Origin of the sequence: Sulfitobacter litoralis, assembly GCF_900103185.1 — a bacterium.
Lineage (GTDB): Bacteria > Pseudomonadota > Alphaproteobacteria > Rhodobacterales > Rhodobacteraceae > Sulfitobacter > Sulfitobacter litoralis.
This window is the reverse complement of the sequence record NZ_FNJD01000019.1, coordinates 1-55,516: the sequence shown is the minus strand read 5'-3', so window position 1 is coordinate 55,516 and position 55,516 is coordinate 1. Positions and strand designations below refer to the sequence as shown.

The 55,516-nt window shown below is 58.4% G+C and carries 57 protein-coding genes and 1 tRNA gene; 25 read left to right on the top strand and 33 right to left on the bottom strand.

The genetic code is table 11. The features are described 5' to 3' along the window. The first annotated feature begins 166 nt into the window (after positions 1-166). Positions 167-1,837, top strand: coding sequence for a mechanosensitive ion channel family protein (locus tag BLQ98_RS14130; RefSeq protein ID WP_244148437.1), 1,671 nt, complete (start codon positions 167-169; stop codon positions 1,835-1,837). A gap of 110 nt (positions 1,838-1,947) precedes the next feature. Here the strand turns inward: BLQ98_RS14130 and BLQ98_RS14125 are convergent, their stop codons facing one another. Then, positions 1,948-2,442 (bottom strand): ferritin-like domain-containing protein, encoded by a 495-nt coding sequence (locus BLQ98_RS14125; protein WP_093733955.1) that lies wholly within the window; start codon positions 2,440-2,442, stop codon positions 1,948-1,950. Between the two features lie 317 nt (positions 2,443-2,759). Here BLQ98_RS14125 and BLQ98_RS14120 point away from each other — a divergent pair, with 317 nt between their 5' ends. From BLQ98_RS14120 to BLQ98_RS14110, 3 genes are read left to right on the top strand one after another with little or no spacing between them, the layout of a single operon-like run. Next, on the top strand, positions 2,760-3,320 hold the full coding sequence (locus tag BLQ98_RS14120) for a hypothetical protein (RefSeq protein ID WP_093733954.1): 561 nt from the start codon (positions 2,760-2,762) through the stop codon (positions 3,318-3,320). After that, positions 3,317-3,715, top strand: a complete 399-nt coding sequence (locus BLQ98_RS14115) for a phage holin family protein (protein WP_093733953.1) — start codon at positions 3,317-3,319, stop codon at positions 3,713-3,715. Before BLQ98_RS14120 ends, BLQ98_RS14115 begins: the two co-directional genes overlap by 4 nt. Beyond that, positions 3,705-4,910 (top strand): DUF3618 domain-containing protein, encoded by a 1,206-nt coding sequence (locus BLQ98_RS14110; RefSeq protein ID WP_093733952.1) that lies wholly within the window; start codon positions 3,705-3,707, stop codon positions 4,908-4,910. The genes BLQ98_RS14115 and BLQ98_RS14110 overlap by 11 nt, the downstream gene beginning before the upstream one ends. A gap of 93 nt (positions 4,911-5,003) precedes the next feature. Here the strand turns inward: BLQ98_RS14110 and BLQ98_RS14105 are convergent, their stop codons facing one another. Beyond that, the gene (locus tag BLQ98_RS14105) at positions 5,004-5,879 is read right to left on the bottom strand and encodes a hypothetical protein (RefSeq protein WP_093733951.1); all 876 of its coding nucleotides are present in this window, start codon (positions 5,877-5,879) and stop codon (positions 5,004-5,006) included. 127 nt (positions 5,880-6,006) lie between these two features. On the opposite strand from BLQ98_RS14105, the gene BLQ98_RS14100 reads away from it, so the two are divergent. Next, a tRNA-Thr gene (locus BLQ98_RS14100) sits at positions 6,007-6,082 on the top strand. A 305-nt stretch (positions 6,083-6,387) separates the two neighbouring features. Here the strand turns inward: BLQ98_RS14100 and BLQ98_RS14095 are convergent. The 9 genes from BLQ98_RS14095 to BLQ98_RS14060 all read right to left on the bottom strand — a co-directional run bounded on the left by BLQ98_RS14095 (position 6,388) and on the right by BLQ98_RS14060 (position 17,116). Then, positions 6,388-7,422, bottom strand: a complete 1,035-nt coding sequence (locus BLQ98_RS14095) for a P63C domain-containing protein (protein ID WP_167354551.1) — start codon at positions 7,420-7,422, stop codon at positions 6,388-6,390. A 65-nt stretch (positions 7,423-7,487) separates the two neighbouring features. After that, a complete protein-coding gene (locus BLQ98_RS18110) occupies positions 7,488-7,667 on the bottom strand; it encodes a hypothetical protein (RefSeq protein WP_141135341.1) in 180 nt (59 codons plus the stop codon). A gap of 43 nt (positions 7,668-7,710) precedes the next feature. Beyond that, positions 7,711-11,169 carry a class I SAM-dependent DNA methyltransferase gene (locus tag BLQ98_RS14090; protein WP_093733949.1) on the bottom strand — a complete coding sequence of 1,153 codons (3,459 nt, stop codon included), beginning with the start codon at positions 11,167-11,169 and terminating at the stop codon, positions 7,711-7,713. A gap of 415 nt (positions 11,170-11,584) precedes the next feature. Further along, positions 11,585-13,081: a YfjI family protein gene (locus tag BLQ98_RS14085; protein ID WP_093733948.1), complete on the bottom strand. Its 1,497-nt coding sequence runs from the start codon at positions 13,079-13,081 to the stop codon at positions 11,585-11,587. Further along, positions 13,078-13,959 (bottom strand): DUF7146 domain-containing protein, encoded by an 882-nt coding sequence (locus BLQ98_RS14080; protein ID WP_093733947.1) that lies wholly within the window; start codon positions 13,957-13,959, stop codon positions 13,078-13,080. The genes BLQ98_RS14085 and BLQ98_RS14080 overlap by 4 nt, the downstream gene beginning before the upstream one ends. Then, positions 13,959-14,459 carry a winged helix domain-containing protein gene (locus BLQ98_RS14075; RefSeq protein ID WP_093733946.1) on the bottom strand — a complete coding sequence of 167 codons (501 nt, stop codon included), beginning with the start codon at positions 14,457-14,459 and terminating at the stop codon, positions 13,959-13,961. The genes BLQ98_RS14080 and BLQ98_RS14075 overlap by 1 nt, the downstream gene beginning before the upstream one ends. Before the next feature lies 1 nt (position 14,460). Further along, a complete protein-coding gene (locus BLQ98_RS14070) occupies positions 14,461-14,661 on the bottom strand; it encodes a helix-turn-helix transcriptional regulator (RefSeq protein ID WP_093733945.1) in 201 nt (66 codons plus the stop codon). A 299-nt stretch (positions 14,662-14,960) separates the two neighbouring features. Further along, the gene (locus BLQ98_RS14065; protein WP_093733944.1) at positions 14,961-15,608 is read right to left on the bottom strand and encodes an HNH endonuclease; all 648 of its coding nucleotides are present in this window, start codon (positions 15,606-15,608) and stop codon (positions 14,961-14,963) included. Beyond that, positions 15,605-17,116: an AAA family ATPase gene (locus BLQ98_RS14060; protein WP_093733943.1), complete on the bottom strand. Its 1,512-nt coding sequence runs from the start codon at positions 17,114-17,116 to the stop codon at positions 15,605-15,607. Before BLQ98_RS14060 ends, BLQ98_RS14065 begins: the two co-directional genes overlap by 4 nt. A 424-nt stretch (positions 17,117-17,540) precedes the next feature. On the opposite strand from BLQ98_RS14060, the gene BLQ98_RS18595 reads away from it, so the two are divergent. After that, positions 17,541-17,948: an HGGxSTG domain-containing protein gene (locus BLQ98_RS18595; protein ID WP_279614922.1), complete on the top strand. Its 408-nt coding sequence runs from the start codon at positions 17,541-17,543 to the stop codon at positions 17,946-17,948. 245 nt (positions 17,949-18,193) lie between these two features. Here BLQ98_RS18595 and BLQ98_RS14055 read toward each other — a convergent pair whose 3' ends face one another. The 4 genes from BLQ98_RS14055 to BLQ98_RS14040 all read right to left on the bottom strand — a co-directional run bounded on the left by BLQ98_RS14055 (position 18,194) and on the right by BLQ98_RS14040 (position 23,354). Beyond that, positions 18,194-19,387 (bottom strand): tyrosine-type recombinase/integrase, encoded by a 1,194-nt coding sequence (locus BLQ98_RS14055; protein WP_093733942.1) that lies wholly within the window; start codon positions 19,385-19,387, stop codon positions 18,194-18,196. 259 nt (positions 19,388-19,646) lie between these two features. Beyond that, a complete protein-coding gene (locus BLQ98_RS14050; RefSeq protein WP_093733941.1) occupies positions 19,647-20,213 on the bottom strand; it encodes a hypothetical protein in 567 nt (188 codons plus the stop codon). Positions 20,214-20,352: 139 nt separating this feature from the next. After that, entirely contained in the window at positions 20,353-22,398 is a 2,046-nt protein-coding gene (locus BLQ98_RS14045; RefSeq protein ID WP_093733940.1) for an ATP-binding protein, read from the bottom strand. 161 nt (positions 22,399-22,559) lie between these two features. Next, on the bottom strand, positions 22,560-23,354 hold the full coding sequence (locus BLQ98_RS14040) for a DeoR/GlpR family DNA-binding transcription regulator (protein ID WP_093733939.1): 795 nt from the start codon (positions 23,352-23,354) through the stop codon (positions 22,560-22,562). A gap of 154 nt (positions 23,355-23,508) precedes the next feature. On the opposite strand from BLQ98_RS14040, the gene phnD reads away from it, so the two are divergent. The 7 genes from phnD to BLQ98_RS14005 all read left to right on the top strand — a co-directional run bounded on the left by phnD (position 23,509) and on the right by BLQ98_RS14005 (position 30,031). Then, positions 23,509-24,486 carry a phosphate/phosphite/phosphonate ABC transporter substrate-binding protein gene (gene phnD / locus BLQ98_RS14035; protein ID WP_093733938.1) on the top strand — a complete coding sequence of 326 codons (978 nt, stop codon included), beginning with the start codon at positions 23,509-23,511 and terminating at the stop codon, positions 24,484-24,486. Positions 24,487-24,540: 54 nt separating this feature from the next. Continuing rightward, positions 24,541-25,326, top strand: a complete 786-nt coding sequence (gene phnC, locus BLQ98_RS14030; RefSeq protein WP_093733937.1) for a phosphonate ABC transporter ATP-binding protein — start codon at positions 24,541-24,543, stop codon at positions 25,324-25,326. Then, a complete protein-coding gene (gene phnE, locus BLQ98_RS14025; RefSeq protein WP_093733936.1) occupies positions 25,323-26,117 on the top strand; it encodes a phosphonate ABC transporter, permease protein PhnE in 795 nt (264 codons plus the stop codon). The genes phnC and phnE (BLQ98_RS14025) overlap by 4 nt, the downstream gene beginning before the upstream one ends. Continuing rightward, positions 26,114-26,923, top strand: coding sequence for a phosphonate ABC transporter, permease protein PhnE (phnE, locus tag BLQ98_RS14020; protein WP_093733935.1), 810 nt, complete (start codon positions 26,114-26,116; stop codon positions 26,921-26,923). Before phnE (BLQ98_RS14025) ends, phnE (BLQ98_RS14020) begins: the two co-directional genes overlap by 4 nt. Continuing rightward, complete coding sequence (locus tag BLQ98_RS14015) at positions 26,920-27,831, top strand: HAD-IIA family hydrolase (protein ID WP_093733934.1); 912 nt, start codon at positions 26,920-26,922, stop codon at positions 27,829-27,831. Before phnE (BLQ98_RS14020) ends, BLQ98_RS14015 begins: the two co-directional genes overlap by 4 nt. A 122-nt stretch (positions 27,832-27,953) precedes the next feature. Continuing rightward, complete coding sequence (locus BLQ98_RS14010; RefSeq protein ID WP_093733933.1) at positions 27,954-28,259, top strand: SH3 domain-containing protein; 306 nt, start codon at positions 27,954-27,956, stop codon at positions 28,257-28,259. 230 nt (positions 28,260-28,489) lie between these two features. Further along, entirely contained in the window at positions 28,490-30,031 is a 1,542-nt protein-coding gene (locus BLQ98_RS14005; RefSeq protein ID WP_093733932.1) for an MHYT domain-containing protein, read from the top strand. Between the two features lie 87 nt (positions 30,032-30,118). Here BLQ98_RS14005 and BLQ98_RS14000 read toward each other — a convergent pair whose 3' ends face one another. Genes BLQ98_RS14000 through BLQ98_RS13990 form a run of 3 tightly spaced genes read right to left on the bottom strand, consistent with a single transcriptional unit; the run spans position 30,119 to position 32,152 of the window. Then, on the bottom strand, positions 30,119-30,910 hold the full coding sequence (locus tag BLQ98_RS14000; RefSeq protein WP_208596068.1) for an iron chelate uptake ABC transporter family permease subunit: 792 nt from the start codon (positions 30,908-30,910) through the stop codon (positions 30,119-30,121). Beyond that, positions 30,900-31,673, bottom strand: a complete 774-nt coding sequence (locus BLQ98_RS13995; protein WP_093733930.1) for a metal ABC transporter ATP-binding protein — start codon at positions 31,671-31,673, stop codon at positions 30,900-30,902. The genes BLQ98_RS14000 and BLQ98_RS13995 overlap by 11 nt, the downstream gene beginning before the upstream one ends. Further along, positions 31,670-32,152 carry a Fur family transcriptional regulator gene (locus BLQ98_RS13990; protein WP_093733929.1) on the bottom strand — a complete coding sequence of 161 codons (483 nt, stop codon included), beginning with the start codon at positions 32,150-32,152 and terminating at the stop codon, positions 31,670-31,672. Before BLQ98_RS13990 ends, BLQ98_RS13995 begins: the two co-directional genes overlap by 4 nt. Positions 32,153-32,240: 88 nt before the next feature. On the opposite strand from BLQ98_RS13990, the gene BLQ98_RS13985 reads away from it, so the two are divergent. Next, positions 32,241-33,284 carry a zinc ABC transporter substrate-binding protein gene (locus BLQ98_RS13985; RefSeq protein WP_093733928.1) on the top strand — a complete coding sequence of 348 codons (1,044 nt, stop codon included), beginning with the start codon at positions 32,241-32,243 and terminating at the stop codon, positions 33,282-33,284. 15 nt (positions 33,285-33,299) lie between these two features. On the opposite strand, the gene BLQ98_RS13980 is transcribed toward BLQ98_RS13985, so the two are convergent. Together BLQ98_RS13980 and BLQ98_RS13975 are read right to left on the bottom strand one after the other, a co-directional pair. Further along, positions 33,300-34,352: a permease gene (locus BLQ98_RS13980; protein ID WP_093733927.1), complete on the bottom strand. Its 1,053-nt coding sequence runs from the start codon at positions 34,350-34,352 to the stop codon at positions 33,300-33,302. Then, positions 34,349-34,663, bottom strand: a complete 315-nt coding sequence (locus tag BLQ98_RS13975; RefSeq protein ID WP_093733926.1) for an ArsR/SmtB family transcription factor — start codon at positions 34,661-34,663, stop codon at positions 34,349-34,351. The genes BLQ98_RS13980 and BLQ98_RS13975 overlap by 4 nt, the downstream gene beginning before the upstream one ends. 194 nt (positions 34,664-34,857) lie before the next feature. Here BLQ98_RS13975 and BLQ98_RS13970 point away from each other — a divergent pair, with 194 nt between their 5' ends. The 5 genes from BLQ98_RS13970 to BLQ98_RS13950 all read left to right on the top strand — a co-directional run bounded on the left by BLQ98_RS13970 (position 34,858) and on the right by BLQ98_RS13950 (position 38,340). Then, entirely contained in the window at positions 34,858-35,517 is a 660-nt protein-coding gene (locus BLQ98_RS13970) for an ATP-dependent Clp protease proteolytic subunit (RefSeq protein WP_093733925.1), read from the top strand. A 132-nt stretch (positions 35,518-35,649) separates the two neighbouring features. Then, positions 35,650-36,915 carry an ATP-dependent Clp protease ATP-binding subunit ClpX gene (gene clpX / locus BLQ98_RS13965; protein ID WP_093733924.1) on the top strand — a complete coding sequence of 422 codons (1,266 nt, stop codon included), beginning with the start codon at positions 35,650-35,652 and terminating at the stop codon, positions 36,913-36,915. A gap of 144 nt (positions 36,916-37,059) precedes the next feature. Beyond that, a complete protein-coding gene (locus BLQ98_RS13960) occupies positions 37,060-37,419 on the top strand; it encodes a RidA family protein (protein WP_093733923.1) in 360 nt (119 codons plus the stop codon). An 83-nt stretch (positions 37,420-37,502) separates the two neighbouring features. Continuing rightward, complete coding sequence (locus BLQ98_RS13955) at positions 37,503-37,886, top strand: NADH:ubiquinone oxidoreductase subunit NDUFA12 (RefSeq protein WP_093733922.1); 384 nt, start codon at positions 37,503-37,505, stop codon at positions 37,884-37,886. 100 nt (positions 37,887-37,986) lie between these two features. After that, entirely contained in the window at positions 37,987-38,340 is a 354-nt protein-coding gene (locus BLQ98_RS13950) for a DUF2155 domain-containing protein (RefSeq protein WP_093733921.1), read from the top strand. Here BLQ98_RS13950 and aat read toward each other — a convergent pair. The 8 genes from aat to BLQ98_RS13910 all read right to left on the bottom strand — a co-directional run bounded on the left by aat (position 38,304) and on the right by BLQ98_RS13910 (position 46,324). After that, positions 38,304-38,939, bottom strand: a complete 636-nt coding sequence (gene aat, locus BLQ98_RS13945) for a leucyl/phenylalanyl-tRNA--protein transferase (protein WP_093733920.1) — start codon at positions 38,937-38,939, stop codon at positions 38,304-38,306. The two genes, BLQ98_RS13950 and aat, sit on opposite strands and share 37 nt — an antisense overlap. Beyond that, entirely contained in the window at positions 38,932-40,284 is a 1,353-nt protein-coding gene (gene accC / locus BLQ98_RS13940) for an acetyl-CoA carboxylase biotin carboxylase subunit (RefSeq protein WP_093733919.1), read from the bottom strand. Before accC ends, aat begins: the two co-directional genes overlap by 8 nt. Positions 40,285-40,294: 10 nt before the next feature. Then, positions 40,295-40,792: an acetyl-CoA carboxylase biotin carboxyl carrier protein gene (gene accB / locus BLQ98_RS13935; RefSeq protein ID WP_093733918.1), complete on the bottom strand. Its 498-nt coding sequence runs from the start codon at positions 40,790-40,792 to the stop codon at positions 40,295-40,297. Between the two features lie 236 nt (positions 40,793-41,028). Continuing rightward, complete coding sequence (locus BLQ98_RS13930; protein WP_093733917.1) at positions 41,029-41,784, bottom strand: ABC transporter ATP-binding protein; 756 nt, start codon at positions 41,782-41,784, stop codon at positions 41,029-41,031. Positions 41,785-41,845: 61 nt separating this feature from the next. Then, positions 41,846-42,610 (bottom strand): ABC transporter ATP-binding protein, encoded by a 765-nt coding sequence (locus BLQ98_RS13925; protein WP_005852793.1) that lies wholly within the window; start codon positions 42,608-42,610, stop codon positions 41,846-41,848. A 15-nt stretch (positions 42,611-42,625) separates the two neighbouring features. Then, complete coding sequence (locus BLQ98_RS13920; RefSeq protein ID WP_093733916.1) at positions 42,626-43,834, bottom strand: branched-chain amino acid ABC transporter permease; 1,209 nt, start codon at positions 43,832-43,834, stop codon at positions 42,626-42,628. A gap of 3 nt (positions 43,835-43,837) precedes the next feature. Next, positions 43,838-44,869: a branched-chain amino acid ABC transporter permease gene (locus BLQ98_RS13915; protein ID WP_093733915.1), complete on the bottom strand. Its 1,032-nt coding sequence runs from the start codon at positions 44,867-44,869 to the stop codon at positions 43,838-43,840. 90 nt (positions 44,870-44,959) lie between these two features. Beyond that, complete coding sequence (locus BLQ98_RS13910) at positions 44,960-46,324, bottom strand: substrate-binding protein (RefSeq protein ID WP_093733914.1); 1,365 nt, start codon at positions 46,322-46,324, stop codon at positions 44,960-44,962. 231 nt (positions 46,325-46,555) lie between these two features. Between BLQ98_RS13910 and BLQ98_RS13905 the strand changes: the two genes are divergently transcribed. The 4 genes from BLQ98_RS13905 to BLQ98_RS13890 all read left to right on the top strand — a co-directional run bounded on the left by BLQ98_RS13905 (position 46,556) and on the right by BLQ98_RS13890 (position 51,305). Beyond that, positions 46,556-47,851 carry a helix-turn-helix domain-containing protein gene (locus BLQ98_RS13905; RefSeq protein ID WP_093733913.1) on the top strand — a complete coding sequence of 432 codons (1,296 nt, stop codon included), beginning with the start codon at positions 46,556-46,558 and terminating at the stop codon, positions 47,849-47,851. 108 nt (positions 47,852-47,959) lie between these two features. Then, on the top strand, positions 47,960-48,343 hold the full coding sequence (locus tag BLQ98_RS13900; RefSeq protein WP_093733912.1) for a response regulator transcription factor: 384 nt from the start codon (positions 47,960-47,962) through the stop codon (positions 48,341-48,343). After that, positions 48,340-48,612, top strand: coding sequence for a hypothetical protein (locus BLQ98_RS13895; protein WP_093733911.1), 273 nt, complete (start codon positions 48,340-48,342; stop codon positions 48,610-48,612). The genes BLQ98_RS13900 and BLQ98_RS13895 overlap by 4 nt, the downstream gene beginning before the upstream one ends. Then, positions 48,612-51,305: a sensor histidine kinase gene (locus BLQ98_RS13890; RefSeq protein ID WP_093733910.1), complete on the top strand. Its 2,694-nt coding sequence runs from the start codon at positions 48,612-48,614 to the stop codon at positions 51,303-51,305. The genes BLQ98_RS13895 and BLQ98_RS13890 overlap by 1 nt, the downstream gene beginning before the upstream one ends. Before the next feature lie 170 nt (positions 51,306-51,475). On the opposite strand, the gene BLQ98_RS13885 is transcribed toward BLQ98_RS13890, so the two are convergent. The 4 genes from BLQ98_RS13885 to BLQ98_RS13870 form a co-directional block, all read right to left on the bottom strand. Next, on the bottom strand, positions 51,476-51,898 hold the full coding sequence (locus BLQ98_RS13885) for a protein tyrosine phosphatase family protein (RefSeq protein ID WP_093733909.1): 423 nt from the start codon (positions 51,896-51,898) through the stop codon (positions 51,476-51,478). Positions 51,899-51,906: 8 nt separating this feature from the next. Further along, complete coding sequence (locus BLQ98_RS13880; protein WP_093733908.1) at positions 51,907-52,338, bottom strand: DUF6691 family protein; 432 nt, start codon at positions 52,336-52,338, stop codon at positions 51,907-51,909. A 1-nt stretch (position 52,339) separates the two neighbouring features. Then, positions 52,340-52,771, bottom strand: coding sequence for a YeeE/YedE family protein (locus BLQ98_RS13875; RefSeq protein WP_093733907.1), 432 nt, complete (start codon positions 52,769-52,771; stop codon positions 52,340-52,342). 132 nt (positions 52,772-52,903) lie between these two features. Continuing rightward, a complete protein-coding gene (locus BLQ98_RS13870; RefSeq protein WP_093733906.1) occupies positions 52,904-53,143 on the bottom strand; it encodes a hypothetical protein in 240 nt (79 codons plus the stop codon). A gap of 107 nt (positions 53,144-53,250) precedes the next feature. On the opposite strand from BLQ98_RS13870, the gene BLQ98_RS13865 reads away from it, so the two are divergent. Further along, complete coding sequence (locus tag BLQ98_RS13865; RefSeq protein ID WP_093733905.1) at positions 53,251-53,538, top strand: DUF2312 domain-containing protein; 288 nt, start codon at positions 53,251-53,253, stop codon at positions 53,536-53,538. A gap of 213 nt (positions 53,539-53,751) precedes the next feature. Beyond that, the gene (gene tig, locus BLQ98_RS13860; protein WP_093733904.1) at positions 53,752-55,083 is read left to right on the top strand and encodes a trigger factor; all 1,332 of its coding nucleotides are present in this window, start codon (positions 53,752-53,754) and stop codon (positions 55,081-55,083) included. 121 nt (positions 55,084-55,204) lie between these two features. Here tig and BLQ98_RS13855 read toward each other — a convergent pair. After that, on the bottom strand, positions 55,205-55,516 hold a 312-nt coding region (locus tag BLQ98_RS13855; RefSeq protein WP_141135340.1), incomplete at its 5' end, for an integrase core domain-containing protein.

Genomic DNA, 55,516 nt, shown 5'->3' with positions numbered 1-55,516 from the left:
CCCTTCGTATGACCGGCGCGACGGCGCGTGTTGTGGCTTGGTACCGCGGTACGATCTCGTAGGTCCAAGATATAGGAACAAAGGTTGGTAGATTGTCCCAGCTGCGCTAGCTCAGTCTCAACGACGACTTGTCACGCGGGTGCGTGACGCCGGAATGGAGAGTGTTTTGATCAATCTGAGATATATCGCGGGGCTGTTGGGCGCGCTGCTGATTTTTGCAGCGCCGGTTTGGGCGCAAGATAAGGAAGAGGCTTGCGATAGCGCGCATTGGTATTGCGTCGAGGCGCTGAATGTCGGCTTGCCCGCTGTGCCGTCGGAGATCGATCGGGAAACTCCGCGCGCCACGATGGAGAGCCTGGTGCGGGCGGTCCGGCGTGATGATTGGGTCGGTGCGGCGCATCTGCTTGATCTGTCGGATATACGGGAAGACCGCCAACAGCAGGTCGGCACCTCGCTGATCCGTCAGCTTGAAACCGTGATCAGCCGAAAGACCGTGATTGATTGGGATAAACTGCTGGACCGGCCCGATGCGCTGGACGCGACGGCGACGTCTGATCGCGCGATGGCGGGGACGCCGCGCAAGTCCTTGCTGTTGTGGACGCTGGATATGGAGGACTACCCTGCCTCGATCCGTCTGAACCGGATCAAGGCGGAGGACGGGGAGCCGGTCTGGGTTTTCTCGCGTCACACCGTGCAAAATATCCCGCGTCTTTACGAGCGCTACGGTCCCGGCCGACTTGAAACGATGCTGCCGGACGTGCTGACACAAAACACTGTTGTCGACCTTGCTCTGTGGGAACTGATTGGTCTGCCAGTTCTGATCGTGCTGGCAATCTATGTGGCGCGTCTGGTCTGGCTTCTGACCAGCTGGGTCGCACAGCGCATACCGTCGCGATTGGCGCAGCAGATGCTAAACTCGGTGCGCGGGCCTGCCTGCGTTGTTGTCTCGACACTGTTTGTGATGGTGCTCGAGGCCAAGATATTCTCGTTTTCGGCAGAGTTGACAACGATATTGGTGCCGACGGCGTGGCTGGGTCTAATCGGTGCGGGGCTGTGGTTTGTGGTCAACTGCGTCGAGGTGATCTTGGATCATCTGACGAAGGTTGAAGAAACCGACCTGACCCTCAAGGAGGAGGTGCACAAGCGCACCACCGCGACCCGTATTTCAGCCGCGCGTCGGGTGTTCGTTGTGGCGGTGGTGCTGGTTGGTGGCGGTATATTCTTGTCGCAAACCAATGTGTTCCAGAACCTTGGGCTAACGCTGTTGGGCACCGCAGGTGCCGTTACGCTGGTTTTGGGCTTTGCCGCGCGTAGCATCCTGAGCAACATCATGTCATCGCTTCAAATCGCGTTGAACGGGTCCGCCAAGATCGGCGACCGGATCGTGTTCAACGATGCGCTGTGTCATGTTGAACGGATCCATTTCACCTATGTCCAACTACGAGACTGGGACGGAACGCGGCTGGTCGTGCCGGTGACTGAATTCGTTTCCACGCCATTCAAAAACTGGACCATGCAGGAGCCCGAAATGCTGCGGATCGTCAAAATTAAGCTTTCTCACGCGGCTGATGTTGATGCGCTCCGCGATGCTTTTGACAAGGTGATCGACGAGATGGAAGATAAATACATTGGTAAACGCGATGACGCTTGCGTGCGGGTCGGCGGGCAGGATGTCTTGGGTATGGAGGTCTGGTTCCTTGTTCCCTGCGCCGATCCCAATACCTCGTGGGAGGCAGCCTGCGATGCACGCGAAGGCATCGTGGCTGAAATTCACAAGCTCGCTGAAAAGCAGGGAGTGGAATATTTTCCGCAAGTTTCGGCAGCAGAGGCCAGCTAGGCGCTGCTACATCACAGGTTGTTCGGCACCCCTAGACATAGAAAAAGCCCCGCTGAATTAGCGGGGCTTTTGTGTGCGTAGGGTGGCGGGCAGGGCCAGCCAACGTCGGCTTAGGCAGCAGCTTTGTTCACGCCGCCAGTTGCAATCTCGGTCATGCGGCGATCGCCGTCATAAGTTTGATCCAGACATTCTTGCAAGACCGCACCGTCTTCGTCTTTGCCCAGACGGTTGGCGAACGCCACGAGGCAGCCGTAACCGGCTAGCGCATAGTGTACCATACGTTGGTACTGCGTGATGATCATCGCGTCGCGCACATCGTCGTCGCCAAAATCTTCGTTCAGGACGTGCGCCTTGGCCTCTGCGACCAGACCTTCCATGCCTTTGCAATGTTCGCCGCTTGGCTTGATGTCATGGGCGTTACAGATTTCGGCAAGCTTTTCCATACCTTCACTGATGCCATTCGACCCCGCGATCAGAGCTTCGGACAGGTCTTTGTCCGTGGCGGCGCGACCAAGTGCGACGACCACATCAAGCGACTGTTTGTTGGCGCTGTACATATCTTGCAGTTGGTCGTGGTACACGTCTTTTAGGCTGTTCATCGACATATCGATCTCCTCTGGGATGTGATTGCATTCGGTGTCAAACGCCGCAGCGTCCGAATGTGTTCCATGCTGTGTTCAGCGATTATTCGCCTCGCGCGTGCCTATATACACCCCCCGATTTTCACCGGCTCGTCGCAGATTTTTTATTGCTTCGGGCGTGTGGGTGCGGAACGAAATTCAGCACCGGCCGTTGGTCCCTCGATGACAGGAACGTGACCAACTAAGGAGAATTCGAATGCATGGAGTTTTTTACCTCATCGGCCTGATCGTGGTCGTTCTCGCCGTTCTCAACCTAGTCGCCTAATCAAAAGGAGCGCACCATGACTGATCACAAAAATAGCAATCCTGCCGGCGCGCAGGACCTGAATGAAAAAGCAAAAGCAACCGCAGCTTCCGCCACGCAAGAGGCGAAAACTCGGGCCAAAGATGTGGCCGATACCGTTGCTTCCGACGCCGCACGCTATGCAGACGACGCCAAGGGTGCCGCTGCAGACGAAGTTAAGGGCGTGGCCAGCGCATTGCGCACTGCAGCCGACGAATTGCGCAGCGGTTCGCCGCAAGAACGTACCTTTAGCCAGCTTGCAGACGGCCTTGCCGATGCATCGGATTCGATGCGCGACAAAGATCTGGGCGAGATGGTTGGTGCTGTCACCGATTTTGCCAAGCGTAACCCGTTTGTCTTTCTAGGTGGTGCCGCATTGGTGGGCTTCGCCGCAACTCGTTTTGCCAAAGCCTCCGAGACGGGTGCCCGTGGTGAGCGCTATGCCTATGAGGGCCGCGACATGGAACGCCCCGTTCCAACCGAGCGTACGCAGGGTCTGAACACCAATGATGTGGCCGCACCTGCCGTGAACACTACCTCGAAGGGGGGCACACAATGACCACCGATCCTAATAAATCCACAGGAAGTTTGCTGAGCGATGCACTGACCCACGTCAGCTCGCTTGTGCGCAGCGAGGTCGATCTGGCCCGTGCCGAGGTGAATGAAAATCTGAAATCAGCGGGCGCTGCCATCGGTTTGATCGTGGGGGCCGTCATTGTTGCTTTGACAGCATTGAACGTACTGACTGCGGCGCTTGTCGCGGCCTTGACCGAGGCAGGCATTCCCGCCGGCTGGTCTGCATTGATCGTCGGCGTTGCCTTTGCCTTGATCGCCTATCTGATGGCGAGCAAAGGCACCAGCGCTCTCAAGCTCAGCAGCTTGGCACCGAGCCGTGCCACTAAAAACGTAAAGCGCGACGCGCAAGCCGTGAAGGAGGTTTACAATGACAAATGATAGCCGCACGCCCGAAGAAATCGAACGCGAGATCGAACGTGAACGCGCCGGACTGACCAACACCTTGGATGATCTGCAAGATAAATTCTCGGTAGAGACAATTGCCCGCCAGTTTTCGGATCAGTTCCGTGAACATGGTGGTGACATTGGACGGTCGGTCACCGACGCGGTGAAGCGTAATCCAATCGCGCTGGCGCTGACCGGGGCAGGGCTGGCATGGCTGATGGCCGGCGACAGAGCCCCGGGCCGTGACCGTATGGGTACACGTGACAGCTATGACCACCGTGATCCGCGCAACCGCACAAACTACTATGGCGATCGCGACGACCACAGTGGTTTGCCCGTCGCCGCACAGCAGCATGGCGTGATCCCCGCAGGACAGCGCCGCGATCTAGGGCCACAGCCCGGTGATCCGTCCAAACCCTACTATTCGGGCGAAGTCGCACGGTCAGGTGATGTGCCATCTTGGGCACGCCATGACGATGACGACGACACCCCCGGTCTGGCACAACGCGCAGGCGACGCCGCATCGCGCGCAGGTGGTCGCGTATCCGGTGCCGCGTCCAGCGCAGGGTCGACCGTTGCGGGCAAGGCGAAAGGAGCCGCAGGTGCGGTGTCTGATGCCGGTCATTCCGTTGCCTCGGGCGCACGCGACTTCACGTCTTCCACCGCTGATCGCGCCGCGCAGCTACGCCGCCGCCTGGCGGAGGGGACCGAGGATCTGTCCGAAGCCGCACGTGAACGCGTGATTGCAGCCCGTGAAAGCGCCGTGCGTGCACGTGCGTCAGCAGCATCCTATGGTCGCGAAGGCCGTGATCGCGCGGTCGATATCTTCGAAGATCAGCCCTTGGTCGTCGGTGCGCTTGCACTGGCCGTCGGGGCCGCCATTGGCGCGGCATTGCCGCGTAGCCGGACCGAAGACCGTTATATGGGTCAGCACCGCGACCAGCTGATGGCCGATGCAGAGCGTATCTTTGCGGAAGAGAAGTCGAAGCTGGGTAAGGTTGCGCAGGCGGCATCGGACGAGGCCAAGAAAGTCTTGCGCGAAACCAAAGAAGATGCGGACGCCGCTGCCCCCGGTTCCTCAGCTGCAGATGCGTTCGTCGAAAAGGCCAAGGCTTCCGGTCAGCGCGTCGTTGACGCGGCAGAGGCCGAGGCAGACAAACAGAAGGTTGGCGACATCAAAAAGTCCTGAGGTCTCGGTTGAACAAATCGAAAAGCCCGCGCTGGTAAGCGCGGGCTTTTTGCATGTCGAACTAAGATTAACGGTGACCCACGCGTGACGAGCTTACGGCAGAATTACCCGAACCCCGGGAATTTCTTGGATACGCGCGAGGTCTTCATCATAGACCTCTGTCATATCCTCGACCAGTTCTTCGGTCCAGTCGGGCATATCCAGCTCTTCTTCAAGCGCGTCATCTATCGCGTATTTATCTAAAAACGCGGCAATCACCCGCTGGTGTTGGGCCGCAGTGATTTCAGGGTGTGCGGCCAGATAAGACGTAAAGCGTTTCATCCCCTCCGGGCGCATAATCGTTTCGAGCAGGTCAAACTCCCCCTTGAGCGGGGTCGTGGCAGGCAGACCCGCCATGTCGCGCATGATATGTCCCCAGATCAGCGGCGCATCTTCGTTGCACCAGACCGTGATATTAATCTCAGGGGCGGAATCGCGCAGCAATCCCAGCGTGTCTGACCAGCGCACATCCAACGGATCCTTGTCGCCCCAGAACTGTGTCGGAGATTTGTCAGCCGCCACATCATAAAGCACTGGCAAAAGCGTTGCCGGATTGCGGATCCCCATAAAGATCTGCAGTTCGTCATCGGGAAACAACTGTGCCATCCGCATCATACGTACAGGGGCGGCGGGATAGAGCATCCCTTCGACAACAGCCGTAGCGGGGGTGCGAAAGAAATTCGCGTCGGAAAAGATCACCCGATCCGCTTCTGACTCCCCCATGACCGCGTCCAGCAGCACATCCCGCGCCCCGTCAGCAGCCGAGGATTTATGCATCGCATTCAACGTATCGCGAAACAAACCGCGGTAGGTGCTGGGGCTTGGCGTATGTGTTCCTGCCTGGGTCAGTAAATCATGGTTAGATTGCAGGCTTTTCAGCAATCTGTCTTCTTCGGTGTAATGGCCACCTGTGTGCAAAATCAACTGCATGAACGCTTTCCCACCCCTACTGGTACCTGCATTCCAATAGCCTTTTGCGGGACTTGTGTAAAACTGCAAAAAATTGACATTTCCCCTCTTGCACGGCCCGCAGCAATCTCTTAAACGCTCCCTCAGTGCCCCTATAGCTCAGCTGGTAGAGCAACTGATTTGTAATCAGTAGGTCCGCGGTTCGAGTCCGTGTGGGGGCACCATATAGATCATGTAAACAATTGATTTTTAGTGGAAAATTGCTTCCGGTGTTGCGTCGTATCCCCCTAAATATCCACCCTTTGAGCATTGATGCCCTTTAGAGCGGCTTACTCCTTGCATGAGTCAATTTACGCTAATTTTCGCCTTTGCATCGTCGGCAATTGCGCCTGCCATGTTTCTAGTTCGGATTAGCTGCACCAGACATATCAGGCCAGCGTTGGGGTGGGCGAAAGGCGAGAGCCGATAAGCTCTCGCTACTAGAACGCAGTGAGATTGCTAAAAAGGCGGCAAAGGTCGTGTCAGTGGATTAGCCGCGATCTAATTTCATTTCTATGGTCTCACCAAACTTGGGATATACCCTATTCAGCTTTCGTTTGAACTCTTCCCACGTTTCAGCGGCTCGAAGTAATGCAATGACGCCTGCGATATGCTCTTTCAGCTGCGGGTGACCTCGCTGCGGATTGAACCATTGGTGGTGCTTATGCGGTCTCCTGCCAGTTTCCGATGTGGGGTTCTTGTCTCGCAACTCTTCTGTAAGGCCGGGTGCTAGCCGGTCATAAACAAAGTCGTCGGTCCATTTTGCGATAACTTGTGGCCTACGAGTATTCCACGGCTCAAACTTCCACCCACGAAGGCGATAAATTTCTCGATAAAAATCAAGAGGAAAAGTTAAAGTCCATTTTTGACGCTCTTTAGCGAGAAACTGGGCAAATATCTTCGCGAGTGCGTCCTTTGCGCGGTCATCCTGATATCCGGTGGCCTCATCAATCAGCGCCGCTACACCAGTGTTTGCTAGGGCAAGCGTTAGGTCTTCGGCCTTTTGCGCTTTCGCTAACTGTTGCTTTTGCAGAGCGCCTGCGGCGCGCGCCCTCAACCAGACGGCGCATACCGCCACTAGAATTTCGGCATCATATCCGCGCACAACACGAGAGCCCTCGACATACTCAATCGGCTTAAGGGGCCCGTCCTCTAAGTCTTTGTGTATGAATGCCTCTAGCTGCCGTGGGGCCAGAAACAGAGGCTTTGTAGCCCCACTGCTTTTCAGGCGTTTAGATGCTCCGCTCCGCCCGCCCAAAATTGCATTCGTGATCCCATTCTCGCTCAACACTCGCTGAATACGCCCATCTGGCCACTCAATGACCGCACATGGCAACCGTGCATCGACAAGGTCGATGTGACTAGAATACCCCTCGACGACTATGGGCATATCAGGGGTTGGGGCTTTGGTGTTTGACCAGCGAGCCTTCGCGGCCTCCGAGGCAATTTTTGATCTCTCTTTCGGGCTAAGGCTTTCCGCCCTAGCGACCCCTCCCGCCGCCCGTCCTTTTTCATTACTATCCATTTTGCAAGCATCCTTTTTTTGTCCATGCTTACATAATTGCCCATTCGGGTGGTTATTTGCAAGCATTAATCGGACTTCATGCTTGCATTATGCTTGGCTTTGACTTGAATGTGAATATTGCGGCAATCACGGAACGTAATGATATCCGCCTCTTGGAGGTCGTCTGAAATTGATATTACTACAATTCCGCGACAACCGAACATTTGCGCATCCTTCCAGCCAGAAACTGGCTGTGTTTTTGCCATGAATAGCCTTCCATCCTGTTATCTGCACGCCATTGGTGCGCGTCTACACCGCAAACCTGCCCCCTTCGACCAACCGCGCCTGTCCCAGTGCGGCAAGGCTTTCCAGCAGGGGTTGCACGGTAGTGGCGCGGCCACGGGCAAAGCGCCGGGCGACCTGTTCGGGTGTTGCACCACCCATGGCGGTCAGGACGGCGCGGACAGCGGCGATCTGTTCGGGTAGGGATTTGGGCCAAGGGTCTTTTGTCACCGCTTCCTTGGGGCCAAGGTCCATAGCGCCTTGTTCGTCTTTGGGCTTGGCTGCGGTGCCAGCAGGGTTCTGATAATCGGGGCGCAGATAGCGGATATGCCCGCGCGCTTCCTCTGCCGCGCGTTCGCGGTTCAGGTCCACCAAGTGGTGCAGGATATCATCGTCGGACAGGTCCGCAGGCCAGCCATAGGCGTCGGCCACGGCGGCATCGATCTGGTCGTGCAGATCGCGCAGGATGCCTACCAGCCCCTGGTCATAAATTTCTTTGTCCTTGCCTTCGATCCGGTCACCGGCGCGCAGCTTTTCCAGCACGTTGTACATCTGAGTGAGGGTCAGCTTGGGGTGGGCCGCTTGGCGGTCCTTGCGGTGCGCGTCGAGCTGTTCTCCAAGGCTGCGCAGATAGGTTTTCTGGGCGTCGGTCAGGTTCGGCAACGGAAAAGGGTCGAAGCATTTTGATTTCGCGTAAACGGGGTCATTGCCTACGCCAAGCCAGCTTCCGGCTGATAGTGACCAAGAGACATGCTGCCGAGACGAAAGCACGGCCAAAATTGAAGCGTCATCAAGTGCAATTGCAACAAGCTTGTTATCTGGCAGTATCTGCCGATCAAGAAATTGAAAGGAGCGATGTTTCGCAGTTTCCACCGTGACGATGTAGCGATTTACAGTTTCCAGCGCTGGCCTGAAAGGAGCAAGCGCTTCACCGAAAATCCACCAATTTCGCTTGCGGCTTTCGCGGTTGTTTTGTTGACGCTCGGGCCAAACGTTATCACGCACATGTTGGTAAACCTTGGGCATGTTACGGCGCACTTGCTCTTCCGTCAGTCCTACAAGGTCAATAACATAAAGTCCTCTTGAAACGCCGAGTAGGTCGCGCCCATTTCGATACTGCTTAATAACTTGGGAGGCCTTTTCATCAACGCCAAGTCCAAGCGCAAAGGCTTGTTCTTCGGTCAAAATAAAACCACCCCCAAAAAGCATCACTCCACGCGTCGAAAGTCCTTCATTGGCCTTCAAAGGCTCTGCCCCCGCCACATCCGCTCCGATGCGGAGATTGGCGAATATCTTGCCCTTCTGGATATCAAACCGTACCAAACGGCCATCGGCCTCGCTTACCCCTTTGACGTCCTCCGTCACGGTCAGCAGTCGCCCCGGCGAGCGGCCCTTTTCGGCCACCGTCATGGCAATACGCACTGCCGCGCCATCGCCCGCATCCACCCAAGGGTGGTCGGGAATGGCATAGGTCAGCGACAGCCCCGTTTTTGGGTCTGCCAGATGCGGTGCCAGCACCTTGCGGTTAAAGGTCTGGCGGAGGGAATTGGTCGTGATCAAGCCGAAACGCCGGGTGCCCTTGGCCGTTGCCGATTTCCAGTCGCGCGCGGCCAATGCGGCCTTTTCCCACCAGAACATGACGAAATCGGCGCTGTGTGGCATTTTCGGATATCCCTTCCACAAGGCTTCGGCATAGCCATCGCCCAAGCTCTCGCGCATCCGGCTCGCCCCGATAAAAGGCGGGTTGCCGACGATGAATTGCGCCTCTGGCCATTTGGCGGGCTGGGGCTTGAGATAGTCCAGCACGGCCGTGCGCGCCTCTGGATCTGGCACCTGTTCGCCCGTGACGGGATGCACGGTGAAGGTCTGCCCGTCCCAGCGGGTGACCGGCTCGCCCGCATCATCCAGCCTCGCTTGGGTGCCCGCATAGGTCAGCACTGCATCGCGGTTTTCGATATTTCGAAAATCGCGCAGGACAGGCTCAGAAGGGCTGGCTTTGCCGTGGGTACGGAAATGCCATTGCAGATAGCCGATCCACAGAACGAGTTCGGCCACCGCCGCCGCCCAAGGGTTTAATTCGATGCCAAGGAATTGGTGCGGGTCCACGGTATGCCCTGCCAGTGATAGTGCGCCCTGATCCTCGCCCAATTCGGCCAGCAGGGCGGTGACTTCGCCTTCCATCCGTTTCATCATTTCAAGGGCCACGTAAAGGAAGTTACCCGATCCGCAGGCCGGGTCCAGCACGCGGATTTCGCATAGGGATGCGTGAAAGGCGCGCACAGCATCGCGGGCTTCATCCTCGCGCCCTTGGGTGGCCAGTGTCACAGCCGCCGCCTGCACATCGCGCCAGTCGCTGCGCAGCGGGTCCATGATGGTTGGCACCACCAGCCGTTCCACATAGGCGCGCGGCGTGTAGTGCGCGCCCAGCTTGTGGCGCTGGCGTTTGTCCAATGCACGTTCTAGCAGGGTGCCGAAAATGGCCGGTTCCACCTCACGCCAATCCTTTTCGGCGGCGTCGATCAGCAGGGACAGTTGCACTTCGGATAGGGGTAGGGCGTCTGCGTCCTTGAACAGGCCCCCGTTGAAGCGCATCAGGTCAATCATCAGGGCTTGGGAAAAGCCGCCGGTGTTCATTGTTTCCCAAAGGCCCTTGAGCGACTGGGCGGCATGTTCAGGATGCCCGCGCAGGCGTTTGAGCAATTTCGTAAAGCTGCCATGCGGGATCAGGTCCACATCTTCGGCAAACATGGTGAACAGGCACCGCATCAGGAAACGCGCGACCGCTTCGGGTTCGTGACCTTGCCCTTCGAAGGATTTGCCTAGTGCCGCCAGTCGGTCGGCTACTTCACGGGTGACCTGCGCGGCAATTTTTGAGGGATCGAGCGCGTGCGGGTCGGTCCAGATCATGCGCAGGCGCTCTTGGGTTTTCGGGTCGCGCAGATCATCCATCGTGATCCGGTAGCGGTTGCCGTCCGGATACTGTGTGTAGCCTTGGCCCTGGCCCGAGAAATCCGCATAGACTTCGATCACATGGCCCACGTCCACAATCAGCAGGAAGGGCGGCCAGCCGTCATCGCGCGACACGGCACGGGCATAGCCGTCGGCCTGCGAACGGGCGCGCAGCATTGTGTCATCCCACCGCCTTGTGCCGCGCGTGCCATGCCCCTTGCGGGTGGCGCTGGGCAAGTCTGGCATAAGGCTGGGCTGGGCATTGGTGTCGGGTTGACTGCCGCCCACGCCCTGCTTGGCTTCCATCACAAAGTGTTTGGCGCGGTAAAGGTCGATAAACCCCCGCGATTGCGTGCCCGTGTGAATAAACGTCACGGGGTGTTCGAAACAATAGGAATTAGCGGCTGCCGTTTCCTTTGCAGGCGCAGGACGTTCAATGCTCAGAGCATCGCATAATTCATTCGCGAACGTCTGGAAATTAGCTCGTTCACTGCCGCCAGAGCATTTCCAGCGGTCGATAAATTCTTCGATCTGCAAAACCCTGCCCCTTTTTGTCCGGGTTCATTCTTGCAACGGTAGTGCGAAGAACGAAAGGGTCTTTGCTATTCAGGCTTTTGCCATTGCCTTGATATGCCGCAACAGTGCCGCTCATTTGGCACGTGCCGTTCCCATTCCGGAAGCCCGCGCCATTCGTCCAGCGACACAATGCGACCGGTCCATGTGCGGGGGCTTCCGTTGATAGCTAGGCCATGTGGGAGAGCATCAGGCTTTGCGACGGGCAGGGCAGTGCGCTGGGCTGGTGTCGCAGAAATCGCTATCGTCGCCGGGTGGCGTCGCTACATCCGCTACAATCGCTACAAAGGGGCGCGGTGTAGCAGATGTAGCGAGTGTACCAGGGGAGCAGGTTTTTCTTTTGCCAAACTCACCCAGCTTTGCGACTTTGGCTTGCGCGTCAAACCACATCGGCACGGCCCGGCACGATGACCCAGGCTTCGGCTCGCGCAGCCCCACGCACTACCGTGCCCGCGTCCAGTCGCACCAACCATCCATGCTTTTCGAGGATGCCCAGCGCTGCCCGTGCCTTTGGTGTCTCACGCAGTGCGTTCGGCCCCATTTGCACCACATCGCGTACCATCACTTCTCGATGCTGCCAGCTTTCCAATAGCCACCGCCGCAGGTTTTCGGCTTTGTCGATTTCTGCAGATACCGTTGCAGCGCTCGCCAGCCGTGAAGCTTCGGACAGGTAATATTTCGCCAGCATGATGGCGTCGGCCATGTCGCTGGGCTGCACCTGACGGGCTTCGAGATCGTGCCACAGGGTCAGCACGCCTGCAATGCGTGCCGCCTGTTCCGCCGCCTTTGATGCCGTCCCGGGGATGTGCGCCAAGTCACCACCGGGTGCTTGCGCAGCTTCAGTTGCGTCGGCAAAGCTTGCCAAGAGTATGCGGGAGTCGGGGGCAAGCCCAAGGACGCGGGGCTGCAATTCGCAGGTGTCCGGGTCCATCGGCATATCTGTGTCGAGGATGGCGTGCAGCCGTGCCCCGAATGCCTCAAGCGCCATGTCATCGCGGCGCGCGTTCGCTTGCATCCGGGTTCCGATGGCGCTGGGCGGTTCGCACATCAGGAAGCGGGGCAAAAAGCCCGTATCCGCCGCAAGCGGGTCAGCCATGAAGCTGCGCGCAACGGTCGGCTGTACCATCAGATGCACGGCCAGGCGTCGCCCGTAGAGCGTCGCGTGTCCATCGCCCGAGCGCGTCCGGCGGATCGGGTTCCCCTGCCAGAGGTCATTCAACGCCGCGAGCGTCTTTTGGCGGTTGTCGCTGTTCATGGCGTGTCCACCCAAGAATTGTCCGCCTTCATCCGAGAAAAGGCCAAGGCTCGGTTGTCCCGTCGCAAAAAGCTTGGTCAGCCCTTCGAAGGTCGGTTCGGTCACAGTTCGGTCAGCTGATGGGGGCGCAGCCGGTTCCGGTCCCAGAGCTTCGAGGTCGGCTTGTGCCGCCGTGCGCTTCTCGCCCTTGGCTCTCTTTGCCTCCGAAAGGATGCGGTCGCGCTCCCCCTTCCAGAGTGCTTGCTTATTGATCCAGCTTTGCATGTCGTCGCGCTGTGCTTTCGCTTTGTCTTGCTCGTGCTTGCGCAGTGGGCTGATCAGCGGGGCATCGCAGGCTGACTTCCGTTCCCCGCTTCGCGCTATGGTCAACGCATAGAGTGACAAGGCCCGTGGTCCGCCGAGCGTTTCAACATCGGCGAAGCCCTGCACGGCCAGTGACGCCACTGCTAGCGCCGATTGTGCCGGGATCGCGAGTGGGGCTTGTGTGATACCTTGCACCGCCTCAACGGCCTCGCGCAGCGGCCCCAGAGCGTGTACGGGATAGGCCGCGCCGAGGGCAATTTCGCGCACGAGCGGTTGTGGTCCTTCGGGCGTGTATTGAATTGCTTGGGGCGCTTTCATGCGGCTTCCCCTTTCATGGTCAGAATGTCGTTCCAGTCGCGGCCAACAGGGGCAGGCAAAAGCGATACCTGCCAGCCCAATGCGTGAGCGCGTGCGGCCAATGCGTTTGCGGCTTCACGGCCTGCCGTGTCGCCATCGGGGGCGATGGTCAGCCGCCCTGGCGTGTCGGGAAGGTGCGCGCCACGCATCCCCGATGTAGACAGCGCGGCCCAGACGGTCGCAGGGGTACGCAACAGCCCGCTGGAGAGGCTCAACGCGGTTTCAATGCCTTCTGCCACCACAAGGGGGCCAGTGTCATCAGACAGGCGCACGGCCCCCCCCTTTACCGCGCCAAGCATTGCTTTTGGTGGGGTTACATCGGCCTTGCGGCTGCCATCATCTCGAAGGTAGGTACGATGCACGGCAAAGCCTGCGCCTCCCTCTACCAATGCCACCAAAGCGGGATAGCATTTGCCTGAGAGATGCCAGCATTGTGGGTCAAAGCGCAGGATTTCGGGGAGTGCGCAGGAAATGCCCCGTCCCCTAAGATAATTTTCGGCAACAGTGCCAGCGATGGGCCGCGCGCCCAACCATACCCGCTGCGCCTGTTGTGCGCGCTTTGCATCTGCTTTGCGCTGTTCTGCCGCGCGCTGAGCAATGAGTGCTCGATCAGGTGGCGTGTAGGTGCCCTGCGTGATGCCCGCCGTTGTCGTAATGTCGCGATAGTTGCAACCAGTCTTCTTGCAATGCAACAACAGCTCGCCGCCACTGCCATCAGCCAAGGTCAGCGCGTTCTGTGTCTTGCGACCCTCGAATTGGCAAACAGGACATGGAGCGCAACCGTAGCGGCCATACCATTTCCCGTGAAGGGTTTGGGTCAGGTGCTTTGCATCCATCATTACATAGCCCCCCAGATCAAGACAGCCAATGCGTGTGCCTGCGCTTCGGTCAGCCCATGAGCACGCATTAGGAAAGCGAATTGAAGTTTGGTCGCACCGGCCCCCCAGTTACGGCCGAGGGAGACGCCAGAGCGCAAAGCATTCCGTGCATGACGCCCTACATGATCGCGTTCCGGCGCTTCGGTGATGGTTTCGATTTCAAAGCCCATGCCGCGCAAGGAAAGGTCATAAGCCGCCATGCGTGGTGACGGTTTGTCGATAGACTTACAGCCCATAGCGCCCGCTTTACGCAACTGGTTGAGGGCCCATTGCACACAGCCAGAAACAACAATGGCAAGAGCGCAGTCAACCTTTGTACTGCCAGTGTATGGGGTGCCACCGGTGTGGCGCGCTGGTTTACGTTGTGCTACGATTTGGGTGTCAGCCGCTACCGCTTGGCAATTTACCCGGCCCGGTTCCTGCGCCAACAGGACCCGGGCCTCCTCTTTTCCGCCGCTCATATTAAGCAACCTTGTCGCGCAGATTGCGCAGATGGGCGTCGAGTTCGCCCTCTGGCCAGTAAAGCCGCCCGCCCAATTTCAAAGGCTTTGGCAATCGCCCAGAGGCCATGTCATTGTAAATTGCCGCACGGGACCGGTTACCCAGCTTTATGCTGACCTCATTAAGGGTCAGATACTTTTCGGTCTGTGGATTGTTTGACATAACGTGCCGTCCTTTTTGCTTTGAGGACGGAACGCAGTCGTGACGTTGCTCGCCCCCGAGGGGAAAGCCCCAAATGGGGCAACGAGCGCACGTCATGCGCGCTTATAGGAAAGACGTTAACAAACGGAAAGAGCCAGCGCAAGCTATAGTGGCGCACAAATATACACTCACTACATGTTGTTGGTTTAGCCTGATAGGGGATTTGACGCAGAGTAGCAGGTGTAGCAATTGTAGCAGGGGGGTGAGACTAAATTGCTCGCTCTGCCTCTTGCGAGCATAGCGCGGTGCCTTCCGAAGCCTTAGTCCGCCGCCTTCTGCGGCTGCGCCCTCACATATGCTTTGTACCCTTCGATAGCGACTGCCTTGGTTACAGCGTCGGCCTGGGGGTCCATCATGACGCCGATCATCCCGTCCACCAAAGCGTTAGGCGGTGCCACTTCGGCCCCAGCCTTGGTGACCCCAAAGCGCCAAAGCTTGCACATGCCAACGAGCTCGCCCCCCTTTGGTGAGAGTGGCTTAACTACGTCCCCATACCACCGGATATGGTCATCATAGTTGTCAAAGTGTGGATGGACGATTCTGTAGTGCTTTGACTGATCAGAAAATGACTTGCGCCTAGGATTGGTGCGGACTTCATCTTCTCCTTTGGCGATGTTGCAGTCCTTGCATGATGCCGCCAGATTGCATGGCTCAAACATGAAGTGTGGCGCGACACTCTTGGCGATAATGTGCTCACCGTCCCAGACCGCCTTGTTGTCAGTCGGGTACTCGCGTCCACAATAACAGCATCGGCGGTTCTGCTCGGCGATATAATGATCTTTGATCTCCGCACGGACAGCATTCATGGCGACATCGCCCCAGTGATTGTGGTCCTTTTGCCCAGACTCAAGTGCATTGAAAGTATCAACCAGTGCTTGGCACGCTGCGCCGTATTTAATTGGATTCATGACTGCGTCTCAGTCCCTGCGTCCCTCGCAGCTTCTTCTACATTTTTAATCAGTTCAGCTGCCGGATCGTCTGGCTCCAACTCGGTAGCAAATTTACGCAAATCAGCAAGCGCTTCCTCAAAAGCCTTGGTATTCACATCCCCGTTTGCGATCATACGTAGCGCAGTGACGACACGGTCTCGGACGTGAAGATTGTTTGAAGTCGGCGCACCGAAGACTTCAGCCAGGAGATAGTCTGCCGATTGTCCCTGCAGTTCCTTGGTAGATGGCAGCTTTTCTTGGTCGAGCGAGATTACTTCGGCATGATCAGGCAACTCGGAGATCACCATGGGTGAGTGCGTTGCCACTACGAAGTGACAACCATGGTAACGAGCGAAAGTGCGCAGCAGCAAATCGATGTACTTCACCTGCCACTCGGGATGCAGGCTGAGTTCTGGCTCATCGATGAGCACCAAACTGCCGTTCTCGATGACAGATGCGAGCGCGATAAGCGCAGAGACCATGCTCAGCTGACCTGAACTTGCCTGAAGAAGGTCGGTCGGACCGCCGTCCTTGAGCTCAATTTCAACGCCAGACATACTAAGGAGGCCTGCTCGGCGTAACGGCTGTAGATCAAGAAACAAGGGATCCTGAAATCCGGTCTCTAGGTCTGCGTGCGTTTCGATACGGTTTCCTTTAGCTTCCCTGAGAACAAGTTTTGCTAGCAATTGCAGGGTGGATGACGAAATGCCGCTTCGAGAAATATCTTCTAGCAGACGCCTTTTCGTATAAGACATCTCGCCATCGGCGTAAGGATCGAGCCCGCTCGCAATATCATGGAGCATGGACCTTTCTCTGAATCGGTAGATAACGTTAACCATCGGTCTCATGCCGAGAAATTCGAACACTGCACCAATGTTACTCAATCTGAGAGAACTGTTATCTGTTGTATCGAACAGGCTGCTTAAGGAGCGGAACAAAAGCGTCCGGATTGATGCCTTCCCGAAATTATCGCGCAGACCGAGATATTGGTACATTGATGATGCAGCATCAACTTGAACCACCGAGCGATGTAAGATTCGGGGTAGTGGGAACTTGTCAAATGGGCTGATGGTCAGCGCGACTATCCGCTTGGGTAAAGGAAGATCTCTTGGAGAAACTTCGTTACCGTTCACCTGAATGCTAATCGAATGACGCCCTGTCTTCACGACCGTGCAGTGATTGCCATCCACGCGATAGACCAGAAGTTCCAGCGGCAGGTCATCCCTGATCTTTTGTCTCTTACCTAGATGCAACTCTTCGAGGCGCAGGAATGTCTGAACGATTGCGCTTAAGAGATGGGATTTACCAGCTCCGTTTTTTCCGATGACTGCCGTCAGATGTTCGTGCTGTTCGCCGATAACATGAGGCTTGCGTTCGAAAACTGCATGAGGATTAATGTATGGGCGGTCCTTGCGTCGCCATGGCATCTCCACACGTACATCAGCTGTGCGCGCTTCCAGTAGCTGAAAGTCATTATCGGCGTACATAGACCGTTCCCCAGGTTAAGCTTCAGAAACTCTTCAGAGTTCTATCTGCCATGTCGAGGTCTATTTCGGTTTGACGGCCAGCTGCTGACTAAATGTGCTTCCGCAACCACTTCTTGCGATAGGCATGAAATGCCTGAAGCAGTCGGCTTGGCTTGCAGATACTCGCTCCAAAACCCATGGTGTCAGCCCTGCAAGATTTGAGGCATAGGGCCGGGACCGGACGTACACCGCGCCTGGCAAGAAGGTGGGCTCAGTGCCGAGAAAGTCAGTTGAGGTCACTACAACGGAGGTCCGGAAAGGGCTGCATAGCTGACACTCCCACCATGGCACGAGCAGCTGGGACGCTCCAAGAACTGGCGGGTATTTCATGTCAGGCGCACTACAAAGGGTTTTACTCAGATGTTGAAAAAAGTTAACATTAGGTATGGGACGACCGCCTAGCTTCATCGCTCAAATTATTAAGGCTGCTCGGGCCAACTCCTCAGAGCCAGAGCGCCCTTGGTGGCGTGTATGTTCATTCACATCGGGATGGCATGAAAGCAAACAGCGAGCCTGCGTTCATTGCTTAGAGCTCGGCTGTGAGCGCCTGAGAGAGATCGGCCTCGATGAGCAGCGTCAACCTCTGCCTAGAAACCAACGTCCGAGCTGCGATGCTAAGCTAAGAAACGGTGCTGCGTGTAAAGCAAAGGTTGTCCCCGGAAAACGACGCTGCCGGTCCCATGGAGGGCTCTCGACGGGGCCAAAGACGCCCGAAGGTCGGGATCGCATTGCGGCATCCCAGCGTCATAGATGGGCTGCGTGGCGAGCAAACGATCCACCTATTGAAAACTGAACGATCCGTCGCCTTGTTCAAAACTTCAGTCCGCTGAACTGCGCGCTCGATTACCGCCCGATCTGTCTGCCTTCGAGGGTCGATTGTTCTTAAGATATGGGTTCGCTCTAGTTGAATGCGGTCACGTTTTCGATCGGTATGTTTTTTTCTCTGACTTAAGGTCTGCTTTGAAAGGGGTGTGTTGCGCTAGGTGCAGAGCACCAGTTGGGTGTGGCTTACCCTCTATGCAGGGTTATCCGGTTTCATCAATCTACCGTCTTGAAGGCTATGACCTTCTGAGCACCGCCGGTAACAAAAGCAGTCCAGCGATCGGCTAGCTCAGTGCGCTGTTCCAGATAGTCGGTGCGCCGATAGGCGCGCACCACACTGCTATCCACAACATGCGCCAACATCGCTTCTGCTACTTCATGCGTTGCGTCGGTCGCTTCGGCTAACCAGGTGCGCAGGCTTGTACGAAAGCCGTGGGGTCGCGCTTCCAGTCCGCGCCGCTGCATCATACGCGAAAGGGTCATGTCGCTAATCACGCCGGCCCGCGTATTCGGAAACAACAAGCCGTCTCGGGCGTGCGGGCGTGCTAGGTCAATCACGCGCAGGGCTTCTGCCGACAAAGGCACACGAAAATCAGCAGTCGCACCTTTGCGGCCCTTCATCGCTTCGGCTGGCACAGTCCACACATGGCCTTCGATTTGATCTAGCCGCAAATTGCGGAGCGGTCCTGAACGAACGCCGGTCAGGATAAGCAAGCGCAGCGCCAGATGTGTTAGCGTCGGTTCGTCAAGGCTGGCATAAAAGTCAGGCACGTCGCGCCAATCCATCGCTGGGATGTTCTTAGGCACGTGCCGGGTTTTCCCCAGCAACGCCTTCGCCTTGTCGGTCGCCTGCAAGTCCACATCCAAGCCAAGCGCCGCCGCGTGCTTCATCACGATTGAAAGGCGGTTTATAGCTTTGCGCGCAGTGTCAGCCTTTGTGTGCCAGATGGGGGCCAGCGTGTCGCGAATGTCACGCTGGTCGATGTCGGTTACCGGCACTTTGCCAAGCTTCGGCAGAACGTGAATGGTCAGAGGGGACAACCACCGACCCGCCGTTCCGTCGCCTTTGAGTTCTGCCTTGCGCGCTTCGAATGCATCGGCGGTCAGAATTGCCAGCGATATATCTTCGCGCCGCGCGGCCCGTTCTTCGGCTTCCCTTTCCTTGATAGGGTCGCGACCTGCTGCCGCTACATCTCGCCACCGCGAAGCTTGCTTGCGGGCTTCAGCCAGCCCGAGCGATGGGAAGCCACCCAAGCCCATCTCGCGGCGTCTGCCGTGAACGGTAACACGCAGCACCCACTGCGCCCCGCCATCTTCACGCTTCACCAGCCATAGTCCAGCGCCGTCGCAATGCTTTCCCACTGGTGCGGATTTGACGAATTGGGCCGAAAACCTATTTTGCGCCCTCATTTCTTATCCCCCTAATTATCCACCTTACATTAGTGGATAAGGATGGACACAACAAGGCACGACAGGACAGGCGTGGTCTTATTTCTAGGGGCCTATGATCAATGATAGACAAACAAAAACATTTTAAAACAATGGCTTGGTTCCGTGTGGGGGCACCACTTTTTCCTTATATTTAGTAGATTTAGTCGCCGTGGCGCGCAAGCGTGGCGTATTTGCGGCGCATCTTGTGACGGCCCTGGTTGGCCTTGTTCTTTTGGGGCTAATGTTTGCGATGCACCATGGGCAAGACGTTGTTTTGGCGCCTCATTCGGGCAAACTCCTGATCTGCATCTTTTATGCAGGAGGGGCAGATCGAATAGCTTTTGGCAAAATTACCTGGGTCCTTCGGGGTGCGTAGATCGATCCATTTCTCTCCGATCTGAAAGGCGCAGCAAATGGAACATCTCGTGGTGTCGTAAAAGGTATCGAACGCGCCAGCGGTGGCGGTGGGGTGGCTCGCAACGGAATGGACCAACATGCTGCCCAAGGTCAGGCTGTGATCCGGCGAGGGCCAGACTGTCAGCCGAAAAAGCCGGCGCATATCGGGCCCGTCGCAGCGATAGAGGATGCTGAACAGCTGCTGTTCCATCCGACAGGTCTGCAAGACGCCGAACAGATAGGCGCGGGTATTATCGCCTTCGATAAAATCCCATACCTCGCGTCCGATCACCCGGGCAGATGTCGCCCCCGGTGCATCATTTTCAAGCGCGAATTGATCCCATTCAGACCCGACTGAAACGATGCGGTTCTGGCCATCCACGACATAACTGTTCGCTTGGAGATCCAAAAAGAAATCCTTTGAGACAAATTTAAAGTCGAAAAAAGCTAATCGTTAATCTGTCTGGTATACCCGAAATCCTTCACAAGACCAAATTTTTATCTTTAGAGTTTGATCTATCTGGGCCAGCTGACCGTCAAGCGCGCTTTTATAGAGTGCTGACAGTATCCCGCGGCAGGGTCAGGCTAAAGGTGCTGCCGACGCCAAGTTCGCTATCCATCGACAGCGATCCGCCGTGAAGCGTGGCCAATTGTTCAGAGATCGCCAAACCCAGCCCCAATCCGCCATTCTGCCGCGTCATCGACCCGTCAACTTGCTGGAACCGCTGAAAGACGCGCCGTGCATCGGCCTTGGAAATGCCGTTACCGGTATCGCTGACGCTGAACACAATCTTGTCGTTTGAATGGAGCATCGACAAGTTGACCTTGCCCTCATTGGTGAATTTGATGGCGTTGGTGATCAGGTTATACAAGATCTGTTTGACCCGAACCTTATCGGCGATTGTCGCAACGGGGCCGTCACCAATGTAGGTTAACGTCAGCCCCTTGGCCTCTGCAGCGGGCTGCAGTTCTTGGGTCACGGAACGGGCGATTTCATCAAGCTGGATCGGGGCCATATCCAGTTCAAGCTGACCGCGAGAGACTTTGGTCCAATCCAGCAAATCTTCGACCAGACGGATCATATGCTGCGCGGACTCGGCGATGCCAGCGCCTTGATCGGTCATAAAGCGCTGGTAGTCGCGTGCGGCGCCGGCGGCCACAGGGCAGCCCGTGCCATCGGCCTCGAGCGCATCCATAAGACGCTGAGATTGGGGCATTTTATCGCTGTGGCGCATGAAAGAGGCGCGGCCAAAAATGACCGTCAGCGGCGTGCGCAGCTCGTGTGACACGTTGTTGAGGAATTCGGTTTTTTCACGGTCGGCTGCTTCGGCTGCTTCCTGAGCGCGCTTTTCGGCCGTTACGTCCGTCCAGATGCCAACGGTATAGCCATGGGGCGTCTTGGCCTCGGTCACTTTAAGCCAGCAGTCATCACCGGTGTCTTGCAAAAAGGCGCTGCCCGGATTGCGAAAACTCTGCAGGCGGTCGCGGATCCAAGCCTGTTTGCTGGCCGTGTCTTCAAAGTGATCAGACCGGTCGACCCAATGCATGACGAGCTCTTTCATCGTGGCACCGGGGACGATCAGATCAGCAATCTGAGGGTGGTAGTCGCGGTATTTCTGGTTCACCACCATCACCCGTTCCTTGGCATCAAATGCGATGAACCCTTCATTGATCGCGCCCACGGCTTCGGACAACAGCGCATGGGCGTTGGCTTGCTCCAGCGCCATGCGGCGAAAGGCGAGCAGGACACCCAGTAGAAATATGGCGGCAATGAGGGCAAAACCCACCAGATTCCGGCTTTGAGGTGAATAGGCGGGCCAGCCTCCGGCGGGGCGGACGGCGGCCTCCCAAGTGACACCAAGGACATTAAACGTGGTGACCACCGGCTTGTCCTTCAGCTTGGTCAGCCGGTGATCGGGCAGGGCCTCTACCAAGCCGGAGGCTTTAAGCGGATAGAGTTCAAAACTGTATTGGGCGGGGTCAGAGAAATCACGCTGCGGGGTTTGCAGCAGGCCTTTTTGATCCATCACAACAGAGATCACGCCCCAGAATTGATCGGTCGACAGCTCGGCATTGGGCAGGAAAACCGGATAATGCATGATATAGCCTGTGCCCCCTTGGACAAGGTCGACGCGGTCATCGATCACGGGCGCGCGGGTGCGGTATGCTTGCGCCACACTGGGCATTTGTGCGTGCAGCTGCGAATAATTCATTCCGATGGTCACGCGGTTATCCGTTTGCGGAAAACTGTGTGTAATCGATAGGTTAGGGGCTAAAGCTACGGCAATTACATCGGGGTTATGGCGTTGAAGATCGCGCACGGTACGGGCGATCTGGCGTTCGTCAATCTCGCCGTCAATCGCAAGCGAATTCTCGATGTTCTTGGCGACGAGAACCGCCTCGAAGAAGCGCAGCTGGATTTGATCGGTGACGGAATTTAGCTCCTGTTCGACATCGAGACGCAGGGCGGCCAGATGATTGTCGCGGTCGAGCTTAACGATAGAATAGGCGATGCTGCCGACGCTAACGAGCAGGATAATCGTCAGGACGATAAAGACCTTAGAGGCAAGATACCCCGTAAATTTGTTAAGCAAACCACCACCCTCATTCGTCCAAGCTGCGCGGTGCCCGACTTTGTGTCGATGTCTTCGCGGCTTGGCTTGATCCTCGTAAACGTCCCGCATCATCGGTACTGCTGCGGACAAAATGCAGGCGCAATCGCGGCATTTTTTAGACTTTTGCGTACGGCGCTCTCTCAGCCTTGGTTCGGAAGGATGGTAGGCGTGCGATGACAGTCCAAAGCGGCGTCAAGCGCTCCGGTCGGGGCGATATCGGTGATCAGGCAGCCCATCTCGTCAAGGGCAATGACCTGCGTCAGATGACGTTTGCCAAACTTGCTGCCATCAATCAGAAAATGCCCGGTCCGGCTTTGCGCAAGCATGGTGCGTTTTACCTCTGCAAAGCCCGCAATCGCTTCGGTGACGCCGGTTTCATCCAGGGCCGACGCGCCTAGAAAACAAGCGTCGACATTAAACATCCGTAGAAAGTCGCATGTTGCGGTCCCCGTCAACGCGGCCTCGGCGTTTAGATAGTCGCCCGGCGTCATGATCACGCGCACCGCGTCCGATGACCCAAGGATCATAGCGACCTGCAGGCTGTTTGTGAGCACAGTTACTGCTTTGCCCGACATGGCCAAGGCGCGGGCAAATTCCATCATCGTTGCACCGGCGTCGATCATCAGGGTTTGCCCGTCGGTCACCCGCGTTAGGGCAAGCTGCGCCATCTGCCGACGTTCATCCACATGCTCGCGCTGACGTTGGTCCAGCACGCTTTGCGCCCCCGGTGCGCGAGGGGAGGCCCCGCCGTAGGATTTCTGCAAAAGCCCCTGCGCGCTTAGCTCAGCAATATCGCGGCGGACGGTTTCTGTGGTCACATCAAAGCTGGCCGCAAGGTCCGACACCCGCACATGCGGGGCAAGGCGCAGTTCCAGCAAAATCTGCGCGTGGCGTTCTGACTTGCGCAGCGTGCGGCGTTCGGTTCCGGTATCCATTCTGCGGTTCCCCTCCATCCGGATATGCCGTTTGAATTTGGCACTTCCCAAATATCTAGTCGGAAAATGTTGCGAATCGAAAGCTTCAATGCTCGTATCGATTAATTAATCGCGCAGTACCCTCTGCGCGGGTATTCTCGGGGAGGAGAAACACATGAAACGTAGCTTTATAACGGCGGGCCTTTTGGCGGCCTTTGCCATGACCGGTACTGCCACGCTGGCCGAAGAATGCGCAGAGCGCGGTGCGCTGGATACGATGTTCTGTGATGCCAATGGCGATCTGGTCGCCGACGCGCCCACAGACGAGAGCATGCTCAAGGATCCGTCGACTCTGGTCTTTGCCTATACGCCCGTCGAAGATCCCGCCATTTACGAAGACATCTGGACGCCCTTCATCGACCACCTGTCCGAGGTGACCGGCAAGAAAGTCCAGTTCTTTGCCGTCCAGTCCAACTCTGCCGAAGTCGAAGCCATGCGTTCTGGCCGTTTGCATATCGCGGGCTTCTCGACCGGACCCACACCCTTTGCTGTGAACCTTGCGGGCGTTGAACCCTTCGCGATCATGGGCTCCGAAGACGGGCAGTTCGGCTACAAGCTGCAGGTCTACACCCAAGCCGACAGCGACATCAAAGAGATGCCCGATCTTGCTGGCAAACGCGTCGCGCATACATCGCCCACGTCGAACTCCGGCAATCAGGCACCGCGCGCGTTGTTCCCTGATCTGGGCGTCGTGCCGGATCAGGATTACGAGGTGACCTACTCTGGCAGCCACGACCAATCCATGTTGGGTGTGGTCGCGGGCGACTACGACGCGGCACCGGTTGCGTCCGAAGTGGTGGACCGCATGGCGGAACGCGGTCTGTATGACCCTGCCGAGGTGCGCATTGTCTGGGAAAGCGATCCGTTTCCCACGACATCTTACGGCGTGGCCCACGACCTGACGCCAGAGCTGAAGGACAAGATCAAGGAAGCCTTCTTTAGCTACGACTTTACCGGCACCGCATTGGGCGAAGAATTTTCGGGCGTGAGCAAATTCGTTCCGATCACCTACAAAGACCAGTGGGCCGTCATCCGTCAGATCCAGTCTGCCAATGGTGTTGAATATACCCCACAAGGCCTTGCTGCTGAATGATTTTTCCGTCGAGGCCGATCCCAGTGGGTCGGCCTCGCGCATAAGGTATTTTACATGTTGAAAATTACTGACCTCGTCAAACGCTACGGCTCTGGCGATCCGGTCCTCAAGAATCTTGACCTCACCATCGAGGGTGAAAGCGTTGTGTCGATCATCGGGTCTTCTGGTGCAGGTAAAAGCACGTTGCTGCGTTGCATCAACCGACTGGTTGAGCCGACATCAGGCACGGTCGAGCTGAACGGCACCGACCTGACCCGCCTGCGGGGCAAGAACCTGCGGGCCGCACGGCGCAAGATCGGGATGGTGTTCCAAGGCTTCAACCTCGTGGATCGTCTCACCGTGATGGAGAACGTCCAGTCGGGTCGTCTGGGGTATATTTCAACATGGTCCGCGATCACGCGGCGCTATCCTAAGCAAGACATCCGCCGCGCCTATGAACTGATGGAGCGGGTGGGCATCGCCCATTACGCCGACACCCGCGCCGACCAGCTGTCGGGCGGCGAACGTCAGCGCGTCGGGGTGGTCCGCGCCCTGATGCAGGAACCCGATATCCTGCTGGCGGACGAGCCTACCGCATCGCTTGACCCCAAGACATCAGAACAGATCATGGGCCTGCTGCGCGACCTGTCGCGCGAGCTCAAGCTGCCGGTGCTGATCAACATCCACAATGTAAACGAGGCCAAGGAATACACCGACCGCATTGTCGGCATGCGCTATGGCCGGATCATCTTTGACGACAAGCCAGACATGCTGGACCCCTCCGCGATGGAGGCGATCTATGCGGGCAGCCCCCATGCCGACCGCAGCGGCGGGCCGGATGACAAGGCAGCCGCATCATGACCGCGCCGCGCGACACTTGGGCCAAGCCGCCCTTTATTGCCAATCCCGTGCTGCGGTGGGCCGTATATCTTGGGGTCATCGCCTATTTCGGCTGGGTCGGGCTGACCATGCCCATCGACTGGAACCGCGTCGCCGAAGGTATCGGCCGCGCGGGCAAGATTTTCGGCGGGGCCTTTCCCCCGAGCTTTGAACGCAGCGGTCTGCTGATCGACGGGTTTCTCGAAAGCCTCAAAATCGCGGTGCTGGCCACGGCGCTTGGCGTGTTCTTGTCGATCCCCATCGCCTTTATGTCCGCAGGCAATGTCGCCCCCAAGCCGGTGTTCTATCTGGGTCGTGCGATCATCATCATTGCACGCAGCTTCCATCCGGTGATCGTGGCGATCCTCTTCGTCAAAGCGGTTGGGTTCGGACCCTTTGCGGGCGTGCTGACCCTGACCGTCTATTCCATTGGTTTCGTCGCCAAGATGCTGGCAGAGCGGATCGAAGAGATCGACTTTGGTCAGGTCGAGGCCATGCGCGCCGCCGGTGCGCCATATTTCTCGACGCTGTCCTACGCGATCTTTCCGCAGATCATGCCGCGCCAGATCGGTCTGACGATCTACCAGCTTGATTCCAACTTGCGGGCCTCTGCCGTGGTGGGGATCGTGGGGGCAGGGGGCATCGGTGCGACGCTCGCCAATGCCTTTGGGCGCTATGACTATGACTTTGCCCTTGCCATCACCATCGTCATCGTGGGCGTGATCCTCTTTTCCGAGGCCGTCAGCGGCGTTATCCGAAAGCGTATCCAATGACCTCACTTTCTACGCAATTCGGACGCGACGACTGGTCCCGCTTTACGCTCAAACAACGCATGATGCGCTATGCCATCTTTCTGGGTTGCGGGTTGGCGATCGCCTGGGCGCTCACGTCGATTGAAGTGATCTGGCCTTGGGTCTGGGGCGCACCTGAACAGATCGGCGATCTGTTCAGCCGCATGTATCCGCCGGACCCCACCAACTTGGAAACCATCCTCAAGGTGCTGTGGGATACGGTAAACATCGCGACATTCGCCACCACCTTTGCGGTGCTGCTGTCGCTGCCGGTCGCTTATATCTCGGCGCAGAATACCACGCCGAACCGCGTGACCCTGTGGCTGGGGCGGTTGATCCTTGTGACCTCGCGGTCGGTGAACACGATCATCTGGGCGCTGCTGTTTGTGGCGATCTTCGGGCCGGGTGTCGTGGCCGGTATCGTGGCGATCATGTTCCGCTCTATCGGGTTCATCGGTAAACTTCTGGGCGAGGCGATTGAGGAAATTGACACACGCCCTGTCGAAGCTCTTGAGGCCACGGGCGCGTCGCGCTTCAAGGTTATCGTCTATGCGATCGTGCCGCAGGTCATGCCGACCTTCTGGGCGGTGGCGATCTTGCGGTGGGATATCAACCTGCGCGAATCCACCGTGCTGGGTCTGGTGGGTGCGGGCGGCATCGGGATCATTCTGCAAGGCGCGATCGACACCTTCAATTGGCCCGAGGTGGCGACCATCTTGCTGGCGATCATCGCACTGGTGGTGGTGGGGGAAGTCATCTCTGCCTATCTGCGGCGCCGTATCCTGTGACCCAAGATTACGGCGTCGACCCGCAGGCCGCCTTTGCGCGCTATCTGCAAATTGCCGACCGTCTGCCGCGCACTGCGGCGGGCGGTCTGGCGGAGACCGGCGTGTTCACCGACATCGCGGCGCGGTTCGATCTGATCCTGTTTGACGCCTACGGCGTGCTGAACGTCGGCGAAACCGCGATCCCCGGTGCGACCGATACCATCGCGGCGCTGCGCGCGGCGGGCAAGGCGGTTGGCGTGGTGTCAAACTCCGCCGCCTATCCCAAGGCGCATATGATGGCCCGCTATGCCCGTCTGGGGTTTGATTTCACCACCTCCGAGGTCACCACCAGCCGCGAGGCGCTGACCGCGCATATAGCCGGGCTGCCGCCGTGCCGATGGGGCGTGATGATCAACCCCGCCGTCGATCTGGGGGAATTGACGACGCTCAACACGACTGTGCTCGACGACCGCGCCGAAAGCTACGATGCGCAGGACGGGTTCTTGCTGGTGGGCGCAGACGGCTGGACCGACCGTCGGCAGACATTGCTGGAGGCGTCGCTGAAACGCGCGCCCCGTCCGGTGTTGGTGGGCAACCCTGATCTGGTCGCGCCGCGTGAAACGGGCCTCTCGCGGGAACCGGGCTGGTTTGCGCACCGTCTGGCCGATCGCACCGGTGTGATGCCTGTGTTTCTGGGCAAACCGTTCGGGCAGGTCTTCGATATCGCGCTTGACCGGTTCAACCGCGCAATCCCACCCGCGCGTGTGCTGATGGTCGGCGATACGCTGCACACTGATATTCTGGGCGGCGCGCAGGCGGGTTTTGCCACGGCGCTGGTCACAGGCTATGGGTCGCTCACGGGGCTGGATGTCGGGGATGCGATTGCGCAGGCTGGCTTGTCGCCGGATTTCATCGTTCCCAACATCTGACGCTGTTGTCCCAAAGGGCGCAGGGTCGGCGGATCATCACCCGCCGGTTGATATGACGGTTTATTTTGCGGCTTGCGCAGGCTACCACCGAACCCGAGGCTATTAGAACAAGGGCAACAACAATGCGCAAAGCAGTGACCGCCGCAATATCGGCATTGGTGATCGGCACCACAGTATCCGCAACCCCCGCAACCGCAGGATCGCTGGGCCGCTTTGAAGTGAGCGGCGTGGACGGGGATGACATGCTCAAGATGCGGGCAGGGCCGGGGACGGGGTTTATCGTCTTGTTGGGACTGCCCAACGGCACCGTTTTGCAGGTGCACGAATGCCAGCAGACCGGCGGCACACGTTGGTGCGAAGTCTCGCTTGATCAGGCGCGTCGTGTGCGCGGGCATGTGTCGTGGGCCTATTTGCGTAAACTGCGCTAAAGCGGGCTGCGTGCCTTGTGCACCGGTGGTTGAGCATTTCGTTAAGGTTAACGCAGCGCCTTTGCCCCAACGTGTGTGACGCTTTTAACATGGCCACAACCTATTGTTTCTCATAACTAAAGAACGCACGTATTTATCTGGCTATCACTAGTATAACGTAAACATGCCTCAAAACTGCCGCTTTCCGAGGCGATCAACGCCCCTGAAATTAGCAGTTAGAGTGCGCCGATATGATTAAAGTTGCCCACACCATTCACCATGACCACGACTTCAGTCTGGTTCTTTTGGCGCTCTTGCTGTGTGCGTTTGGGTCTTGGGTTGTTTCACGCCTGTATCAGCATGCTTTGGGGCGTCCGCGCAGTCAGGCGTTGATCTGGTATATGCTGACGGCGCTGACTGCTGGGGTCGCTATCTGGTGCACGCACTTCATCGCGATCCTTGCCTACCAGCCAGCGGCGCCGGTGACATTCAATCTACAACTGACCTTTATATCTCTGCTGATAGCGATTGCAGGCTGTACAGTTGGCATCATTATCGCGGGCATGTTCCGGTCAGTCGTAACCACCATAATCGGCGGCGCGGTCTTTGGTATGGCGGTATCTGCAATGCACTACACCGGCATGGTGGCATACCGTGTCGAAGGGTTGGTAGATTGGGACCGCAGTTATCTGATCGCCTCTATCCTACTGGCAATCGTTTTTTCGACCTTCGCGTTGTATCTAGGCAGCCGTGTTTCGCGCCACAGCGGGCTGCATATGACAAGCGTGCTGACACTGTCCATCGTTGGTTTGCACTTTACCGGTATGGCGGCGTTCAGCGTGAATAGCATCGGGCTGAAACCTGGTTACGCCAATCCCGAGGAATATAAACTGCTAGCGTTGCTCATCGCGGGGACTGCGACGATGATCACACTTGGCGGGTTGTTCACCTATTTCATCGAAATCCGCACCCGCAGGGAAAGCATCGAAGAGCTACGCGAGGCCCGTGATGCTGCCGAAGCGGCGAGCCGTGCCAAATCCGAATTCATGAGCGTGCTCAGCCACGAGCTGCGCACCCCGCTGACCATCGTGATTGGCTACGCGAGCTTCCTGACCAAGCTCAAATCCAGCACAACGGCTAAGCTGCCTCCGTCCGAGCCGATTACCGAGAAACACTATAACATCATTGGCGATCAGGCAGAGCTTTACGGTCAGCGTGTCAAGTTTGCGGGCAACCACCTGCTGACCATCATTAACGACATCCTTGACTATACCAGCATCGAGTTGAACGACATCAAACTGGCGAAAAGCACCTTTCCAACGCAGGCTTTGCTGGCGCAGGTCGAGGATCAATTTCAAGGTTTGGCGCAGGGCAAGGACGTGGCATTGCATGTGCCCGACGGTAGCCTTGACGTGATCGCCGACCGTGGGCGCTGCCTGCAGATCCTGATCAATCTGGTGGGCAACGCTCTCAAGTTCTCCAAGGCCAAAGACATATACCTGCGGGCCGAAGTCGACGGCGGTGGCTTCCGCTTCGAGGTCGAAGACAACGGTATCGGGATGGCGCAAAAAGATCTGGAATCCATCTTCGAGGCGTTCACCCAGATCGAAAACGCTGACAACCGGTCAGAAGGTGGCACGGGGCTGGGGCTTGCGATCTGCAAAAAGCTGGCACTCGCACATGGTGGCGATATCTCTGTGTCCAGCACTGTAGGGAAGGGCACGAGATTCTCGGTCTTCTTTCCGCATAGCCTGGTCAGCACCGGGCGTCCGTCTTTGCCCGTGGCGGCGTGATCGGCACGCTCCGTTAGCGTTCATGCACACCCACCAAGGGCCGCAGCGCGATGCTGCGGCCCTTGGTGGGTGTGCCGCGTAGAAAACCTAGCGCTTCAGCAGGGGGGCCACGCCGGAGGATACCACGAACAGCAGCGCCGCGACGCTGACGATGCTGGGGCCGGTGGGCGTGTCAAATGCAAAGGACGCGGCCAGCCCGCCCAAGGCGGCGATCACCCCGATGACGCAGGCGGTCGCGGCCATGACCTCGGGCGTTCGGGCAAAGGGGCGTGCCGCGGCGGCGGGAATGATCAGCATCGCCGCGATCAGCAGCGCCCCGACGACTTTGATCGCGACCGCAACGGTCACCGCAAGCGCCAGCGTCAATATCAGCTGTTCACGCCGCGGGTTAACGCCGCTCGCCGTGGCCAGATCAGGGTTCAGCGTCGCCGATAACAATGCTTGCCAGCGCCAAACCAGCAGGGCGATCGACAGCAAAGCGCCGCTCCAGATGATCGCAAGATCGCTTTTGGTGACGGCCAGAATCTCTCCGAACAGATAGGCGCTGAGATCAACGCGCTGGTTCGGCAGCAGCGACACCGCCACAAGGCCGATGGCCAGCGCCCCGTGGGCCAGCACCCCCAGCAGCGTATCCGTGCCCAGGCTGCGCCCGTTCAGCGCCGTCACAATCAGCGCCATCGACAGGGCGACCAACAACACCCCGGCAAAGACCGGTAGTTCAAATGCCAAGGCCAGCGCGACACCCAGCAAGGCCGCATGCGATGTCGCATCGCCGAAATAAGCCATCCGCCGCCAGACCACAAAGCACCCCAAAGGGGCGGCTGCGAATGCCACGCCAATACCGGCAAGCCCGGCGCGTATCAAAAAGTCATCTAACATCTTGGTCCCCGTGCGCATGGTTGCAGCCCGCATCATGTGTATGGTCGTGGGTGTGATCATGCGAATGCGAATGTTCGTGCCGGTACAGCGCAAGCGCCCCTTGGGTGCCAGTGCCGAACAATGCGCGGTATTCCGGCGCGTCGGCGACGATTTCGGGCGTGCCTTCGCAGCAGACGTGACCGTTCAGGCACAACACCCGATCCGAGGCCGCCATCACCACATGCAAATCGTGGCTGACCATCAGTACGGCGCAGCCCATATCGCGGCGCACCTCTTCGATCTGGCGGTAAAACGCGGCAGAGCCGGGTTGATCCAGCCCTTGGGTCGCTTCGTCCAAGATCAGGATATGGGGCTTGTTCAGCAGCGCGCGCGCCAACAGGACGCGTTGGAACTGTCCGCCCGACAAATCGGTCATCTGCTTTTTCGCAAGGTCCGTTACCCCCGCCTGCAGCAAAGTCTGGGCGACGGTATCACGCGGCTGACGACGGGGCAGGTTCAGAAACCCGCGCACTGTCAGCGGCAGCGTCGCATCGATTTGCAGCTTTTGCGGCACATAGCCGATGCGCAAATCCGGCGCACGGGTGATTGTGCCCGCGGCAGGTTTCAGCGCGCCAATCAGAGCGCGCAGCAGGCTAGACTTGCCCGATCCGTTGGGGCCGACGATGGTGACGATCTCTCCGGCATTTACGGCAATGTCGACGTCGCGCAGCACCGTTTGTCCGCCAATGCGCAGGGTCAGATTATGGGTGGCGATCAGGCTCATACGGCGGCCTCGTTCTGACACGCGGGACAAAGGCCTTGGGCCTCGATCACCGTGCGTTCAATCTGGAACCCCGCCGCGCGGGCCGCGTCGCCCAAACGCCCCTGCGTCAACGCCGTTTCGCTTTCGGCGACCGATTGGCAGCTGCGGCAGATCAGAAAGGCCGGCGTGTGGTCCAATCCGACATGGCTACAGGCGGTATAGGCGTTCAACGCCTCGATCCGGTGCGCAAGTCCGGCCTTTACCAAAAAATCCAGCGCGCGATAGGCGACAGGGGGCTGCGCGCCAAGCCCTTCGGCGGACAGATGCCCCAGAATGTCATAGGCCCCAAGGGCGCGGTGTTCGGCCAGCAACAGTTCTAACACCCGGCGGCGCACCGGGGTCAGTCTTAGGTCCGAGGCCGCGCAACGCGCCTCTGCGGCAGCCATCGCGTCGTCGACACAGGCACCGTGATCATGTGTTTCAAATCCAAGGGTCGACATATTTGGCTCCGTAGCAGGGTTCGGTATTGATATGTTATAACGTGTGATCTATCAAGGTTATAGTATAACACTTTATAGGAGCCCCCTTATGCGCCGTCTGCTTTGCACCACTCTCCTTTTTTCTGCCGGTCTGGCCCACGCAGAGGTACCCCGCGTCGCCACCGACATCGCGCCTGTGCATTCGTTGGTGTCTATGGTGATGCAGGGGGCAGGCAGCCCCGATCTGATCATCCCGCCCGGCGCGTCGCCCCACAGCTATGCCATGCGCCCCACCGAAGCCCGCAATCTCGCGCAGGCTGATCTGGTGGTCTGGGTCGGGCCATCGCTGACCGCTTGGCTGGAGGGGCCTTTGGATAGTCTGGCACAGGATGCACAGCGCCTGACCCTGCAGGATGCGGACGGCATCCGCCTGTTGACCAACCGCAGCGGTGTTGCGTTCGAGGCGCATGACCACGGCGATGAAGCGGGGCATGAGGATCATGACGGGCACGACGACCATGAGGGCCATGAGGATCACGAAGGGCACGACCATAGCGGCGATGACCATGGCGACGAAAAAGACCACGCCGATCATGAAGGCACTGACGCGCACGAAGGGCACGATCACGCGGCGGGCGCATTGGACCCGCATATGTGGCTCGACCCGAAGAATGCGATCGTCTGGCTGGATCAGATCGCGGCCATGCTGTCGCAGCAAGACCCTGAAAATGCAACGCTCTATAGCGGAAATGCCGAAAAGGCGCAGGCCCGTCTGACGGATTTGCAAGCCGATCTACAGGCAGAGTTGGCACCGCTTGCGGGGCAGAAGTTCATCGTTTTCCACGATGCCTATCACTATTTCGAAGCCCGCTTTGGCGTAGAGGCAAGCGCGTCGATCTCCCTGAGCGATGGGGCAGCCCCCAGTGCTGCACGATTGACCGAGGTGCGTGATGTTGTAGAAGATACCCAAGCTGCTTGCGTGTTCACAGAACCGCAGTTCAACGCCGGCCTGATCGAGGCCCTGCAAGACGGCGCACCGCTAAAGTCTGCCTCGCTTGACCCGATCGGCGCGCAGCTGGCACCGGGCGTCGAGATGTATCCATCCCTGCTGCGCGACCTGTCGGGGGCCTTCACGGCCTGTCTGGCAAATTAAGACCAGCTTTGGGTTTCACAGTGATACCCAAAGCTGAAACAGCAGCCCCGACACAAACGACCCTGTCAACGCGATCCCGATATACAGTGCAAAGACAGGGCGTTTGACCAGCGCCCAAACAGCGATGGCCGCGGGCAGGGATGTGACCCCGCCTGCGACCAGAAACGCGAGCCCGGCACCGGGGGCCATGCCTTGACCAAGCAGCCCGCCGACCAACGGCAGCGCCGCATAGCCGTTCAGATAGGCCGGTACCCCGACCAATGTCGCGACCCCGATTGGGACGATGCCGGTGCCGCCAAGGGCACGCGTCACCAGCTCTGCGGGAATCCACGCCAGCATGAGGCTCTCGAGCAAGAACGCCAGCGCCAGCCATTTGGTCAGGAACAAAGTGGTCTTGACGGCTTCGCGCAGGAATTTTGCCACCCGCGTGTCGTCGTGCCAAAAGGCCCAGACGACCGGCTGGGGCGTGCGCACCTTTGACGCACCGCAGCCGCCATTGCCGACACCGTCGCGCAACGGGTCTGCCAACGCGCCAGCGCGCGACAAGGCGTGCACGATCGTCCCTCCGAAGATGCCGAGCCCCACAGCCGCGAGGGTTTTGGCGATGGCAAACTCTGCCCCCATAACGCCGGTGGTGAGCATGAACATCGACGGGTCCATCACGGGCGATGCCAGCCAAAAGGCCATGACAGCGGAGAGGGGAACCCCCATGGCAAGAAGCGCCGCGATCAACGGGATCACCCCGCAAGAGCAGAACGGCGACAGCCCGCCTGCCACGGCTGCGACGGCGATCATCACGGCGGGCGATCCGGTGAAAGCGCGCGCAATCAACCCGTCGGCCCCCGTCGCACTGGCGTAGGCAGCGATGCCGATAGACAAGAGCAAGAACGGCGCAACATCGATCAGATTGCGGATTGTGAACTGCACGCTGCTGGTCCCCAGCGGTGCGTCGACCACAAAGACCACCGCCAGCAGGCCGGCGAAGGCCAGCCATACACGTTCACGGGTCCAGATGTGATGTACCGCGTCGCGCACGACACTGCGGGAGGGGTGGGAAAGATCGGTCATGCGGCGGCATCCTTATTGAGCGAAACGCCGGTGCAGCATTCCGAGGTTAGAAACGAAAGCGTTGCGCGCATGGCGTCAAAGTCCACGCGGTTAACGATGCGCCGCCCGTCGCGCCGCTGAATGATCAAACCGGCATCGACAAGCGCACCTAGATGATGGGCAAGAGTGGAAGGGGCGGCGTTCAGATGCGTCCCGATTTCACCAACGGTCAGCGCATCGTCTCCGGCGCGCACAAGAAGGCGAAAGATTTCGAGGCGGGTATCGTGGCCAAGGGCGGCGAGCGCGCGGGCGGCTTTTTGATGTGCTGTCATGGAACTCAGACAAAACCATAAAACTAGTTTTGTAAAGATGATTCGGGCAGTGCGCACCGTTTGACCAAGCCGCCAAATCCTCGGCCAGCCAGATGATCGGGCCTGCCCCCCTTGAACCCCTTAGATGCCGCGATTAATCTTAAGCCAAGGTTTCGCGGGTATGGTCCGGCGAACGGCAATATCAGGCAGGCTTTATGAACGATCCACACGATACATATATGAACACGCTGGTCCCTATGGTGGTTGAACAGACCAGCCGGGGCGAACGTGCGTACGACATCTTCTCGCGTCTGCTGAAAGAGCGGATCATTTTCCTGAACGGGCCTGTCCATGACGGTATGTCCTCGCTCATCGTTGCGCAGCTTTTGCACCTCGAGGCAGAGAATCCCTCCAAGGAAATCTCTATGTATATCAATAGCCCAGGCGGTGTTGTGACCTCGGGTCTGTCGATCTACGACACGATGCAGTATATCAAACCGAAGGTATCGACGCTGGTCATCGGGCAAGCGGCATCCATGGGGTCGCTGTTGTTGCAAGCGGGTGAAAAGGGCATGCGATTCTCGTTGCCCAACAGCCGCGTCATGGTCCACCAGCCATCCGGCGGGTATCAGGGTCAGGCGACGGACATCATGATTCACGCGCAGGAAACGCAAAAGTTGAAAACGCGCCTGAACGAGATTTATGTCAAACACACCGGCCAGCCGTTGGAAAAAGTCGAAGCCGCACTGGAGCGGGACAACTTCATGTCCCCCGAGGAAGCCAAAGACTGGGGCCTGATTGACGAGATCGTCGAAAATCGTGGCAAGATGGATGATCCTGACGCGCCAAAAGCTGACGACAAAAAAGGCAAGTAAATAAGGCGTGCGTGGCCCGTTATTTTACGATTGTGGACCACGCACCGCTGGCCTAAGCTGGCACCGAGCAAAAAAATATAGATGGCTGCCGTATGGCGGGCACGATCAAACGACAGACCTGAAAGGGTTGAAATGGCTAATACTTCGAGCGGCGACAGCAAAAACACACTTTATTGCAGCTTTTGTGGCAAAAGTCAGCATGAGGTGCGCAAGCTGATTGCAGGTCCGACTGTCTTCATTTGTGACGAATGTGTCGAACTTTGCATGGATATCATCCGCGAGGAAACCAAAGCCTCGGGGCTGAAGGCCACCGATGGCGTGCCGACGCCCAAGGACATTTGTGATGTTCTGGACGATTACGTGATCGGGCAGGCAATGGCCAAGCGGGTTTTGTCAGTTGCCGTGCACAACCACTATAAACGTCTGAACCACGCCCAAAAGGGCGGCGACATTGAGCTGGCGAAATCCAACATTCTGCTGATCGGCCCGACCGGTTGTGGTAAAACGCTACTGGCGCAAACGCTTGCACGTATTCTGGATGTGCCGTTCACTATGGCAGATGCGACGACACTGACCGAAGCGGGCTATGTCGGCGAAGATGTGGAAAACATCATCCTCAAGCTGTTGCAGTCGTCGGAATATAACGTTGAACGCGCACAGCGCGGGATCGTCTACATTGACGAAGTCGACAAAATTACGCGCAAGTCCGAAAACCCAAGCATCACCCGTGATGTGAGCGGCGAGGGTGTGCAGCAGGCCTTGCTTAAGCTGATGGAAGGTACCGTCGCCTCTGTGCCGCCGCAAGGTGGGCGCAAGCATCCGCAACAGGAATTCCTGCAAGTGGATACTACGAACATCCTGTTCATCTGTGGTGGTGCTTTTGCCGGCCTGGACCGGATCATCGCAGCGCGCGGTAAAGGGTCCGCCATGGGCTTTGGCGCTGATGTGCGCGACAAGGATGCCCGTGGTATCGGCGAGATATTCACCGACCTCGAGCCCGAAGATTTGCTGAAATTCGGCTTGATTCCGGAATTCGTTGGCCGTTTGCCGGTTCTGGCAACGCTTGAGGATCTGGACGAGGATGCGCTGGTCACAATTCTGACCGAACCGAAAAACGCATTGGTTAAACAGTACCAGCGTCTGTTCGAAATCGAGGATACGCAGCTGACCTTTACCGATGATGCGCTTTCGGCAATTGCGAAACGCGCCATCCAGCGCAAAACCGGTGCACGTGGCCTGCGTTCAATCCTCGAAGACATCTTGTTGAACACGATGTTCGATCTGCCCGGCATGGACAGCGTGACCGAAGTGGTCGTTAACGAAGAAGCCGTGAACTCTGATGCGGCACCGCTGATGATCCACGCCGATGCCGAGAAAGAGCCCGCAACCGCAGGCTAAGATCAACGGCATATTATCCGATCAAGGCGCGCCAGAGATGGCGCGCCTTTTTCACGTCCAGCCGCAGTTCCAGTTTTGCCGCTTGACCTCTGGCGGGCCAAGCGCTTTGACAGAGGCGTAGGCATGACAGACAAGAGGCGCATCATGACAAGACGTATTTTTTCGGGCGGTGAATTTGAGGCCAAGATCGGCTATTGCCGCGCCGTTGTGGCGGGGGGCTTTGTTCATGTGGCGGGCACCGTGGGGCAGGGCGATACCGTGACCGACCAATGCCGCGCCGCCCTTGCGACCATCGAGGGGGCCCTGCGCGAGGCAGGCTGCACCATGGCCGATGTGGTCCGCGTCAATTACTACCTGCCTGATCGCGCCGAGTTTGAACCCTCCTGGCCGATCCTGTCAGAGGTTTTTGGCGATGCGCCACCATCGGCAACCATGATCGAATGTGGGCTGATCGATGACAAATACCGCATCGAAATCGAAGTCACCGCCTGCCTACCAGGCTGAAAACCGCGGCTATGCGCCCCGAAGCCCGCTAGACCTTTGCGCGGCCTTGGTGCATATATCCATCAAAGCTTCAGGAGACCACTATGGGCATTCTCAACTCTCTTTTGCGCGGCGTGACGTGGTGGAACGGCCAGACGCTGAACACACAGCTGTTCACGTGGCGCAAGGGCATCAAGGTCGGCGAAGACGCCGAGGGCAATATGTACTACCGCAACGCGGACAGCAGCAAACGCTGGGTCATCTTTAACGGCGAGATCGAAGCGACCCGCGTGAATGCGGACTGGCACGGTTGGCTGCATCATTCGTGGGATGAAACCCCGCAAGATCGCCCGCTGGTACATAAAACGTGGGAAAAGCCCCACCAAGAGAACCTGACCGGCACCGCGCTGGCCTATGCGCCTGCGGGATCGATACGCCGTGAAAAGCCCGCCGACCGCGGTGACTACGAGGCATGGCAGCCCGAATAAAAGCCCCCCGTGCGCCCTATCGTGGGCGCACGAAGCTACGGGCATCCGGCCAATGCGTGGCTTTGAAAGATGCCGTTTTGACGTTCAAGGAACCCCTGTGATGCGCAAGATTTTTATGATCCTCGCCGTGATGGCCGCGCCCGTGCAGGCACAGCAAGTCGCCAGCGCTGAAGGCGGCGTCTTGCGGGCGCTGGACAAGGTATCGGGCCTGTCGCGTGACGTAGAGATGCAGCGCGGAGAGACGTCGCGCGTGGGTAGCCTGAATGTGACCCTGAACGAATGCCGCTATCCTGAGGGCAACCCTGCGGGCGACGCCTATGCCGAGCTTGATATCGTCGAGACTGGCGAGGAGAACCGGCTTTTTGCCGGCTGGATGATCGCCTCTGCGCCTGCGCTTTCAGCGCTGGAACATCCCCGCTATGATATCTGGGTCATCCGCTGCTCCACATCCTGAGGCGTGGCAGCATGGGGCGCAGTAAAGTCCGCGTTTTTCATCAAGGCCATTTCTAGCCGAGCGTGATAGGCGGCGCGGGTGATCTCCTGCGCACCAAGAGACGCCAGGTGCGGTGTCAGGAACTGCGTGTCGAACAGGGTAAACCCGCCGCGGTTCAGCCGGTCCACCAGACAGGCCAGCGCGATCTTTGATGCGTTGTCCCGCCGCGAAAACATGCTTTCGCCAAAAAACGCGCGCCCCAGCGTGACGCCGTAGACGCCACCCACTAAAACATCGCCTTCCCAGACCTCAAGCGCATGGGCGTGACCTTGGGCATGTAGCTTAGCGTACAGCGCAAAAATCTCGGCGTTGATCCATGTATCGGCGCGGTCGGCGCAGCCGGATACGACGTCTTTAAATGCGGTGTCGATGTTGATGGTAAAGCGTGTCCGCCGCATCGCGCGCGCAAGGGACCGCGAGATGTGGAACCCGTCCAGCGGGAAGATGCCCCGCCGCCGCGGGTCGACCCAGAAGATTTCCGGGTCGTCGCGGTGTTCGGCCATGGGAAAGATCCCCATGGAATAGCCGTGCAATAACAGCTCTGGCGTCAGGTCAGGCATTGCCCAAATTTGTTTCAAGCCAATGCTCTAGCCAGTGGATGTTATAGTCCCCTGTCAGCACGTCCTGTTCGGCAAGCAGCGCGTGAAACAGCGGGATCGTCGTGTCGACCCCGTCCACGATCAGCTCTCCCAAGGCACGGCGCAGACGCGCCAGCGCTTCGGGACGGTCGCGCCCGTGAACGATCAGCTTGCCGATCAGGCTGTCGTAGTAGGGCGGGATTTTATAGCCGTCATACAGCGCACTATCCATCCGCACACCAAGCCCGCCTGGGGCATGATACTGCGTGATCTTGCCCGGGCAGGGCGAGAAGTTCGGCAGTTTTTCAGCGTTGATCCGGACCTCGATGCCGTGGCCGTTGATCTTCAGGTCTTCTTGGGTAAAGGACAAATCCATACCGGCAGCGACGCGAATTTGTTCGCGCACCAGATCGACCCCAAAGATGGCTTCGGTGACGGGGTGTTCGACCTGCAAACGCGTGTTCATTTCGATGAAATAGAACTCGCCGTTTTCATACAGGAATTCGACCGTGCCCGCGCCGATGTAGTTGATGTTGGCCATCGCATCCGCGCAGACTTTACCGATACGCGCCCGTTCTTCGGCGGTGATCGACGGGCCGGGGGCTTCTTCGAAGACCTTCTGGTGGCGGCGTTGCAGCGAACAGTCGCGTTCGCCCAGATGGACAGCGCGACCTTTGCCATCGCCGAACACCTGAATTTCGATGTGGCGCGGCGTGGTGAGGTATTTCTCGATATAGACTTCGTCGTTGCCGAAGTTCGATTTCCCTTCGGCACGGGCTGTCATGAAGGCACGTTCCATTTCAGCGGCGGATTGCGCCACTTTCATGCCCTTGCCCCCACCCCCGGCGGTTGCCTTGATGATTACCGGATAGCCGATTTCCTCGCCGATACGCTTTGCGTCGGCCAGTGTGGGCACACCACCGTCAGAGCCGGGAACGCAGGGCACGCCAAGCTCTTTCATGGTGTCTTTGGCGGTGATCTTGTCGCCCATAATGCGGATGTGTTCCGCTGTGGGGCCGATAAAGGTCAGATCGTGGTCTTCGACGATCTGCACAAAGCCCGCGTTTTCGGACAAGAAACCGTATCCGGGGTGGATCGCTTCGGCACCGGTGATTTCGCAGGCGGCGATGATCGACGGAATCGACAGATAGGATTGCTGCGAGGAGGGCGGGCCGATGCAGACAGATTCGTCTGCCATGCGCACATGCATCGCATCGCTGTCTGCCGTCGAATGGACCGCGACAGACCCGATGCCCATCTCGCGGGCCGCACGGATCACGCGCAACGCGATCTCGCCGCGGTTTGCGACTAGGATTTTTTTGAACATAGGTTTCGCCTTATTCCAGGATCACCAAGGGCGCGCCAAATTCAACGGCGGCGCCATCATCGACCAAAATCCGCTTTACCGTGCCGGAACGTGGCGCTGGAATGTGGTTCATTGTTTTCATCGCTTCAACGATCAGCAGCGTGTCGCCTTCGGCAACGGAGGTCCCGACCGAGATAAACGAAGGCGCGCCAGGTTCGGCTTGCATATATACCGTCCCCACCATCGGAGAGACGACAGCACCGGGGTGATCCGCGGGATCGCTGGCTTCTGCTGCAGGGGCTGCGGCTGCCGGGGCGGCGGGCGCGGGCGCTGCATAGTGCGCAGGGGCCGATTGCGCCTGATGCGGTGCTACGATCTGTTGCGGTGGTTTGCGGCTGACGCGCACATTCAGGCTGTCATCCTCGGCGTAATCCCGCTTGACCTGCAATTCGGTCAGATCGTTTTCGTTCAGCAACTCGGCGAGCGCTTGGATAAAAGCCACATCGGCGTCATGGGTGTTTTTTGTCATATTTTCCTCAGCCAGTCAAAGTCGATAGGGCGCTGCCTGTGCCCTTGAATTGCTGCCTTATAGGGCATGGGCGCAGTCATGAAAAGCAAGCAGTTGCCTAACGTCACCTATGCCGCGAGAGGCGGCGGATCGGGGCAGGGGGGATATGCAATGGGGCAAGGGGACGCGGACGCGGAAAAATGCCGGTTTGAAACGCATGTTTCGCCAGAAATTACCGCGTCCACATAATGTTAGGGTCAGATTGCCAGATATTCGGCCCGCAGTTCGGCATTGTTTAACACCTCTTCGGCAGTGCCGTCAAAGACCACGCCGCCGGTATCAAGGATCACCGCACGATCCGCGAGCTTGAGCGCACGCACCGCGTTTTGTTCAACCAAAATGGTGGTAATGCCTTGGGATTTGATCAGTGATAGGGTCTTTTCGATCTCGTCCACGATCACGGGGGCAAGCCCCTCATAGGGTTCATCCAGCAATAGCACCTTGATGTCACGGGCCAGCGCGCGGGCAATCGCCAGCATCTGTTGTTCGCCGCCCGACAGGGTCACGCCCTCTTGTTTGCGGCGCTCTTTCAGACGGGGAAACAGGTCATAGATGCGGTCAAGCGACCAGCCGATGGGTGGGGCGATCTGCGCCAGTTGCAGGTTTTCCTCGACCGTGAGACCCGCGATGATACGGCGGTCTTCGGGGACCAGCGCCAGACCGTTGGCGGCGGCCTCGTGGCTTGCCATCTTGTGCAGCGGCTGGTGGTCGAGCCAGACCTCGCCCTTGCGCAATTCGGGGTCGCCAATCTGGGCGATGGCCCGCAGGGTCGATGTTTTACCCGCGCCGTTTCGGCCCAAAAGCGCCAGAATTTCGCCCTCATGGACGTTAAAGCTGACGCCCTGCACGATATAGCTTTCGCCGTAATAGGCGTGGATGTCCCAGACCGAAAGATAGGCGGGGGCAGTAGCGGCGTGGTTGGCGCTGTTCGAGAAATCGGGTTTCGTGTTCATAGTCTTGTCCTTGCAAAGCCTCTGGTGCGGGGTGACGCGCGAAGGGCGGAGCCCCCGCGCGTCAGGCGGCGTCCTGGGATTCGCCCAAATACGCCTCGCGCACCTTGGGGTGGCCTTTGATGTTGTCAGGGGTGTCTTCGACCAGCGGGGTGCCTTGCGCCAACACGGTGATCCGTTCCGCCAGCGAGAACACCACATGCATGTCGTGTTCGATGATGGCGATGGTAATGTCGCGTTCGTCCTTGATCTGTTTCAGCAGGTCGATGGTATTGTTGGTATCGGCCCGCGCCATGCCTGCTGTGGGTTCATCCAGCAGCAGCAGGCGCGGATCTTGCGACAGGCACATCGCGATTTCCAACCGACGTTTGTCCCCGCGTGACATAGAGGCCGCGTGCATATGGCGCTTGTCGGCGAGCTTCATCTCGACCAGCATCTCCTCGGCTTTTTCGATCACGTCGCGCTGGCTCGACATGGCGGTAAGCGCATTCATCTGGAACGCCCCGTCACGTTTGGCAAAACAGGGGATCATCATGTTTTCCTGCACACTGAGATCGCCAAAGATCTCGGGCGTTTGAAATACGCGCGAAATCCCCATCTGGTTGATCTCGTAGGGTTTGCGCCCCAGCACCGACTGCCCGTCGAACATAACCGATCCGGTATCGGGGATCAGCTTGCCCACCAGACAGTTCAGCAGCGTGGATTTGCCCGCCCCGTTCGGCCCGATGATCGCATGAACCGAGTTTTCCGCAACGCTGAGGTTCACGTCGCTCAGCGCTTGCAACCCGCCGAAACGTTTGCCGACATTTTTGACTTCGAGAATGGCCATCTGTTCAGCTCCTTCTTATTCGGCTGGGGGTGTGTTGCGTTGTGCGGCGGCGTCTGCTTCGACCGATCCGGCATTCCGGTCCTTGCGGCGGAACACGCGACCGATGCGTTGACCGCCTTCGACCAGACCACCGGGCAAGAAGATCACGACCAGCATGAACAGCAGACCCAGCGTCAGGTGCCAGCCCTTGCCGACAAAGGGGTGGATCACCGCGATCAGCATGTCTTCCAGCCCATCGGGCATGAAAGAAAACCAGCCGTGCAGGACGTTATCGTTGATCTTGGAAAAGATGTTTTCAAAATACTTGATAAAGCCCGCGCCCAGTACCGGCCCCAGAAGGGTGCCCGCACCGCCAAGGATGGTCATCAGAACAACCTCGCCCGAGGCGGTCCACTGCATCCGTTCGGCCCCAGCAAGCGGGTCCATTGCCGCCAGCAGGCCACCGGCCAGACCGGCATACATGCCAGAGATAACAAAGGCCGCCAGCGTGTAGGGTTTGGTGTTCAGGCCGGTGTAGTTCATCCGTTGCTGGTTCGATTTCACGGCCCGCAGCATCATCCCGAAGGGCGACCGGAAGACGCGGATCGAGATATAGAACGCCAGCAGCATGATCACTGCACAAAGGTAGTAGCCGACCGAGAAGGTGAAGGACCAAGCCCCGAAATCCAACGTCGTCGCGGCATTCATCTGCGCCCCGAAAAGGTTGGGGTAGCTGGGCGCGTTCGCACCGTCCAGAATACGCGGATCGCTGAGCGAGATTTGCAGCCCGGTTTCGCCATTGGTGATCGGCGTCAGCACCGAATAGGCAAGGTTGAACGACATCTGCGCAAAGGCGAGCGTGAGGATCGAAAAGTAGATCCCCGACCGGCGCAGCGAGACAAAGCCGATCACGACAGAGAAGAGCCCCGCCACGATCACCGACAAAAGGATCGCGGGGATCACGTTCATCGACAAGAGCTTCATCATCCACACGGCAGAGTAGGAACCGACCCCCAGAAAGGCCGCGTGACCAAAGGAGAGGTATCCGGTCAGCCCGAACAGAATGTTGAACCCGATGGCAAAGATGCCAAAGATCACAAAGCGTTGCATCAAGTCAGGGTAGCCGGCGTTGAACTGCGCCAGCCCTGATCCGGCGGGGAAGGGGTTCAGGATGATAGGGGCTGCCATGGTCAGGAATGCCACCACCAACAGAAGGAGAAAGTCTTTTTTAGTGAGTGATTGCATGGGTTATTCCTCCATCACGCCTTTGCGGCCCATTAGGCCACGGGGGCGTGTCAGCAAGATAAGGATCGCGACAACGTAAATGATGATCTGGTCAATGCCGGGCAGGATGTTCTTGACCTCGTTCATGGAGGCAAAGCTTTCCAGGACACCCAGCAAGAACCCCGCCAGAACGGCCCCGGGTAAAGACCCCATGCCGCCGACAACGACGACCACAAAGCTCAGCACCAGAAAATCCATACCCATATGGTAGTTGGGCGAATTGATTGGCGCGTACATAACACCGGCCAGACCGGCGACAGCGGCGGCGATGCCGAACATGATGGTGAAACGTTTGTCGATGTTGATGCCCAGCAGACCTACGGTCTCGCGGTCAGCCATGCCGGCGCGCACGACCATCCCGAAGGTGGTGAACTGCAAGAAGGCAAACACACCGCCGATGATCAGCGCCGAGAAAGCGAAATAGATCAGGCGCCAGTAGGGGTAGATGATCGCATTAGGATCAAAGCCCAGCATCACGCCAAAGTCGAACGACCCGCGAAACGCCTCTGGGGCGGAGGTGGGGATCGGGTTCGCACCGTAGAAATACTTGATCACCTCTTGCAGCACGATCGCCAGACCGAAAGTCACAAGGATCTGGTCCGCGTGGGGGCGTTTGTAGAAGTGTTTGATGAGCCCGCGCTCCATCACAAAGCCGACGGCCAGCATGATCGGCACGGCAAAGAGGATCGATAGGGGAACGGACCAATCCAGCATCCAGGCACCGGCGGTCTCTCCGAACCAGTCCTTGATATAAAGGATGTCATCGTACTTTGGTTTGCCCAGAAAATCGACGCCGGAGGGTTCCGATGCCTTGTGGCTGAGCGTGAAAATCTTGCTTAGCGTGACGGCGCAGAAGGCACCGATCATGAACAGCGCCCCATGAGCAAAGTTCACGACACCCAGCGTGCCGAAAATCAACGTCAGACCAAGCGCGATGAGCGCGTAGGCTGAACCTTTGTCCAACCCGTTAAGAAGTTGCAAAAGAATGGCGTCCATCGCGGTGCCCTCGAATTTTTAAGAAGTGAAAAACGGAAAAATTCCGCCGGCAAGGTAAGGCAGGGGAAGCCCCCCGCCTTATACTTGGATTTAAGCGCCGGGGTTACAGTCACCCAGCTCACCGCCCGCAAACATCGGGTGGTCAGGTGCATAGGTGACCTGATCGGCTGGGGTGACTTCGACGATTTCCACGAGATCGAATTCATTCTCGGGGTTCTCTTTGCCGCGCACGACCACAACGTCCTTAAAGCACTGGTGGTCATCGGCGCGGTACAGCGTTGGACCGTTGCCCAGACCGTCGAATTCGAAACCGGCAAGGGCTTCGCCGACGGCGCAGGGGTTGAACGAACCGGCACGGGCCACAGCATCCGCATAAAGCAGCGTTTGCGCATAGCATGTCTGAGCCGCCTGGCTGGGGGGGAAGCCGTATTTTTCGCCGAAGGACTGAACGAAAGCGTTGGTGCCTTTGTAGCGGTCGCCCATCTGGTTCTCGAGCTTCCAGTCCCAGTTCTGCGAGCCGACGATACCGGTGATGTTCTCACCCGCACCACGGGCCATCAGCTCGGAATATAGCGGCACGACGATCTCGAAGTTCTTGCCGTTCACCTGCTTTTCACGCAGGCCGAACTGCACGGCGTTGGTCAGCGAGTTGACCATGTTTCCGCCGTAGTGGTTCAGCACCAGAACATCCGCACCGGAGTTCAGGACAGGCGCGATATAGGACGAGAAGTCGGTCGCGGCGAGCGGCGTGCGCACGTCGTTGATGGTTTCCCAGCCCATGGCTTCGGTCGCGGCCTGAATGGATTCCTGCTGCGTCCAGCCCCATGTGTAGTCGGCTGTCAGGCTATAGACCTTGCGATCATCGCCATAGAGGTTTTTCAGCACCGGAGCGAGCGCCGCAGCGGACATGTAAGCGTTAAAGAAGTGGCGGAAGCCGTTGGCTTTTTTATCTTTACCCGTGGTGTCGTTGGAGTGGGTCAGACCCGCCATAAAGATCACGCCGGCCTCTTGGCACAGGCCTTGAACAGCAACAGCTACGCCCGAGCTTGAGCCGCCCGAGATCATGATCGCGCCGTCTTTCTGGATCATCGACTGCGCCGATGCGCGGGCCGCGTCCGATTTCGTCTGCGTGTCGCCGGTGACGAACTGGACCTTCTTGCCCATGATCCCGTTACCTTCTAGCGCCTTGGAGCTGAAGGTGTTCAGCATGCCGCCGTCGCCCTGACCGTTCAGGTGTTCGACCGCCAGCTCGAACGCGCGCAGTTCGTCTGCGCCCTCGTCCGCGTAGGGGCCCGATTGTGGCACGTTAAAGCCCAGCGTCACCGTGTCGCCCGTTGGCGCGTTCGTGAAACCGGAATGCGCGGCAGCGCTTAGATACGTCGGCAAGGCCAGACCAGCACCGGCAGCAGCGCCGGTTTTGATCACGCCGCGACGCGTCAAGTTAGAAAATGTCATGTATTTCCTCCCAAATGTTGAAACCACGGCCCGATTATTTTTCCGGGTCCATGATGCACAGAGGTGCAAATATGATATGAGGGGAAAACTGAAAATCGATCAACAAGCCCCTTGATAAAAACAACTATTCTGTAAATATATTCGCAGAGGCCTAGGGGGATTTGTAAATTTAATGATATTGCAGCGCAGAAAGCCGTTGATAATGCGGCATAATCCCGGCGGCTGTGTCGCATGACCCGCGATGCGTTGACCGGCAGTCGCATCCGCGAGCGGCGGGTGATGGCAGGGCAAAAGCAGGCTGATCTGGCCAAGCGGATCGGCATTTCGGCCAGCTATCTGAACTTGATCGAACACAACCGGCGCAGAATCGGCGGGAAACTGCTGCTGAACATCGCAGGCGCCCTTGGGGTGGAGCCGACAGCGCTGACCGAAGGAGCCGAAGCCGCCTTGATTGCTACCCTGCGCGAGGCCGCGGATGATGCGCGGCTGAGCGGGCCAGAGGTGAACCGCGCTGATGAATTCGCAGGACGTTTTCCCGGTTGGGCCGATGTGTTGGCCAGCGCGCAACGCCGGATCGCCACGCTTGAACGCACCGTCGAGACGCTGACTGACCGTTTGGCCCATGACCCGCATCTGGCGGCCTCTATGCACGAACTGCTGACCGCCGCGGCGGCGATCCGGTCAACCGCGTCGATCCTTGCCGATACAAAAACGCTTGAACCCGAATGGCGCGACCGGTTTCACATCAACATCGATCAGGACAGCCGCCGCCTTGCGGATAGCGCACAGGCGCTTGTGGGCTATCTTGAGGCCGACCCCGAAATCACCCCCGCCGCCAACTCTCCGCAAGAGGAGGTCGAAGCGTTTCTGGCCGCGCACCGCTATCGTTTTGCAACGCTAGAGGTCACAGATGGGGATGCAGGAGCCATTGAGACGCTAATCCAGACTGCTCCCGACCTGCAAAGCGTTGCTGCACGGCATATCGCACGAGACGTTTTGCAGCAGATCGCCATCGATGCAGAGGCGCTGCCGATTGCCGGGCTGACGCAAGCGCTCGATGAGCTAGGGCCGGACCCCGTTGCACTTGCCGCGCTGCTGCGGCAGCCCGTGGCGCGTGTTTTGCGCCGTATGGCGACGGTGCCGGAACTGGGCGCGGGGCTGGTCGTTTGCGACCGGTCAGGCACGTTGATCTTCCGCAAATCCATCGACGGGTTTGTCGTGCCCCGCTTTGGCGCCTGCTGCCCGCTTTGGCCGTTGTTCAGCGTCTTGGGCAGCCCCGGCATGGTGCAAAAACAACGGGTGACGCAGCTGGGGCGGGGGTATTCCTCGTTTGATTGTTATGCGACCTGTGAACCCCAGAATGCGCGCGATTACAACGCGATGCCCTTGCTGCAGTCGGTCATGTTAATCCTACCCGCCAGCCCCGAAACCGTAGCTGTGCACGATGTCGGTGCCACGTGCCGGGTGTGTCCGCGCACCGAATGTCCGGCACGCCGCGAGCCGTCAATCTTGAATGATGGCGTATAAGGGCGGGCAACAGGCTTTTGACAGGGCAGGGTTTTCCGTGCATCCTGCCTCTCGGCCTACCAAGATCGCGTCCTAAGGCGGCCAGGGCCACAGGGAGGGATTTTGCCAATGGGCAAACACGTCGTGCTCGTAGAAGACGAGACGAACATCGCCGAGGCGATACGATTTTTATTAGGCCGCGAAGGCTGGCGCGTCGAAACGCTGGCCAACGGGGCCACGGCTGTCGACGTCATCCGCAATGCCAACCCCGATCTGGTGATGCTGGATGTGATGCTGCCCGGTAAAAGCGGTTTTGAAATCCTTAAAGAGCTACGCGCGGACGCGGCGCTGGCCGATCTGCCTATTTTGATGCTGACCGCCCGCGGCCAGACCCGCGACCGCGAAATCGCGCTAGAGGCGGGCGTCAGCCGGTTCATGACCAAACCTTTCTCTAATGCCGATATGCTGGCGGCCGTGCGCGATCTAACAGCTGCAGGCACTGCAGAGGCATGAGTAAACTACCCGGCTCGCCGCTGTTTCTTGAACGGCGCAGCTACCGGTTTCGCCGCATGATGGACGCCGTCCGGCTGCTGCCGCTGCTGGTGCTGGGGTTCTGGATGGTACCGCTTTTGTGGCCGGTGCCAGACCCCTCTGCGGGCGATGCTGTTCCCATGTCACATGCGCTGCGCTATGTCTTTGGCGTCTGGCTGGCGGGCATCGCCTGTTGCTTTTTGTTGTGGCGGCGGACAGCGCGTCAGATCGCACAGGAAACGCAAGGCTGATGGTGTCGCTGAACCAGCTGGTTGCCGTCTGTTTGCTGTATGTGGTGGGGCTTTTTGCCGTGGCCTTTGCGGCTGAACGCGCTGCCGCCCGCGGGCGTGGGGACTGGCTGTTGCGCTCGCCGTTGGTCTATACGCTGTCGCTGTCGATCTATTGCACCGCTTGGACCTTTTATGGCGCGGTCGGCTATGCGGCGCGATCAGGGCTGGAATTCGTGACGATCTATCTTGGCCCGTCGCTGGTGATGATTGGCTGGTGGTGGATCTTGCGCCGTTTGGTACGCATCGGACGGTCTCATCGCGTGACCTCGGTCGCGGATCTTATTTCGTCACGCTACGGGAAATCGAACCTCTTGGCGATATTGGTCACGATCATGGCCGTCATTGGGGTGACGCCCTATATTGCGCTTCAACTACAGTCGGTTACCCTGTCCTTGTCGATCTTTGCCAGCGCCGAGCCTCAGGCCCCGTCCGGCGGCGGTCAGATCAATTCGGCACAGGCGGCGTTTTGGGTCGCGGTGGGGCTGGCGCTGTTCACGGTGTTGTTCGGCACCCGTAATTTGAACGCCAACGAACGCCATCACGGCGTGGTCATTGCCATCGCAGTAGAAGCGGTGGTCAAGCTGCTGGCACTGCTGGCGGTTGGTGCTTTCGTGGTCTGGGGGGTCGCAGGTGGTGTCGAACAGACACTGGCGCAGATTGACCGGTCCGCGATCGGGCAATGGCAGGTCGAAGGGGGCCGGTGGACCGCGTTGACCCTGTTGGCCGCTGCGGCTTTTATTTGCCTGCCGCGCATGTTTCAGGTCTTGGTCGTGGAGAACGGCGACGAGCGCCACTTGCAGACCGCCAGCTGGGCTTTCCCGCTGTATCTCATGCTGATGAGCCTGTTCGTCGTGCCCATTGCCGTGGTCGGGCTCGATCTGCTACCCGAAGGGTCGAACCCTGATTTGTTCGTCCTGAGCCTGCCGCTGAGTCAGGGACAGAATTCGCTCGCGATGTTCGCCTTTCTCGGTGGGTTTTCCTCTGCCACATCAATGGTGATCGTCGCGACGCTGGCGCTATCGACGATGGTGAGTAACCATATCGTGATGCCAATCTGGCTGACCTATGGACAAAACACTGTCCAGCAGTCGGGCGACGTGCGTCATGTGGTGATCCTGTCGCGGCGGCTGTCGATCCTGCTGATCATTTCGCTGGGGTATTGCTATTACCGGCTGTCGGGCGGGGGCGGTGCGCTTGCGGCGATCGGGACAATCTCTTTCGGGGGGGTGGCGCAGTTTTTGCCGGTGCTGCTAGGGGGCATCTTCTGGCGCGGTGCAACGCGGACGGGGGCGATTTGTGGGCTGACCGTCGGCTTTGCACTTTGGGTCTATACAATGCTGTTGCCAAGCTTTGGCCCAGGGGCCGCGCTGTCGGCGTCTACCTTTCAAAACGGGCTGTTCGGATTGCAGTGGCTGCGACCCGAGGCGTTGTTCGGAATCAATGGGTTAGATCAAACAGTTCATGCGGTCCTCTGGAGCCTTTCAATCAATGCCTTGGTATTTATCGCTGTATCCCTGTTCAGCTTTCCTGCCCCCGTAGAGCGGCTGCAAGGGGCGCAATTCGTGAACATCTTTGACCATTCCACGGCGGCACGCGGATGGAGCGCGTCGGTCGCGGCGAGCGAGGATCTGATGATCATGGCACAGCGCATTTTGGGCGCTGCAGAGGCGCAAGGCTTCTTTCGGGCGCAAGCGCAGTTGCAAGAAAAATACGACGGCCTACCGGAGCCGACACCGCGATTTGTGCAGGCGCTAGAACGCGAACTCGCAGCATCTGTGGGGGCCGCTACGGCGCATGCTATGGTGGCGCAACTGGTGGGTGGGGCCTCTGTCTCGGTTCAGGATCTGTTGGCTGTGGCGGACGAATCGGCGCAGATGCTGGAATATTCCAGCCAGCTGGAAATCAAATCCCGTGCGCTGACAGATACCGCTGCGAAACTGCGCAGCGCCAATGACAAGCTGACCCAACTGTCGCATCAAAAAGACAGTTTTCTAAGCCAGATCAGCCATGAATTGCGCACGCCCATGACCTCTATCCGTGCCTTTTCTGAAATTTTGCGTGACGCCGAAGGGTTGGGGCCGGAAGAAAAGACCCGCTACGCGTCGATTATTCACTCCGAAACCATCCGGCTTACGCGCTTGCTGGACGATCTGCTGGATCTGTCTGTGCTTGAAAACGGCGAGGTGTCGTTGAACCGACAACGTGGCGTTCTGCGCGATGTGCTGGATCAGGCGGTCACCACCGCGCGGGCGGCAAATACGCGTGTGATCAAGATTGATCGGGAAAGCGCGGGTGAAGATATCGTGCTGGATACCGATCTGGATCGTTTGGTGCAGGTTTTCATAAACTTGATTACAAATGCACAGAAATATTGTGTGGCTGATGACCCGCAGCTGTCGATCCGGGCGCATCAGCGGGGGCGGCGTATCATCGTTGATCTGATAGATAACGGCGCAGGAATTGACGCCGCTTCGCAAGCACTGATTTTTGAAAAGTTTAGCCGTTTACCGGGGCAAGGCGGCGAGGGGGCAGGTTTGGGGCTTGCTATCTGTCGCGAGATTATAAAGCGGCTAGAGGGAGATATATCGTATCTCACTGATGTGTCGGGCACCGGCTTCCGTGTCGAGCTGCCAATCGCGCAGACCGACGTCTAAGTCGATTTCTCATCGCATCTAAGCAGATTCGTAACCTTTGTCCGTCATCTTGAAGGGGATGAAGCAGCGGTAAAGGATGCGCGCTATGGGATGATGTAGATGAACGTGGCTGTGTGGGGGACAGCGCCAAGGCGGCGCTATCCGCTGTCGTGATGGAGCAAGAGGGGCTCTTAGGCGTAGGGGGCGCTGAGCACGTCACGCATATGGCTTAGGTCATAGCCGCCGGCACGGGCGGCTTCTATCAGCGTGTCAGCCGGTTGTTTGCCAGCCTGACCCAAAGCCCAAGCAATCGTGGATCGTGTGCCAGAGGCGCAATAGCCCAGAACGACTTCGTCCTGCGCCACGCTGATTTCGCGATTATGGGCAATCACGTCGGGGGTCATCGTTTGATGGGTCAACTCCTGATACGCGAAACGCAGTCCGGCAGCCTCTGCCGCGGCTTGAATGGCCGCATGTTGATGGCTGGGGGGAACCTCGGCGTCGGGGCGGTTGCACAAGATCAAGGTGATGCCTGCCTCTTTGATCGCGCCCATATCGGACGGGTCGATCTGAGGGGAAGCATAGAAGCGGGGGGTGATTTGACGAATATCCATAGTTTGATTTATCCAGCCGTCCGCGGTGTGTCTAGTATCCGCCGCGCTTTGGGGGCGATCATCATGCCTGCCAGCATGGCGATCAGGAAAATAATGCCGCCCAAGCCGCCGAAACCCAGCGACGCCAGCGCCGGACCCGGGCACAGCCCGACCAGTCCCCAGCCTGCACCAAACAGCACTGCGCCGATAATCAACTTGCGATCCAAGCGCGCATCGGGGCGGGCGGGAAAGTCACCACCCGTAACAGGGCGACGCGTACGGGTCATCGCCCACGCCACTGCCATAGGCAGAATGGCCCCTCCCATGACGAAGGCTAATGTCGGGTCCCAGCTGCCAAAGAAATCCAGAAACCCCTGGACCTTTTGGGTGTCTGTCATGCCAGACAGGTACAGTCCGGTGCCAAACAAAGCGCCCGCAAGCGCGGCAATCATGTTACGCATCTCAAATCCCTCCGACAAAGCTGCGCAAGACGACGACCATCAAGGCCCCCGCCGCAATATAGACCAATGTGGCGACGATGCCGCGGGGGCTCAGCCGCGAAATCCCGCAAACGCCGTGGCCGGACGTGCAGCCGTTACCAATACGGGTGCCCAGACCGACCAGCAGCCCTGCCACGCCAACCAGCCAAAGGTTTTCGGTCAGGTGGGTCGTCGCTGGGGTCGGGGCCAAGGCCGCAATTGCCGCGGGAATAAGGATCAGGGCCGCCAAAAAGCTGATGCGTTCGACCCAAGTGCTGCGGCCCGATCCGTCGACCAGCCCGCCCACGATGCCACTGGCCCCCATGATGCGGCCGTTGCCCAGCAGATACACCGCGCCCCCACATCCAATCAACAGCCCGCCAATCAGGCCCCAAATCCAATCTGCTTCAATCATACGCTATCTCGCCCTCAAAGACCGCCATAAGTGGCAGCTGTCAGAGAAACATATAGTGACTTTTGAATGTGTGGCAAGCCGCAAGCGGTGAGAATGCGGCGGGCAGAGCGCGCGATGCCGTGCAAACAAGCGTTACCCGAGGATAATACCCACGACGACCATCATCAGCCCGATCACCGACAACAGCAACGCGCCGAGGTTCAACGGCAGGACTTTTTGCAAGACGACGCGCATCTCTTCTTCGGTCAGGCCGGCGCGTTTGGCGCGGGCCACGCGCACGATACACCAGACAAGCCCTACCAGCCCAACAAAGGAGATAGCTGCCCCGGCCCAGATCAGTACGTCAAAGATAGTTAGAGATGCGTTTTCCATAGGGCGCGAGCTATCCGAATTCCGCCCAATGGGCAAGAGTGGCTTGCGGCAGGGCAGGCACGGGGGTAGTCACTGCGCTGACCCATTCAAGACATAGGACGCCCCAGATGAGCGACAGTGCTACCAATCCCGAATCCGCAGACGCCATCGGTGATGCAACGTATCGTGTCACCGCAAACGAACTTCGCCAGTTCGTAGAGCGGATCGAGCGGCTGGATGCAGAAAAGAAAGACCTGGCCGAGCAGCAAAAAGAGGTCATGGCAGAAGCCAAGTCCCGCGGCTATGACACCAAAGTTCTGCGCAAGGTTATCGCGCTGCGTAAGCGCGAGGCGGATGATATCGCCGAAGAAGAAGCCGTCCTTGAGATGTACAAAGAAGCATTGGGCATGACCTAGGCTTGATCGGAGCCTGAGGCGGTGACCCTTCGCCGCTTGAGGACCACGCGAGACGTTATTTACCACCCGTAGGCGGGGGCAGGGGGCAAATTGCCCCGTCCCACGGGACCCCCGTCGCCAAATCCGCTTGCGCCCAAGCGCAGGCCCCAATAGAAGAGCGGAAATTTTTCCGCCCGCGCCCCGCAATGCGCGGCCTTACCCTATGGAGCAAACATGCAGGTCAACGAGACGCTGAACGAAGGTCTGAAACGCGGCTATGCCATCACTGTGACAGCAGCTGAGCTGGAGGCCAAGGTCAACGAAAAGCTGGCCGAAGCGCAGCCCGAAGTCGAGATGAAGGGTTTCCGCAAAGGTAAAGTGCCAATGGCGCTGCTGAAAAAGCAGTTCGGCCAAAAGGTTATGGGCGAAGCAATGCAGGAAAGCATTGATGGCGCCATGCAGGAACACTTTGAAAAGTCCGGCGATCGCCCCGCGATGCAGCCTGACGTCAAAATGGCGAACGAAGACTGGAAAGAAGGCGACGACGTCGAGGTCACCATGACCTACGAAGCGCTGCCAGAAATCCCCGAAGTCGACCTGTCGTCCATCACGCTGGATAAAATGGTTGTCAAAGCTGACGACGCTGCCGTTGATGAAGCGCTGGCCAATCTGGCAGAGACCGCACAGGACTTTGAAGCCCGCGAAGAGGGTGCCAAGGCCGAAGATGGCGATCAGATCACATTTGATTTCCTTGGCAAGGTAGACGGCGAAGCCTTTGAAGGCGGCGCTGCAGAAGACTACCCGCTGGTTCTGGGTTCCAACTCGTTCATTCCCGGCTTCGAAGAACAGCTGGTCGGTGTTGTTGCGGGCGACGAAAAAGACGTCACCGTGTCCTTCCCCGAAGATTACCAAGCACCTCACCTCGCGGGCAAAGAAGCCGTGTTCGAGTGCAAAGTTAAAGAAGTGAAAAAGCCCGTCGCTGCCAAAATCGACGACGAGCTGGCCAAGAAATTCGGTGCAGAAGACCTCGCCGCGCTGAAATCCCAGATCGCAGAGCGTCTGGAAGCGGAATATACCGGTGCGTCGCGCGCTGTCATGAAACGCGGTCTGCTGGACGAGCTGGACAAGCTGGTCAGCTTTGACCTGCCGCCGTCGTTGGTTGAAGCCGAAGCCGGCCAGATCGCGCACCAGCTGTGGCACGAAGACAACCCCGAAGTCGAAGGCCACGATCACCCCGAGATCGAGACCACAGACGAGCACAAGAAGCTGGCCGAGCGCCGCGTGCGTCTTGGGCTGCTGCTGGCCGAGCTGGGGCAGAAAGCCGAAGTTCAGGTGACCGACGCGGAGATGACCCAAGCGATCATGAACCAGGCACGTCAGTACCCTGGTCAGGAGCGCCAGTTCTTTGAATTCGTTCAACAAAACCAGCAGATGCAGCAGCAGATGCGCGCACCGTTGTTCGAAGATAAAGTGGTCGACCACGTGTTCGAACAAGCGACATTGAACGAAAAAGAAGTGTCGAAAGAAGATCTGCAGAAAGCCGTAGAAGAGCTGGAAGACGAATAAGTCTTTCACCCTCGCCGGTGACGTAAAAAGAAAGGGCCGCCCGATTGGGTGGCCCTTTTGCTATCTGGGGGGGCGGTGCTGGGGTAATCCCCCCATTTTTAATGGGGTCCAACCGTAGAATTCAGGCGGCTGTTTTCAGTTTCATGGCGGGTGTCATGCCGCCGATACCCATGTTGGGTCGCTCGTTGTTGTAAGTCCAGAGCCATTCAGTTGCTTGGTCTTGTGCCTCCTCAATGGTTTCGAAGATGTATTGCCCGAGCCATTCGCCGCGAACGGTGCGGTTATAGCGCTCAATGTAGGCATTCTGTTGTGGCTTGCCCGGCTGGATGTATTCCAGTCGAACATTGCGTTTCTCTGCCCACTCCATCAGCTTACCACTGATATATTCTGGGCCATTATCGACGCGAATTGTCTGCGGTTGACCGCGCCATTC

Bases quoted from the DNA above. Each gene is read 5' to 3' on its own strand.
- BLQ98_RS13875 (WP_093733907.1), bottom strand. From the start codon at position 52,771: ATGATTGAAGCAGATTGGATTTGGGGCCTGATTGGCGGGCTGTTGATT.
- BLQ98_RS13985 (WP_093733928.1), top strand. From the start codon at position 32,241: ATGCGCCGTCTGCTTTGCACCACTCTCCTTTTTTCTGCCGGTCTGGCC.
- BLQ98_RS14095 (WP_167354551.1), bottom strand. From the start codon at position 7,422: ATGGATAGTAATGAAAAAGGACGGGCGGCGGGAGGGGTCGCTAGGGCG.
- BLQ98_RS13960 (WP_093733923.1), top strand. From the start codon at position 37,060: ATGACAAGACGTATTTTTTCGGGCGGTGAATTTGAGGCCAAGATCGGC.
- BLQ98_RS14065 (WP_093733944.1), bottom strand. From the start codon at position 15,608: ATGAATCCAATTAAATACGGCGCAGCGTGCCAAGCACTGGTTGATACT.
- BLQ98_RS18595 (WP_279614922.1), top strand. From the start codon at position 17,541: ATGGGACGACCGCCTAGCTTCATCGCTCAAATTATTAAGGCTGCTCGG.
- BLQ98_RS13870 (WP_093733906.1), bottom strand. From the start codon at position 53,143: ATGGAAAACGCATCTCTAACTATCTTTGACGTACTGATCTGGGCCGGG.
- BLQ98_RS14105 (WP_093733951.1), bottom strand. From the start codon at position 5,879: ATGCAGTTGATTTTGCACACAGGTGGCCATTACACCGAAGAAGACAGA.
- BLQ98_RS13995 (WP_093733930.1), bottom strand. From the start codon at position 31,673: ATGAGCCTGATCGCCACCCATAATCTGACCCTGCGCATTGGCGGACAA.
- BLQ98_RS14075 (WP_093733946.1), bottom strand. From the start codon at position 14,459: ATGAGCGGCGGAAAAGAGGAGGCCCGGGTCCTGTTGGCGCAGGAACCG.
- clpX (WP_093733924.1), top strand. From the start codon at position 35,650: ATGGCTAATACTTCGAGCGGCGACAGCAAAAACACACTTTATTGCAGC.
- BLQ98_RS13925 (WP_005852793.1), bottom strand. From the start codon at position 42,610: ATGGCCATTCTCGAAGTCAAAAATGTCGGCAAACGTTTCGGCGGGTTG.
- BLQ98_RS14005 (WP_093733932.1), top strand. From the start codon at position 28,490: ATGATTAAAGTTGCCCACACCATTCACCATGACCACGACTTCAGTCTG.
- BLQ98_RS13880 (WP_093733908.1), bottom strand. From the start codon at position 52,338: ATGCGTAACATGATTGCCGCGCTTGCGGGCGCTTTGTTTGGCACCGGA.
- BLQ98_RS14080 (WP_093733947.1), bottom strand. From the start codon at position 13,959: ATGATGGATGCAAAGCACCTGACCCAAACCCTTCACGGGAAATGGTAT.
- BLQ98_RS13895 (WP_093733911.1), top strand. From the start codon at position 48,340: ATGAGTAAACTACCCGGCTCGCCGCTGTTTCTTGAACGGCGCAGCTAC.
- BLQ98_RS13930 (WP_093733917.1), bottom strand. From the start codon at position 41,784: ATGAACACGAAACCCGATTTCTCGAACAGCGCCAACCACGCCGCTACT.
- aat (WP_093733920.1), bottom strand. From the start codon at position 38,939: ATGCCTGACCTGACGCCAGAGCTGTTATTGCACGGCTATTCCATGGGG.
- BLQ98_RS14055 (WP_093733942.1), bottom strand. From the start codon at position 19,387: ATGAGGGCGCAAAATAGGTTTTCGGCCCAATTCGTCAAATCCGCACCA.
- BLQ98_RS13890 (WP_093733910.1), top strand. From the start codon at position 48,612: ATGGTGTCGCTGAACCAGCTGGTTGCCGTCTGTTTGCTGTATGTGGTG.
- BLQ98_RS13885 (WP_093733909.1), bottom strand. From the start codon at position 51,898: ATGGATATTCGTCAAATCACCCCCCGCTTCTATGCTTCCCCTCAGATC.
- BLQ98_RS14000 (WP_208596068.1), bottom strand. From the start codon at position 30,910: ATGTTAGATGACTTTTTGATACGCGCCGGGCTTGCCGGTATTGGCGTG.
- BLQ98_RS14070 (WP_093733945.1), bottom strand. From the start codon at position 14,661: ATGTCAAACAATCCACAGACCGAAAAGTATCTGACCCTTAATGAGGTC.
- accC (WP_093733919.1), bottom strand. From the start codon at position 40,284: ATGTTCAAAAAAATCCTAGTCGCAAACCGCGGCGAGATCGCGTTGCGC.
- BLQ98_RS13990 (WP_093733929.1), bottom strand. From the start codon at position 32,152: ATGTCGACCCTTGGATTTGAAACACATGATCACGGTGCCTGTGTCGAC.
- BLQ98_RS13865 (WP_093733905.1), top strand. From the start codon at position 53,251: ATGAGCGACAGTGCTACCAATCCCGAATCCGCAGACGCCATCGGTGAT.
- phnE (WP_093733935.1), top strand. From the start codon at position 26,114: ATGACCTCACTTTCTACGCAATTCGGACGCGACGACTGGTCCCGCTTT.
- phnD (WP_093733938.1), top strand. From the start codon at position 23,509: ATGAAACGTAGCTTTATAACGGCGGGCCTTTTGGCGGCCTTTGCCATG.
- accB (WP_093733918.1), bottom strand. From the start codon at position 40,792: ATGACAAAAAACACCCATGACGCCGATGTGGCTTTTATCCAAGCGCTC.
- BLQ98_RS14060 (WP_093733943.1), bottom strand. From the start codon at position 17,116: ATGTACGCCGATAATGACTTTCAGCTACTGGAAGCGCGCACAGCTGAT.
- BLQ98_RS13910 (WP_093733914.1), bottom strand. From the start codon at position 46,324: ATGACATTTTCTAACTTGACGCGTCGCGGCGTGATCAAAACCGGCGCT.
- BLQ98_RS14040 (WP_093733939.1), bottom strand. From the start codon at position 23,354: ATGGATACCGGAACCGAACGCCGCACGCTGCGCAAGTCAGAACGCCAC.
- BLQ98_RS13920 (WP_093733916.1), bottom strand. From the start codon at position 43,834: ATGCAATCACTCACTAAAAAAGACTTTCTCCTTCTGTTGGTGGTGGCA.
- BLQ98_RS13970 (WP_093733925.1), top strand. From the start codon at position 34,858: ATGAACGATCCACACGATACATATATGAACACGCTGGTCCCTATGGTG.
- BLQ98_RS14115 (WP_093733953.1), top strand. From the start codon at position 3,317: ATGACCACCGATCCTAATAAATCCACAGGAAGTTTGCTGAGCGATGCA.
- phnE (WP_093733936.1), top strand. From the start codon at position 25,323: ATGACCGCGCCGCGCGACACTTGGGCCAAGCCGCCCTTTATTGCCAAT.
- BLQ98_RS14125 (WP_093733955.1), bottom strand. From the start codon at position 2,442: ATGTCGATGAACAGCCTAAAAGACGTGTACCACGACCAACTGCAAGAT.
- BLQ98_RS14085 (WP_093733948.1), bottom strand. From the start codon at position 13,081: ATGAAAGCGCCCCAAGCAATTCAATACACGCCCGAAGGACCACAACCG.
- tig (WP_093733904.1), top strand. From the start codon at position 53,752: ATGCAGGTCAACGAGACGCTGAACGAAGGTCTGAAACGCGGCTATGCC.
- BLQ98_RS14120 (WP_093733954.1), top strand. From the start codon at position 2,760: ATGACTGATCACAAAAATAGCAATCCTGCCGGCGCGCAGGACCTGAAT.
- BLQ98_RS13900 (WP_093733912.1), top strand. From the start codon at position 47,960: ATGGGCAAACACGTCGTGCTCGTAGAAGACGAGACGAACATCGCCGAG.
- BLQ98_RS18110 (WP_141135341.1), bottom strand. From the start codon at position 7,667: ATGGCAAAAACACAGCCAGTTTCTGGCTGGAAGGATGCGCAAATGTTC.
- BLQ98_RS13955 (WP_093733922.1), top strand. From the start codon at position 37,503: ATGGGCATTCTCAACTCTCTTTTGCGCGGCGTGACGTGGTGGAACGGC.
- BLQ98_RS14110 (WP_093733952.1), top strand. From the start codon at position 3,705: ATGACAAATGATAGCCGCACGCCCGAAGAAATCGAACGCGAGATCGAA.
- BLQ98_RS14010 (WP_093733933.1), top strand. From the start codon at position 27,954: ATGCGCAAAGCAGTGACCGCCGCAATATCGGCATTGGTGATCGGCACC.
- BLQ98_RS13915 (WP_093733915.1), bottom strand. From the start codon at position 44,869: ATGGACGCCATTCTTTTGCAACTTCTTAACGGGTTGGACAAAGGTTCA.
- BLQ98_RS13905 (WP_093733913.1), top strand. From the start codon at position 46,556: ATGACCCGCGATGCGTTGACCGGCAGTCGCATCCGCGAGCGGCGGGTG.
- BLQ98_RS13980 (WP_093733927.1), bottom strand. From the start codon at position 34,352: ATGACCGATCTTTCCCACCCCTCCCGCAGTGTCGTGCGCGACGCGGTA.
- BLQ98_RS13950 (WP_093733921.1), top strand. From the start codon at position 37,987: ATGCGCAAGATTTTTATGATCCTCGCCGTGATGGCCGCGCCCGTGCAG.
- phnC (WP_093733937.1), top strand. From the start codon at position 24,541: ATGTTGAAAATTACTGACCTCGTCAAACGCTACGGCTCTGGCGATCCG.
- BLQ98_RS13975 (WP_093733926.1), bottom strand. From the start codon at position 34,663: ATGACAGCACATCAAAAAGCCGCCCGCGCGCTCGCCGCCCTTGGCCAC.